Below are 57,337 nucleotides of genomic sequence, written 5' to 3' on the forward strand. Positions count from 1 at the left end.
ATCATTCAAGCCCTTTCTTTGGGCTTGAATTTTAAAAATTTATGCTATGATTTTATATATTTTATCAAGGAAAATATATGAATTTATGGGATAAAAAGGCCAAAACTTACGCAAGATATCAAAACACTTTAAACACCATACAAAAGCAAACTTTTGAATATTTACAAAATTTAAAGATTTCTTTTCAAAATAAAAGCATTATAGATATAGGATGTGGAACTGGAGTTTGGACTTTACACTTAGCTAAAGAGGCTAAAGAAATTTTTGCCTTAGATAGTGCAAATGCTATGCTTGAAATTTTACAAGAAGATGCCAAAAAACTAAATCTTAACAATATAAAATACGAAAATTTGAGCTTTGAAACTTGGATGCAAAACAATCCTAATGCTAAATTTGACCTTGCATTTTTAAGTATGTCCCCTGCTTTACAAAATGAAAAAGATTATACAAATTTCTTAAATCTAGCTAAAACAAAAATTTATCTTGGTTGGGCTGATTATAGAAAAAGTGATTTTTTAGATCCGATTTTTAAATATTTTAATACCGAATTTAAAGGTTTTTATAAAAAAGATTTAGAAAGTTATTTGCTAGAAAAAAATATATTTTTTCATAAGATTGTTTTTGATGAAACACGCAAAGTTCAAAGAACGAAAGAAGAGGCTATAGAAAATGCTCTATGGCATTTAAACATGAACAAAATCACAGCTTCTAAAGAAACTGTAAGTTCTTTTGTTGAAAATGATATTATTGAAACCATAGAATCTAAAATAAAACTTTTAATTATAAATAACTTATAAAAACATTAAGCTTATATTTATTACAATTTCACCGATTATTTCAAAGGAGTTTTTAATGGTTAAAAATTTAATCATCAAATTTGGACGCTTGATTCTTGATGCAATTGCAGCAATAAGTTTTGTTGTAGCTTTGCTTTATTCTCTTTTTATGATGTTTAGTATTGGATTTCTAGCTGGTTTATTGTCGCTGATAGTCAGTTTTATTGCTTTATTTTTAAGCTTCTTTGTGATCTATCTTGTTATAGATATCAGAGATACTCTTGTAAATAAAGCTTAAATTTTCCACCTTAAAGGTGGAAATCAATGTTTTAATTGAAATTTTAAAATTTCTCCGGCCATATAAGGCACGACTTGATTGTATTTATCTTCATAAACATTTGGCACTTGCCATTCTTGTTTTTCTAAAGTGATAATTTTGTCATTTTCAAATTTAAGATTATGGATTTTACAAGCATTATCTGAAATAAATTTTTGTAAATTTGTTTCATTTGAATGTTTTTCAAATAATTCAACTAATACAGGTAAAATCACTGGGGCGCTAAAAACTCCAGCCGCACAACCGCAACACTCTTTAGTATCTTTTGGATGAGGTGCACTATCGCTTCCAAACATAACTTTTTCATAACCACTAAAAGCAAGCTCGCAAAGGGCTTCTTTATCTTCATAGCGTTTTGCAATAGGCTTGCAAAATAAATGTGGATCCATCTTACCACCTACTACATCATCAAGCGTTATCATCAAATGATGCAAAGTAATAGTTGCGTGTAAATTTTCATAATCTTTTAGCAAATCACACAAAACCTTAGTGGTAATATGCTCCATTACAATTTTTAATTTTGGAAAGTTTTTTGCTAATTTTTCATAGATTTTAGCAAAATTTGCTTCTCTATCCATTACAAAATCATTTGTTTCACCATGCACTAGCAAAGGAATATTTAAATCACTCATAGCCTCTAAAGTAGGTTTTAAATACTCTATATCAAAACTTGAAACTCCGCCATTTGAATTTGTTGTAATTCCTGCTGGATAAAGCTTAATGCCAAAAATTTCATCTTTGGCGCTTTGAAGAAATTTCTCATCATAATTTTTAAAAAAAAGTGTCATTAAAGGAGTGAAATTTTTATCTTTACAAGCCTTAATGATACGCATTTTATAAGCTTTTAGATCTTCTAAATTGCAAAGTGGAGGGATTAAATTTGGCATAATCACAGCTGCACAAAAATCTCTTGCACTCAAAGGTGCGATAAGTTCTAACATTTGATTATCTCTTAAATGCAAATGCATATCTAAAGGATTTTTAAGTATCATTTTTACCTCCTATATTTAGCTGATAAAATCCATTCTTAAGGCGCTTAAAAAGCTTTTTTTCTTCTAAAAACTTAAAAGTAGCGATGATAGTGGGTTTGCTTTGATGTAATTTTTCTTCAAGCTCACTGATTTTAATCATAATAAAACCATTTTCATCGGCATTTTCACATAAAAATTTTAACAATTCAAAACGTTTTTTTCCTAAAATTTCTCGTATTAAATTTTCAAATTTCATAAGTAAATGCTATATAAAATAAAGCCCCAAACAAAAAGAGCTAAAAGCACACTAAAAAACACTGCCGCACTCGCACAATCTTTAGCGATTTTTGCCTTTTCATGCCATTCATTAGTAACTAAATCAACGCAAGCTTCAATAGCCGAATTTAAAGCTTCTATAATTAAGATAAGCATTAAGACACTTACCAATAACAAATGCTCCAAAAAACTAACTTTTAAGAAAAAACTAAAAACTATCGCAGGGATAATAATGCAAAGTTCAATTCTAAACGCCATTTCATTTTTAAATAAAGCAAAAATCCCTTCTAAAGCATATCTTGCGTTATTTAAAAAATGATATTTAGGCTTCATGGATTTGCCTTAAGTTTAGGATTTAATAAATCATATTCTGGTTCATAAACACTTGTTTTTACATCAAAATATCCTAAAAGAGTACTAAAAAGATTATCTTGAGAAAGTTTTAAACCTTTATGCTCTTTAGCTAAATTCATTAATTTTTCATCATTGCTCCAAAAAATAGCAGGAATATGAGTTTGATAACTTGGCGCTATAGCATAAGGCATACCATGAAGATAAATACCGTTTTCACCCAAACTTTCACCATGATCTGAAAGATAAAATAAAGAACTTTCATAATCTTTTTGCTCTTTTAATAGTTTTATAATCTCACTTAAAAGATAGTCTGTGTAAAGTAAAGTATTGTCATAAGTGTTGATTAAAGCCTTATTATCACATTTTGAAAGTTCATTAGTATCACAAGTTGGAGTAAATTTTTTAAACTCATTTGGATAGCGTTTATAATAAGTTGGTCCATGAGAACCTTGCAAATGAAGAACTATTATATTTTGATCACTTAAATGATTTAATTTTTCTTTAAAAGGAGTGAGTAAATTTTCATCCAAATCACTAGAAAGTTTTTGCTTATAAGCTAATCTATCACAAACCCCTTTACAACCACCAGAATTATTATCAAACCATGCAACATCTACACCTGTTTTATAAAGTATATCCATGGCATTTTCTTGAAATTCTGAACTCGAATAATCTCTACGCTTAGATATAGAAAACATACAAGGTAAACTTACCGCTGTTGCTGTTCCACATGATGAAAAATTATCAAAAAAGACTACATTATCTTTTTTGGTATAAAAATTGGTATCATTTTTAGTATATCCACCCAAAGAATAATTTGCCGCTCTAGCAGTTTCCCCCACTACCAAAACTAAAAGTTTTTTAGTGTGATTGTTTTCTCTATAAGCATCATTAGCTATAGTTTTAAATTCTGGTTTAGCTTTTACAAAACGAACATAATAGCGATATACGGCATAAAATTGATAAAAAGGAGTATTATACATTCTTATTTCATTATAGTTTCTAAAAAAAGGCAAGAAAGTTTTACTTAAAGGGATTAAAACTACACTAACCACAATCAAACCTGATATTATATTGATAATTTTAATTTTCATATGGGATTTAAAACTACCATAATCAATTTTTACTTTAACAACATAAAAAGCCAACAACAAAGCCAAAACAATAAATAAGATCAATTTTAAATTTAACAAATCCTTTACTTCTTTGATATCTGTTTGAACAACATTTTGTATCATATCAGAATCTATAAGCACTCCATAAAAACTAATGAAATAAACACTTAAAAAAGATGCTATTATAAATAATATAGAAAAAAATTTAGTAAAAAACTTTATAAAAAGTAAAGAGCAAACCACGTGAACAAGGGCAAAATAGGCCACAATAAAAACAAAAGTTATAAACCAATTTTGATTGTTTTTTTCATACACAAACTCAAATAAATTAAAATTTAATATTGCAATCATTAAAGAATTAAAAAAAGTAAACCAAAACCAAGTTAATCTAAGCATATAAATCCCACCTTCAAATTTAAGGTTTTAATTTTATTGAATTTTTTTAAATGGATTGTAGTTTTAAATCTTTTTATGTTATGATTTACACTTTTAATGACAATTTTAAGGAAAATAATGAAACTACTTTCATGGAATGTCAATGGCTTAAGAGCCATTTGTGATAAAAATGCACTTGATTGGATAGCACGAGAAAAAATTGATTTTATAGGTTTTCAAGAAATCAAAGCACATGAAGATAAATTTCCTAAAAAAATTTATGAATATCCTTTTAAGCACATGTATTTTAATTCTGCCAAAAGAGCAGGATATTCTGGGGTAATGAGTCTTTGTAATTTTGATAGCGAAGTAAAAAAATGTGAATTTTTTGATGATGAAGAAGGCAGGGTTTTAGAACACCGCTTTAAAAATATCGCACTTTTTAATATCTATTTTCCAAATGGTCAAAAAGATGAAGAGCGTTTAAATTTTAAGATGAAATTTTATGCAGATTTTTTAGTGTATTTAGATAAGCTTTTAAAAGATGGGTTTGAAATTATCATTTGTGGTGATGTTAATACCGCTCATAAAGAAATCGATCTTACCCATCCAAAAGCCAATGCCAATACTTCAGGTTTTTTACCTATAGAAAGAGCTTGGATTGATGATTTGCTAAAACTTGGTTTTATAGATACTTTTAGAGAAATTAATGGCGAAATCAAAGAAAAATACTCGTGGTGGAGCTATAGAATGAAAGCAAGAGAAAGAAATGTAGGCTGGAGGATTGATTATTTTTTCATTTCAAAGGGTTTAAAAGATAAACTTAAAAACGCTTTCATAAGAGATGATATTTTTGGCTCTGATCACGCACCTGTAGGTATAGAAATAGATATTTAATATCCCAAAAATGGGATATTATTTTTTAACAAATTTTTTTGCTTTTTCCCAAAGTCTTACACCGAGCTTTTTAGCTTTTTTAGAATTTAAATCTTTGTATTTTTCACTAGCAATTTTTTCTAATTCAAAAATTTCTTGTTTAAAACGATTTAATTTTCTTTGAGTAAGTTTATTAAAATCATTAATCTTTGGATTTTTCTTAATATCATTTAAAACTAATATTAATTGCTCTCTGCTTTCACCTGCAAGACGTCTAAATTTAGCAAAAAGATTATCAAGCTCATGTTCTAGCAAATTCTCAACTATACTCTTACAAGGATCATTTTGTAGTTGAATCTCTTTTTTTAAAAGAGCAATAAAATCATCTTCTATACCTATTAGTTCTTTGCTTTTTAAACTAACATCTTCTTCAAAATTTGCATAAGTTAATGAAGCTTTAAATTTTTCCATTGCTAAAACAATACCATCTCTTGTGCCTTTAATCACGCCTAAACAAAGATCTTTTGCATAAGCCATAGATTCATTAGCTATTTCAAAAGCAGTATTTAAAATAATACTTGAAATTTTTAAAATTCTTTCTTTTTCAAAATGAGCTTCACAAATGGCATTATATACGAGATTTTTAGCTATTTCGCTACTTGTAAGTTCTATATCTTCAGCCTTTTCTAATGTGGTTAAAAAAGCACTTTCAGCAGTTTCTTTTAAAATTCCAAGCATTTCTATATCAAATAAAATAGCATCATTTAAACCACCGCTAAATTCATTACAAAAAGAACATTCTTGTAAAATACTCTCGAATTCAAAAAAATTATCGCTGATTTGATTTTTAATCAAATTCTTTTGATTTTCAATCTGTTTGTTTAATAATTCAGCTTCACTAATATACTCATAAAGCGAATTTTGAGCATCTGCGACACTTGCTTTTACCAGAGCCTTAATAACCTTTGAAACATTTTCATCGTCACAAAAATCAAGTTTTTTTAAAATAGTTAAAAATTCAACCAAAAGAGAATTTAAAATTTTTTTTGTTTCATGAGGATTATGTGAAATTTGCTTATATGCAAGATTAAAACTTAAGTCTTCAAGCAAATCTCTTGCTTCATCTTTACCAAGATTTGATAAAGAATTTTCAAAAATAATTAAAGTATTTTTCATTTTTCCTTCTTTCTTAAAGTACAAATTTTGCTTTAGCTTTTAATTTATCAAATATATCCAAACGATCTTTTTTGCTATCAACATAAACATTTAATAAATAACTTTGATATTTTCCGCTCGCACTTGAATTCGAGTGTTCAAATTTATATTCTCTTTGACCTAAAATTTCTTGAAAAATTTCACTTGCCCTAACATGCACCTCAAAAATCACCTTATAGTCCCAAAAAGTAGGATAATTGATCTGAGGTTCTTTTTTAAGATCGCACAAATTTACCACTTTTGCCTCCTTCTTTGCTTTCAAGCACTATATCCGTAATCCTCATTGATTTATCTACAGCCTTGATCATATCATATATAGTTAAAAGTCCTATACTAACCCCACTTAAAGCTTCCATTTCAACCCCTGTTTTACCTTCACACTTAACTGTTACAATAAGCTTAAATGCACATTCTTTAACAAATTCCACAATATCAGTTTCAACTTTAGAAAGCATTAAAGGATGGCACATAGGAATAATTTCACTTGTTTTTTTAGCCCCCATTATAGCCGCAACAATAGCTGTTTGAAGAACAGGACCTTTTTTTGCGGTATTGTTTTTAATTACATCAAAAGCTTCTTGACTCATATATATCATACCGCTAGCTGTGGCTATTCTTGAAGTAATATTTTTATCGCTTACATCTACCATTTTAGGATGATTGTTTTTATCTAAATGACTTAATTTCATAAATTCACCTTTTAAAAAATTATAAAAATTATAGCAAAACCAAACAAATTTAAGATAAAATAAGCTTTGTATTTTTATTTAAGGAGAAAACAATGGCTTATGAAGATGAAGAAGATTTAAATTACGATGATTATGAAAACGAAGATGAAGAATATCCACAAAATCACCATAAAAATTATAATTACGATGATGATGATTATGAATACGATGATGATAACAATGATGATGATTTTTATGAGATGGATTAAAATACAAAATTTTCATCTTTAAATTACAAGCAATGTCTTCACAGGGCTTGTAATTTATATCTTAATAATACCCAACGCACATACTCTCAGTGATTTTAATACGCTTTTCAAAAGGAGCTGGGCTAAAAAAATGGCATTTTTCTATATAAATATGCTGATGATAATTTAGCCCTAAAAAATCATAAAATTTTTTTAGATTAACAAATTTAATCCCACAAATCTCCTTAAGCTCTAAAAGTTTGTAAATAGAAGAATTATTTTTTTCCACTAAATGAGAGGGGGCTAATCCAGTAAAAGAACAAAAAGCACTTGCCAATACAAAACCATTTAAACCACTACATTGCCTTAAAGCTTGCTGATGTTTTTCTAAAATGCAATTTCTATGCAAAAATATAATTCTTGTTCCTTGATATCTACCTATTTCTACATTTTTCCAAAATTTATAAGCATTTTTTGAAATTCCAGCAAAACGATGAAATTCAGCGTTTAAAATATAGTGATCTAAAAATTCATTAGGTGGCAAGATTAAACTTTTCATCACTACAATTTAGAGCCTTAAAAAGGCTCTTTAATCTTCTTTGTTTAAATTTTCCTTAGCTTTGCTAGGAAGCTTAGATAAAAGATTGTTTAAATCAAAATTAATTCCTTGAGTTTTTGCCTCTTCAAGTAAAGCAACTGCAGCTTTTGCGTTAAATGGAGAAGAGCCATCATGTGGAGCAAAAAGATGATCTGTTATTGCTAGAGCATAAGCGGATTTTTTCACTTCTTCGCGAGCAGCATGAGGAGTGCGAACAAAACATATGCTTTCAATCAAAACATCATCAAAATTCCAACGATTCAACAAAAATCCCAAGAAAGAAATATGATCTACACCTAAAAATTCATTCTCTGCTAAAGCAATATTTTCAATTTTAGTTTCATTTAAAAAAGTTAAAAATTCTTTCTCTCTGTGATTTTGTATAAGAAAATTTGAAAAAATAACAATACCAAGTCTTAAAAGCATTGCACAAGGAACTAAAAGATGAGAAAGTTTTTTATCTTCATCATTAAGCCAATTTGTGATAAAAGTTGCTTCTTCGTTGCAAGTTTTTAAAAAATTTTGTGTATCCAAACCATAAGGTGAAACATCTATTTTAAAACTATCTCTAATGGAATCAGCCGTAACTATATTGATAATATTACCAATGCCTAATAAAGTAATCACTTGATTTATGGTTGTAATTTCCCTTGTAAAACCATAATAAGGAGAATTTGCTAATTGCAAAAGCTTAGCCGTCATCAATGGATCAGTTGAAATGATTTCAGCAACTTTCATGGTTTCTATATTTGAATTAGCCTCGCTCACATATTTTCTTAACTTACTTACAGTATCGGGTAAAGGTGGCAATACTTCAACGCTTTTTAATAAAAGCTCATTCATATCTCCAATCATATTTGATTTATCCTTGAAGTTAGTATTATTATAATTTATGATTATATCTAAATTTTAATTTACTTATTACATTTTTTGTTACTTTAAGATATAATAAAAATTATAAATACTAAAATTTTATATTATTTTTAATTAACTAACAAATTAAAATAATTTTAACGGAGTTTAATCAATGTTTTTTAATTTTAAAAATAAAAGCTCAGCGCAAAAAGAAGAGAGTAAAAAAGCTTTAGAAGCTCTATTTCTTCAAGAAAATGAACTTGAAGAAAAATTAAAAAAATAAATATCAAGCCAAAGTTAATCATAGGTTTTGTGTCGTATCAACTTAACCTAGCAATCATAGGAAATAAGATTCAAAATTCTATAAATGAGCAATGTGATATCATCTTAAGCAGTGCTACTGATTTATTATGCAACCTTGATTCTAACTCAAATATTGAAAACAGTCCCTATAAACAAAATATCCAAGGAATAAGTTTGATGCTTTTTAGCGAGGATATGATAGAAAATCTTTGCACAAATAAAATCAAGCTTTTTAGCAATATAAAAGATTATACAGAAAGAAAAAAACTGATAGAAAAAGAAGTTTTATCTATAAATATACCTTTTGAAGCACACTGCACAAATACTTTGCATTATTTAATTTATGATGGTTTAAGTCAAAGCGAAAGTTCTCTTTTGGAACTTTTATACAAACACAACCCCTATCCTTGTGCTTTAGTAGGAGGTGGATCTAGTGGAAATATGGACTTTAGCGGAACATTTATATTTTATAATGGAGAAATATTAAAAAATCAAGCTTTAAGCATACATGTCCAATTTAAACCTAAATACCGTTTTGATTTAATGAAGTCTCAAAATTTTAATCCTCAAAGCAATATCACCTTTACCATACTTGATGCAAGCTTATATGATAGGACGGTACGTGAATTTATTGATAAAAAAACCTTTCAATCCATCAACGCGGTTGAAGCTTTATGCAATTATTTTAACTGTACTTTTGAAGAACTTAAAAATAAAATGCAAGAATATACTTTTGCTTTAAAAATTGGAGAAGACTATCTTATTTCCCCTATGGAAATCAACCCAGATAAAACATTATTTAGTTATTGTGATATAGAAAGCGCTCAAGAATTAAGCTTGCTTAAAAAAACAAATTTTATTGAATCCATAAAAAAAAGATTACGAAAAATTTTCTCTTAATAAACCAAAACCACTAGGAGCAATTTTTAATGATTGTATCTTAAGAAGACTTCACAACAAAGAACATTTAAATCAAATCCATTTTAATGATTTTCCTATAGTTGGTTTTTCTAGTTTTGGGGAAATTTATGGAGTGGGAATTGCAAAAAGTTTAGTGGCAATATTTTTTTATGAAGTTGAAAATTTTAATGATTTCAAACCTAGATATTTAAAAACTTTCATACAAAAATACAGCGATTTTAAATACTATTATCTTAATATAAGAGCTCAAAAACTAGAAATGACAAATGAGATTAATAAAATAATTTTAAATCAACTCAAACAAAATACATCAGAAATTGATAAAAATACAAGTATATTTAAAGAAATTTTTGAAGAACTTGAAAATATAAGAAGAAGTCTTACAACCATTAGTGAAAGTTTTACCAATTTCACTAACTACTTAGAATACAACCTTTACCAAAGCGAAGAAAAAATGAATTTAGAAAAAGAAGTGCAATCTTCTTTGAAAAATATAGATCAATTAAATAGTATTTTAGATCTTATTTCAGGGATTGCTGAACAAACTAGCCTTTTATCTTTAAATGCAGGTATAGAAGCTGCTAGAGCTGGAAAACTTGGTCGTGGATTTGCAGTTGTAGCTGATGAAGTTAGAAAACTTTCAGAAAATACCCAAATGGGTCTAGGTGAAATGGAAGGAGCCATTAAATTAGTTATTCAGACCATACAATCCATTGCAAAAAGTTCCAATTCTAGTACTCAAGAAATGAATTTTATAAGGGATAAATCCAATGAATTTTCCAAAATCATTTCAAATCTTATAAATTCAGGTAAAGAAATTTCAGATAAATTAAAACAAAGAAGCAATGTCGGCAAAGATTTTGAAAAAAATGTAAATCAACTCAAATGTTATGAAGATGTTCTAGCTAAATTAAATCAATATTAAAAAAAATAAGAATTTCAAGAATCAAAAATCTTGAAATTCTTATACTAAAAAATTAAAGTGCTTTTTTTGCAGCCTCTGCAATTTTTGCAAAAGCAGCAGCATCATTCATAGCTAAATCTGCTAGAATTTTTCTATCAAGTTCAATACCTGCTTTTTTAAGACCATTGATAAATCTTGAATAACTTAAATCATTAAGCCTACAAGCAGCATTGATACGCACAATCCAAAGACGGCGAAAGTCTCTTTTTTTGCGGCGTCTATCACGATAAGCATAGACTAGACTTCTTTCTAATTGTTCTTTCGCTTTTCTAAAATGTTTGCGGCGTCCACTATAAAAACCACGTGCTAATTTTAAAACTTTTTTGTGTCTGCGACGTCTAACGACACCTGTTTTTACTCTTGCCATTTTTATTTCCTTTCATAAAGTGGCGTCCAAATTTGGAGCTTACCCTTGAAATTTTATCTCAGAGGGGAGTTTGAATGACTTTTAGTCAAAAACTTAAATTCCTAGCATTTTTTCAACAGCTTTTACATTTGTGCTATGCACATATTTAGCTGTGCGAAGATCACGCATTCTTTTTGCAGGTTTTTTAGTCAAAATATGACTTCTAAAAGCTGAGCCTCTTTTGATTTTATTTTTACCTACTTTGAAGCGTTTAACTGCGCTTTTAACGCTTTTCATCTTTGGCATACGCTTTCCTTATTTAGATAAATTTTTATTTTTCAAATTAAAAGAAAAGCTAAATACTATCAAATGTTTTCTAATTTTTGACTGAATTTAATTTTTAAAAAACTTGGCACACCTTTTGCTTATAAAAAATCAGCAATATTTTGGAAAGATTTAAAATGACTATAAATTTGGCAAATCCGTATCAAAATTTAACTTTATCTAATCCTTTACAAAATAGCTCTGCTCTAAATTTGATTAAAGATAGCAAAGCTTTAGAACAAGAAGGAAATGAAAATAGCTTAGAACAATTAAGTTATATTTTTAATAATACCACTTATGCTAGTGAATTTGGATTTAGAATCAATGAAGAAGGTTTTTTCGATAAAGATTTAAATAAAATTGCCAATATACCAGAATCTTATGATATCAATATTAAAAGCGTTAGAAGTATAGCAAAAGAACTTGCAAAACAAGATGAAATTTTAAATTATAATAAAATTGATCTACCTTATCTTTTAAATAGCTATTATAGTTCATTAAAATCTATAAATTCAGAATTTTTACAAGATGATAATGCTTATTTAAATCGCGATTTTATTTCAAAACTATCATCAGGTTTTTCAACAGATAATGGAGAATTTTTGGGCCAAATTTCAAGAATTTACAACAATCAAGAAGAAATTGATTTAGCATTAAGCAATATCACAAATTTAAATACCTTAATGTTAGATAATAAAATAACTAATTTTCATTTTAATAAAGCCATAGAAAATACTTCTTCTAATGAAATTTTAAAACCTTATTTAACTAAAAATGCAGAAGTATCAAAATCTGGTCTTTTAATGAATTTTATCTACCATGATATAAAAACCCAAAATGAAAAAGAATTTAACTTTTTTATGAAACCTATCACTCTAGAACTGAGCTCTCATCAAAATTTACAAAAAATTCTTAAAGGCGAAATGGATATAGAAGATTACATTAAAAAAGAAAATGAAAAAAAGATGAGTTTTGATCTTTATCTTTATGTTAATGGTATAGATAAAAAAACAAGTACTCAAGACAAACTATCTGTATTTTTTCAACAATATATTAACTACCAAAAAGATATGGATTTAAGAGAATTTGCAAATTCAAGCTCAATATTTCAAATTTATATCGATCAAACTCGCAATGATTTTGATACTCTTAAAAAACAATATCAAAACCAAAGTCAAGACACGCAAAGATTAGAAGAAGTAAATCAACTACGCTCTAATTCTATAGAAAATTTTCTAGAACGTCGCCAAAAACAAGCAAATATAAATAAAATTCTAAACTCTTATATGTCTGTGATGGTTTAAAATAATTTTTATAAAAAATATATAAATTATAAATATTTCAATAATAATAATTTTTATATGAGTAATTAATAAAATTTTAAGTATTATAACATTATAATCCGCTCCCGAAAAAATATAAATATAAAAACAGTCAAAACCATGATTTATAGTGAAAAAATTATTTCAATGAATAATGATCTTTTAGATCATCAACATAAAGAACTTTTTGAAATTTCTAAAAAACTCTCTTTAATGAGCCAACGTCATGTTGAAACAAAAGAATTAAAAATTGTTTTAAGAGAGTTGTTGATAATGATCAATAGACATTTTTCAGATGAAGAAGCCTTTATGAGAGAAATAGAATATCCTTATATCAACCATCATACAAGAATTCACAGAAAAATTATCTTAGAAATTGAAGAAATTATCATCAGTGAAGCTAAATTTGTAAATATAATGACTGAAAAGCTAGATCTCGTTGTTCAAGATTTTATCTTTAAACATACAGTCAAAGAAGATTCAAAAATAGTAAAGTATTACGAAGAAAAATTTAAGAAATAACATTTCTCGTTTTTACTATGATAAAATTCACAAAATATTTCACTTTAAAATTTTACTTTAACATTTTATTTTTGTTATAATTTTTAACCTAATTTTTATAAATTTTTGTTATTATCCGTTTTCGAATAAAGATAAAAAATATCCTAATTAAAGTTAAGGATAAATTAAGGATTTTAAAGTGAAAGTATATTTAGATAACAATGCAACGACGATGCTTGATCCTAATGCTTATGAGTTGATGCTACCTTTTTTAAAGGATATGTATGGAAATCCAAATAGCCTTCATCAATATGGAAGCACAACACATCCTGCTTTAAGAGAAGCTTTGGACAAACTTTATGCAGGGCTTGGAGCAAATGACTTAGATGATATAGTTGTAACATCCTGTGCAACAGAAAGCATTAACTGGGTGCTTAAGGGTGTGTATTTTGATCATATTTTAGATAAGGAACGCAATGAAGTGATTATTTCTAGCGTAGAACACCCTGCTGTTACTGCTGCTGCTTATTTTTTAAAAAGTCTTGGAGTAAAAGTCATAGAACTCCCTGTAAATGAAGAAGGGGTTTCTACTGTAGAAGATTTACGTAAAGTGATTAGCGATAAAACAGCACTTGTAAGTGTTATGTGGGCAAATAATGAAACAGGTATGATTTTTGATATTAAAGCGATGGCGGAACTTGCACATGAATTTGGCGCTCTTTTTCATACAGATGCTACTCAAGCAGTAGGTAAAATAAAGGTTAATTTAACTCAAGTAGGAGTTGATTTTGCTTCATTTTCGGCTCATAAATTTCATGGACCAAAGGGTGTGGGTGGACTTTTTATAAAAAAAGGACTTAAACTTACTCCACTTTTACACGGTGGAGAACACATGGGTGGTCGTAGAAGCGGAACTTTAAATGTGCCTTATATAGTGGCTATGGGCGAGGCTTTGCGTATTGCAAATACTATGCTTGATTTTGAAGATTCTCATATACGCCGTTTAAGAGATAAACTAGAAGATCAAATTTTAGCCTTGCCTGATACAACAGTGGTTGGAAAAAGGGAACACCGTGTGCCTAATACAATCTTAGCAAGTATTAAAGGTGTTGAAGGCGAAGCAATGCTTTGGGATTTAAATAAAAATGGTATAGCTGCAAGTACGGGCTCAGCCTGTGCAAGTGAAGCTTTAGAAAGCAATCCTATTATGGAAGCTATCGGTGCGGAGCATGATTTAGCGCATACAGCTTTAAGACTTTCTTTGTCACGTTTTAACACTGAAGAAGAAATTGATTATGCAGCAAAACAAATTAAAAATGCGACACAGAGATTAAGAGCAATTTCTTGTACTTATGCTTATAATCCAAATAATTACAAATAAGGATGAAAAATGGGAAAAAATAGTTTAATTGGTGGATCCATTTGGGATGAGTATTCACAAAAAGTTCAAGATAGAATGAATAATCCTCAACATATGGGAGAATTTAGCGAAGAAGATGCTAAAGCACGCAATGCAAAATTGATCGTAGCTGATTTTGGCGCAGAAAGTTGCGGCGATGCAGTAAGACTTTTTTGGCTTGTAGATGAAAAAACTGATAAAATTATCGATGCAAAATTTAAAAGTTTTGGTTGTGGTACAGCTATAGCAAGTAGTGATACTATGGTAGATCTTTGCATAGGAAAAACTGTAGATGAAGCAGTAAAAATCACAAATTTAGATGTGGAATTTGCTATGCGTGATAATCCAGAAACTCCAGCTGTTCCACCTCAAAAAATGCACTGTTCGGTTATGGCTTATGATGTAATCAAACAAGCAGCAGCTCATTATAAAGGTATAAGTCCTGAAGATTTTGAAGATCAAATTATAGTTTGTGAGTGCGCTAGAGTAAGTCTTGGAACCATTAAAGAAGTGATTAAACTTAATGATTTGCATAGTGTAGAAGAAATCACACAATATACTAAAGCAGGTGCTTTTTGCAAGTCCTGTATCAAACCAGGCGGACATGAAAAAAGAGATTATTACCTTGTAGATATTTTAGCTGAAACCAGAGCCGAGATGGATAGAGAAAAACTCAAAAATACAATGAAAAGTGATGTGGCTTTTGATGAAATGACCGTAGTAGGACAATTAAAAGCAGTTGAAAGTGTTTTAGATGCTGAAATTCGCCCTATGCTTCATAATGATGGTGGAGATTTGGAAGTGATTGATATACAAAAGGCTGAAGGTGCAGCAATTGATGTTTATATTCGTTATCTTGGTGCTTGTAGTGGTTGTTCTAGTGGAAGTGGTGCGACACTTTATGCTATTGAAACGATTTTACAAGAAGAATTAAGTCCAAATATACGCGTTATGCCGGTTTAAAAAATAGCAAGATAAAATCTTGCTATTTTATAGCTTTTGCTTGCAAATCAAGAGGTGGTAAATTTTCTATATAAATACTGCGACTTGGGAAAGCAAAAGTTAAACCATTTTTTTCGATTATACGCATAAACTCAAGCATTAAGCTTTGTCTAGCTTCCCTAAAATCTTTTGCGCCTATTTTTTTGGTATAAAAATAAAGCTCTATATTAATACTACTATCTGCAAATTCGCTTAAAGCCACATAACAAGCATTTTTATAGCCTTCTAAATCGTTAATAGATACAAGATTTTGACGATATTTTGTCGTATGATCACCATATTTTAATGCACTATCCTCATCGTGAGCTACCAAATCACTTGTATCCAAAAATTCTTTCAAATCTTTTACACATTGATCTAATTTTTCAGGAGTAGCATCATAACCAACACCCAAATACATTCTAACATGGCGACCCATGCGTCTTTTACTCCAATTTTTGATATTAGCCCCCATAATAGTTGAATTTGGTAAAAATACGAGACAATTATCAAAAGTTCTAATAGTAGTTTTTCTAAGTCCTATTTCAACTACTGTTCCTTCTATACCTGAAACCTCTACCCAATCTCCTTGATTAAAACTATTATCAAAAAGTAAAAGTATAGAAGCAAAGAAATTTGCAATTATATCTTTCGCTGCTAAAGCAACAGCTAAACCGCCAATTCCCAAAGATGCAATAATAGCTGAAATATTAAAACCAAGCTGAGCAAGGATATATAATAAAGCTATGATAATAATAACAAAATATAAAATTTTAATAATTAAATTTACAACTTCTTTTTTTCCGCTTTTTTGAGCAAGCTTAGAAACTAGTACCATTCCATAACCATCAAGCATTTTTAAAATAAGCCATGCAATCAAAACCGCATAAATTATGTGGAAAAAATTACTCAAATTAATACTTAAAGGTGCAGGATAAGTTGCTATAGTAAGACAAATCGAAATAGCATAAACAATCAGAAAAAAACTCACTGGTTTTTTAATATTCTCAATAAAAATAACTTTAATATCATCTACATCATTTTTATTTCTATAAAAAAGCCGAACAAGGAAAAAATATACTATATTTGCAAAAAAACGTCTTAAAGATATAAAAAAAACTAAAACCAAAGCAGAAATTACTATTTTTCCGATATTAACAAAACTTACCCCAATTGCCTCGTTTATACGATCTATCCAAACTTGAAGCTCAAGTAGTGAAAAAATATAATTACTTTCAAGCAAATCTGCATTTGATCGTAAATACTTAAGAATTTCAGAATAAGAATCTAGAGCATTAGCAATATATCTTTCTTTTAGGGTAATTTTTTCCAATTCTTCTGGATTTGTAATTTTGCTTTTAAAACTATCTAAATTTACACTAGAAGAATTTTGTAAATTTTCCATTGCCTTATCAACAGTAGCAATTAAATCTTCACTACTTGCTGTATTTTTAAAAAGTTTTTCCACTTCAAACAAAGAAGAATAAAAACTTTCCACAATGTTAAAATAAACTAGATTAAGAGTGGCATCTGTATAAATGTAAGGCTTATTAATATTCTTTTTTTGAACATCTAGTAATTTTTCTTTTGCTTTTAAAAATCTAGCCACTGCCTCTTCATTAATCTTTTGTCCTACTATCATATCGGGTATTTTTGCTAAAATAGTCTTTTTGTCTTTTTCAAATTCACTTAAAATACCATTAAAAGTGCTTGAATTTTCATCATTGTTTTTCTTAAATTCTTTAATTTGATTGTTAAGATCAACATATTTTTCAACTAAAGCATAAATTCCTTCATCTTCTTTACTAATATTCGCATCAATAAATTTAAATTCTTGTGCTCCAAGGTATAAAATAAAAAAACATAAACTAAAAATAATTTTCTTCATTGAACTTTCCTATCTTGTATTAAAGTAAAAATTTTTGCTTTAAAATCATACTCATAAATTTCACCTGTCTCTATAATATAATACCAAGCATGTACTTCTATTTTTCCTTCATCTAAAGCTTCTTGCACGCCTGGATAAGTAAGTATATTTTGCAAAGAATTTACTAAATTTAATTTTTCTGTAAGCCATGAACGCATAGCCAAATCGTCTCTTGCAAAAATCATCACATCTTTTTTTATCGGATCTAACATAGTAAGCCATTTTTTCACGTTAGGAATTTTATTTAACTCTTCATCAGAATAATAAAGAGCATTGCAACCTCCACAATTACTATGGCCACAAACGACGATATTTTTAATATGCAATGAATTTAAAGCATACTCTATTGCTGAAGTTGTCGCCAAGTAATCTTCTCCAACGCGATAAGGTGGAACTATATTTGCAATATTTCGTATTACAAAAAGCTCACCTGGACCCGTATTAGTGATCAAATTTGGAATTACTCTAGAATCAGAACAACCTATAAAAAGAGTATGGGGATTTTGCTTATTTTTTAGACTTTCAAAAAGTTCTTCATGCTCCTTAAAGTCTTCTTGCATAAACTTAATCGCACCGCTAATAAGATTTTCCATAAAACCAACCTAAAACTAAAATCTTGAAATTATAACAAAATTTCAGCAAAGATTTCATTTAAGCATTAAGATATTATATAAATTAACTTTTTATTTAGTCTAATATGTTAGATTTCGCTCAAGATTTTAAAAAATCTAACAATTTTGCAAGGAGAATTTTATGAGTCTTTATGATAGAGACTACTCAAGATCAAAAGAATTTGAAAATACACGCTCAAGCGAATTAAGTATTTTTATTAAACAAACTTATCAACTTTTTGCTGCTTCATTATTAGCTGCAACAGTAGGTGCATATGTAGGAATTTTTGCTTTAGCATCATTTTTTATACAATCACAAGTAACTTTTTGGATCCTTTTTGCTGTTGAAATCGGACTTTTATTTGCTTTGCAATGGAAAAAAAGAGAGGCTCCATTAAATCTTGTTTTACTTTTTGGTTTTACTTTCTGCTCAGGTTTAACGCTTACACCTTTACTTATTTCAGTTTTAGCTCTACCAGCTGGAGGAATTATCATCGCTCAAGCTTTTGCTTTAACAACGGTTGCTTTTGCAGGACTTAGTGTATTTGCTATGAATACAAAAAAAGATTTTACTGTTATGGGTAAAGCTTTATTTATAGTATTAATCGTTATTGTAGCAGCATCTTTACTAAACCTTTTCTTCCAAAGCAGTATAGTTAATCTAGCTATTTCAGCAGTAGCTGCAATATTATTTTCATTTTACATTCTTTATGATACGCAAAATATTATCCGCGGAAATTATGAAACTCCAATCGAAGGTGCAGTAGCACTTTATCTTGATTTTGTTAATCTTTTCGTATCTTTACTTAATATCTTAAGAAGCTTCAATAGCAGATAAGTTTTTGTGGGATTTTTCTCACAAAAACTTATCAAGTTTCAAAACTTTTCAAGTTTTATTTAGCTAAAATAATCATTTAAAAATTAACTTTTAGGAATTTTCAATGATCACTCTTTTAATCATTTTACAATTTATCATCGTTGTAGTTATTTGTATAGCAGTTTTACTTCAAAAAAGTTCAAGTATAGGACTTGGAGCTTATAGTGGAAGCAATGAAAGTTTATTTGGCGCCAAAGGACCGGCTGGATTTTTAGCAAAATTTACCTTTATTATGGGAATTTTACTTATTGCAAATACTATTGGTCTTGGTTATTTATACAATAAAGCTAGCAAGGACTCTCTAGCAGAGAAAATTAAAGTAGAAAACAACACTACTATTCCAAGTGCTCCTATTGCACCTGCTACCCCAAACACAAATTCTATCGCTCCAAGTGCACCACAACTTCCAAGCGATGTTAATTCAAGTAAATAATTAAAGGAAATGATAATGCTAAGTGAAATTTTTAACAAACAAAAAACCCAAAGTGAAAAATCTTTAGAAGCCTTAAAAAAAGACTTCACCACTTTAAGAACTGGAAAAGTTAATACCCATATTTTAGATCATATTACAGTGGATTATTATGGAACTCAAACTCCTTTAAATCAAGTAGCAACTGTTTTAGCAAGCGATGCTTCAACTATTAGCATCACTCCTTGGGAAAAACCTTTACTAAAAACCATAGAAAGCGCTATTGCAGCTGCAAATATCGGTGTCAATCCAAACAATGATGGCGAAAGTGTAAAATTATTTTTCCCTCCGATGACTAGAGAGCAAAGAGAAGAAAATGTAAAACAAGCTAAAGCTATGGGTGAAAAGGCAAAAGTTTCTATAAGAAATATACGCAAAGATGCCAACGATGCAGTTAAAAAACTAGAAAAAGATAAGGCAATAAGCGAAGATGAAGCAAAAAAAGCTTATGATGAAGTGCAAAAACTTACCAACGCCTACACAATAAAAATTGATGAGAGTGTAAAAAGCAAAGAAAGTGAACTTTTAAAGGTTTAACGATGAATTTAGAGCAAATTTATAAAGATTGTGGTGCTTATTTAGAAGGGCATTTTTTACTAAGTTCAGGTAAACATTCGCAGTTTTATCTTCAAAGTGCAAAAGTTTTAGAGGATCCAAAATTAGCAGCAAAACTTTGTGATGAACTTGCAAAGATTATTGCAAGCTATAAGATAGAATTTGATAGCATTTGCTCTCCTGCTTTAGGTGGAATTTTAGCAGGTTATGAGCTTGCAAGAGCTTGTAGTAAACGTTTTATCTTCACTGAAAGAGTAAATAAAGAAATGACTCTAAGACGTGGTTTTGAAGTAAAAAAGGGTGAAAAATTTATAATTTGTGAAGATATCATTACTACAGGTGGTAGTGCTTTAGAGAGTGCAAAAATCATTGAAAGTTTAGGTGGCATTGTTGTAGGTTTTGCAGCATTGGCAAATCGCGGTTTTTGTGCGGTAGAAAATCTAAAATCTCCAAGAAAAGATAATGCGAAATTACCTGAAAATTTACCACTCTTTACTCTAGGAAATTTTGAATTTGAAATTTATGATGAAACAAATTGTCCGCTTTGTAAAAAAGGGAGCAAAGCCATAAAACCAGGAAGTCGTGGAAATTAAATGAAAACTAAAGCAAAAATTAGCTCTAGATGGTTAAGATTTAGAGCTTTGCTTATAGATATTTTTCTTATTTATGTTCCTATTTTATATTTATTTTATTTTATATTAGGCTCTAAAGAAGCTTTTTTAAACAACCATTTTATCACAACTTTATGTACTTTTTTATTTGGTTTGATTCAAGCTATTTTTTTAACAAAAAAGGCACAAAGCCCAGGTCTTAAAGCATATGATTTATATCTTATTGATATAAAAACGGGAAAGAAACTAAGTTTTCTTAGAATTTTACTAAGATATGTGATATTTATTATAAGTTTTGGCTTACTCTTTGGTTTATTTGTCAGTTTTGTAAGAAAAGATCGTTTAAATTTACATGATATTTTAACTCAAAGTTGTATAGCCACCAAAGCATAAAGAAAGGTTAAAAAATGCAAAGAAAAAGAATTTACAATCCAAGCTCAAACGAAACCCTAGGAGATCGTAAAGTTTTTGATGGTAACCCACATGGAATTTTAAATTTCACTAAGGCAAAATATACTTGGGCTTTAAAACTTTGGGATTTAATGGAGGCAAATACTTGGTTTCCAAAAGAAGTGGATACAACTAAAGATGCACTTGATTATCGCTGTAATTTAACCGCAGGTGAAAAAAGAATGTATGATTTAGTTTGGAGTCAGCTTATTTCTATGGATAGTTTTCAAACCAATAATTTAGCAGATAATATTAACCCTTACATCACAGCTCCTGAAATCAATGCGGTTTTAGCACGCCAAGCTTATGAAGAGGCAAACCATTCAAAATCTTACGCTGTTATGGTAGAAGCGATTTGCGATAATACAGATTTGATTTATGAAATGGAAAAGCATGATGAAACTTTGCGTGAAAAAAATGACTTTATTTCAAGCATTTATGAAGAATTAGCAGGCGATGTAGATGATAATAAACTCCTTTTGGCTATGGTGGCAAATCAAATTTTAGAAGGAGTATATTTTTATAGTGGTTTTACTGCCATTTACGCACTTGCACGTGCAGGAAAAATGCTAGGTTCAGCACAAATGATCCGCTTTATCCAAAGAGATGAAATCACACATCTTTTATTATTTCAAAATATGATCAATTCAGTACGCAAAGAAAGACCTGATTTATTCCATGATGAAAATATCAATAAAATTTATGATATGTTTAAAAAAGCTGGAGATCTTGAGATCAAATGGGGTAAATACATCACTCAAAATCAAATCATGGGCTTTACTGATGATATCATAGAAGAATATATCCATTATCTTGTAGATCAAAGATTAAGCGCGATCAATTTAGATAAGTTATACAATGCAAAACATCCTATTAAATGGGTAGATGATTTTTCAAAATTTAACGATCAAAAGAGCAATTTCTTTGAAAGTAAAGTAACGAATTATTCTAAGGGTAGTATAAGCTTTGATGACTTCTAAAACTTCTTTAGCCTTGCTTTGTGATTTTTATGAATTTACAATGTCTCAAGGCTATTTCAAAAACAATAAAAAAGATCAAATTTGTTATTTTGATATATTTTTTAGAAAAATTCCAGATTCAGGTTCTTTTGCTATTTTTGCAGGTCTTGAAGATATTTTAGACTTTGTTGAAAATTTGAGTTTTGATGCAGAAGATATAGAATTTTTAAGAAAACAAGGTATTTTTGATACAGAATTTTTAGATTTTTTAGCTAACTTTAAATTTAAAGGTGAAATTTATGCTATGCGTGAAGGAGAAGTGATTTTTCCAAACGAACCTTTACTTTGCGTTAAAGCTACAACTATAGAAGCACAGCTTTTAGAAACTTTTTTACTTTTAAGTTTAAACCACCAAAGCCTTATTGCTACCAAAACCAATCGTATCGTGCGTGCAGCTAAAAACAGTAAAATTTTAGAATTTGGCTCACGCAGAGCACAAGGAAGTGAAGCGGCCTTAAAAGGGGCAAGAGCAGCTTTTATAGGAGGTTGCATAGGAAGTGCTTGTACTTTAGCAGGAAAAATTTATAATATCCCTATCAATGGAACTATGGCACATTCTTGGGTGCAAATGTTTGAAAATGAACTTGAAGCTTTTAAAGCTTATGTGAAAATTTATCCAAAAAATCCTGTTTTTTTGATTGATACCTATGATTGTCTAAATAGCGGACTTAAAAATGCAATTAAAGTTTTTAAAGAATTTGGTATCCAAGAAGGCGGTGTGAGAATAGATTCTGGAAATTTACTTGAGTTGAGTTTGAAAATCAGACAAGAACTTGATCAAGCAGGACTTCAAAAATGTAAAATCATAGTTTCTAACGCCCTTGATGAATGGAGCATTAAAAAACTCAAAGAACAAAACGCACCTATTGATATCTTTGGTGTAGGCGAAAGATTGATCACTGCTTCAAGCGATCCTATTTTTAGTTGTGTTTATAAACTCGCAGCCTTAGAAGATCAAGGTATAAAACCTAAAATAAAAATCAGTGAAAATAACGAAAAATCAACCCTACCTCATTTTAAAAAACTTTTTAGAGTTTATGATAAAAACACGCAAAAAATCCTTTTTGATGAGCTTTATGTTTTTGACGAAAACCCAAATCAAGATGAAAATTTAGAACGCAAAGAACTTTTAGAATTAGTCTACAAAGAAAAAAGACTTCTTAAAAAGTCATCTTTAAATACTATTCAAGATTATACAAAAGAGCAAATCTCAAAACTCGATGAGAGTTTTTTAGATCTTGATCGTTTTGTGAAATTTGAAGTAAAACTCTCGCCTAAACTTCAAAATATCACTGAAGATCTTTTAAAAACTCGTTTTTAAAATCCACATAATTTAAAGCGGATTGTTTTAGAAAGCTTATTTCTTCATCGTTTAATTCACGCACAAATTTTGCAGGATTTCCAAGTATCAAAGAGCGTGGCGGAAATTTTTTACCCTTTGTTACAACGCTTCCAGCACCCACTATGCTATCTTCTTCTATCAAAGCATTATCCATGACAACAGCATTCATTCCGATTAAAACACGATTTTTTATCACACAAGCATGGATAACGCAATTATGTCCTATGGTTACATCATCTCCTATTATTGTAGGAAAACCAGCATCTTTTAACTTTCCTTTTTCATCAAATTCCCTATGCCAAACATGCACCGTGCTAAGATCTTGAATATTGGTTCTTTTGCCAATTTTTATAAAATTAACATCAGCTCTTAAAACACAATTAAACCAAATGCTACTTTCATCTCCTATTTCTATTTCTCCTATGATTTTAGCTCCCTCTGCAACAAAAACATTTTGACCTAGTTTGGGACTATGATTTTTAAATTTTATAAGCATTTTTTTCCTTTTTATTTAAGTATAGCTAAGTTTAACTCTATTTCAACTTTTTTAGTTACAATTTTTATTTAAATTTATAGGAGAAGTAATGAACGCATTTGAACAAAAAAGATGTCAAAATATGGCTGAAGAAATTGCACAAAAAGTTTTTATCAATGAAGAGCTTTTTAATGCTTTTTGTCAAATTCCGCGTGAAATTTTTTCTCCTTTAAAAGCCCATGCTTATCGCCTTGATGCTTTGCCTTTGGCAAATTCTCAATGGATTAGTTCACCTTTAACTGTAGCTAAAATGACTATGGCTTTAGATTTTAAAAATGCTGATAGTATTTTAGAGATAGGTTGTGGAAGCGGCTATCAAGCTGCGATTTTAAGCAAAGTCATAAGGCGTGTTTTTACCATAGAACGCATAGAAAATTTAGCCAAAAAAGCCGCTCAAACTTTCAGAGAATTAGAACTTTTTAATATCAATGTAAAATTTGATGATGGACAAAATGGCTGGAAAAATTATGCTCCTTATGATAGAATTTTATTTTCTGCTTATGCGACACAAATTCCTGAAATTTTACTCGATCAATTAAGCGATGGCGGGATTTTAGTCGCTCCTATTTTACACAATGGCAAACAATTCATCACACGCCTTAGAAAAAATGGCACAAATTTACAAAAAGAAATTTTAGAAGAATGTTTATTTGTGCCTATAGTAGATGGAAAAGAATAAACTTTTTTTACAAAATTTATTAAAAACTCTTTAGAGCCTTTCTTAACTTTTCACTCATTTCATCAATATGTTCTTTTTGCAAAATCAAAGGAGGTAAAAATCTCAAGTCATTCTCCCCACAACTTATCAGCAAAAGTGCGTTTTCTTGGCATTTTTGAATGATCTTGGACACTTTTATACTTTTATCAAGACTAAGCCCTTGCATAAACCCTAAGCCTTTGCGTTTTTTACAAAAATCAAATTCTTTGATCAACTCATCTAAACTTTGCTCTAAATAAGGCGTGAGTTTATTGACATTTTCTAAAATTTTTTCTTCTTTAAAAATTTCAAAAATCGCATTCATTCCTGCACAAACCAAAGGATTTCCCCCATAAGTGCTTCCATGATCACCCGCTTCTAAAGAATTGCTTGCTACTTTTTGATTTATTACAAAAGCACCCACACTAAGCCCACAGCCTAAGGCCTTAGCTGAAGTCATGATATCAGGCAAAATTTGTGCGTGCTCATAGGCAAAAAATTTTCCACTTCTACCCATACCACATTGAATTTCATCAGCGATTAATAATATATCTTTTTCATCGCAAAGCTTTCTTAAGGCTTTGTAAAAATCTTTATTTGCAGGATTTATCCCACCTTCTCCTTGTACGCTTTCTAAGATAATGGCACAAGTTTTTTCATTTACCAGTTTTTCAACGCTTGAAATATCATTATATTTTGCAAATTTAACCCCTGAAATTAAAGGTTTAAAAGGCTTTTGATATTTTTCATTAGCAGTAAGCGATAAAGCCCCTAAAGTACGCCCATGAAAAGAATGCTTAAAAGCGATAAATTGTCCACCCTTAATACCTTTGTTAAAGGCGTATTTTCTAGCTGTTTTCATCGCTCCTTCTATACTTTCTGTACCAGAATTTGTAAAAAAAACACGCTCTAAAGCACTAGCTTTGGCTAAATTTTTAGCTGCAGCGGCTATGTTTTCATTATAATATAAATTGCTAGTATGTAAAAGTTTATCCACTTGAGCTTTGATTTTAGCATTAAATTTAGCATGATTATATCCTAAAGCACAAACACCTATGCCACTTGAAAAATCAAGATATTTTTTAGCCTTATCATCAAAAAGATAAACCCCTTGCCCTTTTTCTAAAACTATATCAAAACGCTTATAAGTAGGGATAATATGACTTTGTTCTTTATAATCCATTTTCATCCTTTAACCCACCAAAGTGCCTATACCTTCATCGGTAAAAAACTCAAGCAACAAAGAATGCTTCACGCGTCCATCTAAAATATGCACCTTTTTAACTCCATTTTCACAAGCATCAATGCAAGATTTTAATTTTACATGCATACCACCTTCTATTTTAGGAGCTAAAATTTTAGCCTGTTCAAGACTGATTTTAGAAATTAAAGAATTTTTATCATTAAAATCCTCATAAAGCCCTGCAGTATCCGTTAAAAAAGCAAGTTTTTCAGCCCTTAAAGCTTTAGCAATCGCACAAGCTGCGTCATCAGCGTTGATATTATAAGTATTAAAATCCTCATCCATACCAATAGGAGCAATGATAGGTAAAAAATCTTTTTCCAAAAGCTCTTCTAAAATTTTCGAATTTACCTTTTGTATCGTGCCAACAAAAGCTAAATTTACATCTTTTTTCACACATTCTAAAAGTGCACCATCTTTACCACAAAGCCCTATGGCTTTAACTCCTAAATTTTGTAAACTATGGACTAAATTTTTATTGATATGATTTAAAACCATACTGGCTACTTCAGTAGTGGCTTTATCACTAACCCTAAGACCGTTTTTAAACTCACTCTTTACGCCTAATTTTTCACACATAGCAGAAATATCTTTTCCTCCACCATGTACGATGATAGGCTTTAAACCCACGAGTTTTAAAAGAGCTATATCTTGCATCACGCAATGCTTTAGCTCTTCATTTTCCATAGCTGATCCACCGTATTTTATAAGTATAATCTTGGAATTAAACTTGCGTATATAAGGCAAAGCTTCGATTAAGACATTAGCTTTTTCTAAATATTTTTGCATGATCATTCCTTAAGCATTAAAGCTAGTTTGATTATACTCATTTAAAGAAAGATCGTAATAATTCGCATCTTCTCTTAAAGTAAAACCATAATGTTTCCAAAACTCATTGCCCAAATCATTGTTTTTAAAAGCGATTAAGGCGATTTTATTGATCTTTTGAGCTTTTAAAGCCTCAAGACAAAATTTCGTCATCTCGTGTGCTATACCCTTTTTTCTATGATCTTTATGTACACATACATGATAAAATCCCCCTGTACGTCCATCATGCCCGCAAAGTATACTTCCTACAATTTCTTCATCAATCACTGCTACAACGCTAAGATTTGGGTTTCTATCTAAAAAATTTTCTATATTTTCTTTGCTATCATCAATACTTCTTATCCCAAAGCCTTTTATCTCGCACCAAAGCTTATAAACGACTTCATAATCGCTTTTTTGCATAGCTCGTATTAACATTTTTATCCTTTACAAATTTGCAAAGAATTTAAGTCCTTCATCTTCATCAAAATCAAACATTAAATTCATATTTTGAACAGCTTGTCCTGCTGCACCTTTGATTAAATTATCAATAGCACCAAGCACAATAACACGCCTTGTGCGTTGATCTATACTAACATTAATATCCGCAAAATTGCTTGATTTAACCCACCGAGTCTGCGGAAACGACTGCGGCGGTAAAAGCCTTATGAATTTATTGTTTTGATAGTATTTTGTATAAATATCGCGTATATCTTGTTCTTGCAAATTCTCTTTTAAATTTGCATAAGCACTGATTAAAATTCCTCTTTGCATAGGTACAAGATGAGGGGTAAATTGTAAAGTGATTTTCTCTTTGGCTGCATAGCTTAAATGTTCTTCAATTTCAGGAGTATGACGGTGTGAAGCCAAACCATAAGCTTTGATATTTTCATTAACTTCACAAAAAAGATTTTCCACCTTTGCACTTCTTCCTGCTCCACTTACTCCACTTTTTGCATCAATGATAACTGAGCTAAAATCAATGATCTTTTCTTTAAAAAGCGGATAAAGACTTAAGATAGAACAAGTGGTATAACAACCTGGATTTGCCACTAAACTTGCTTTTTTTATCTCTTCTTTATAAAGCTCGCAAAGTCCATAAACTGCATTTTGCAAAAGCTCTTGATTAGGATGAGTGAATTTATACCAAAGCTCATAATCTTTAGGATTTTTAAGACGAAAATCTGCACTTAAATCAATGATTTTCATCTTTTTTAACAAATTCTCATTTAAAAGCTTAGCGCTAAATTCATGCGGAGTAGCCAAAAACAAAAGATCAAGTTCAAGTTCATCTAAATTTTTATTTTCAAAACATAAATTTAAAGGGGTATTAGGATAAAGATCTTGATAATTTTGTCCCACGCTAGAACTCGAACCTAAATAAGAAATTTCAACTTTGGGATGATTAAGCAAAATGCGTACAAGCTCATTACCTGCATAACCACTCGCTCCTAAAATCCCAACTTTTATTTTCATCTTTATCCTTTAAATGTAAAAGGAAGTATTATAAACAAAAAAAGTTAAAAATTTTAACTATTATTCTCTTCAACCTTATCTTTATTGCTCGAAAATCAAAACATCTGAAAAAATAAAATTAATTTAATCATGCAAAATAAAAAATAATTTTAGCAACAAGAATTTAATTTTTAACTAAAATATAAAGTTGTTCATGAAGATGGATATTACGATTTTTAAGATTGCGAGAAGCTCTAAAAGTATTATATTTTTGTTCTAAAATCCGACATTTTCCAAGAGTACTTAAACGCTTTAAAAAAATTTCTTTTTTTACAAAACCTTCACAATTATAAGAAAGTAAAATCACTCTTGCTTTTAAATCATTAATGAGTTCAAATAAAGCGTCTTGGGCAAATTTTGACTTATTAAAAGTACTACGATTCCAATCTTTTGGAATGCCACTGATTTTAGAAATTTCTTCAGGTTTTTTATAATTTGCGATTAAATTTAACATAAAATAATTAGAACTATAAGGATGTTGATTATAAGGAGGATCAAGATAAACCACATCAAAAAAATCAAGTTCTTTTGCAAGCATGCTTGCATCCTTTTGCATCACTTCAAATTCACAAGAAAAATTTGAAAAAATAGGCATTTTAAGCTCTATTTCTCCTTTAATGCGTTTAAGTGCATTTTGTCCTTCGCCACCAAATTTTCCGATACCATCCTTACCCTTATAAAAACCTTTAAAAACTCCACTAGTATTTGAATGCACACTAGCTTCATAAATTAAAGGGGCTATAAAGAAATGTCTCAATTCTTTTGGAATTTCATTTTCAATTCTTTGTCTCATAGTATCAAGATATAAAGCATTTTTAAAAGTATAAAAAACCCTTTCATTTTTTTTAATATCATCATCATCTTTTGGAGCATAAAGCTCACTGATAAAACCTTTTTGAAAACCTAAATTTTGGATTAATTTTTTATAATACTTTTTTATATTTTGAAGCAAATCTTTGTCTTTATTAGCAAGATAACACTCATTGATGAGTTTTGAATAATCTTCTAAATCATTGGCTAAAATATAATTTGAGTGTGCTTTTGCAAAACGACTTACAACACCTGAGCCACTAAATATATCACAAAAACTAAATTTATCTTTACCAAGTTCTTTTTTAGCTACCTTAAAGCCCTTATTTAAAAAACTTAAAAGCGCTCTTTTATTTCCAAGATAAGTTATAATTTGCTCTTTTAAAAAAGAAGGATTTTCTTTCAAAATTTAAAACCTTTAAAAGCCTTATCCACAAAAGTGGATTAAGCTTTTTTTGGAGTTACAAGCATATTTACATAACGACCTTCAAAATTTGGCTCTTTGTCACGATTAGCTTCATTTTCTATCATAGTCCAAATTTTTTCAAGCAAAGCTACACCTGCTTCAGGAGTTGCCATTTCACGTCCTTTTAAGAACACACGAAATCTCACATGCTTACCTTGTTCTAAAAATTCTAAAGCATGTTTTACCTTGTAGTTAATATCATTTTGAGCAATTTTTACAGAAAGTTTGATTTCTTTTATATCAATCACTTTTTGTTTTTTCTTTGCTTCTTTTTGTTTTTTCTCTTGTTGATAACGGAATTTACCATAGTCCATGATCTTGCAAACAGGTGGCTTAGCATCTGCAGCTATCATTACAAGATCAAGTCCTAAACGATTTGCAATTTCTAAAGCTTCATCACTACTAATAATACCATAAACCTTGCCATCATCGCCAACACATCTGATTTCATCCGCTCTTATTTCTTCATTGAGCAATACTTCTTTTTCTTTACTCAAAAGTGTACCTCACTCATTTTCTCCTTAACTAATTTAATAAATTCATCCAAGCTAAGATTTTTTTGTTCTTTAGCTCTTCTATCTCTTAAAGCAACGCTACGCTTTGCCACCTCATCATCGCCTAAAACTAAAATCATAGGTAATTTTTGTTTTTCAGCGATACGAATTTTCTTACTTAAACTCTCATTTTTTTCATACACCTCGCTATCAATATTAAGCTCTAATAATTCTTTTTGAATTTCTTTTGCGTAAGCAATATGTGCTTCGCCTATTGGCACTATACCCACCGCAGTTGGTGCGATAAAAAATGGAAACTCACCCGCACAATGCTCGGTTAAAATTCCTATAAATCTTTCAAAAGAACCTAAAATCGCACGATGCAACATTACAGGTTGTTTTTTTTCATTATCACTATCAGTGTATTCAAGTTTAAAACGACTTGGCAGGTTAAAATCTACTTGTATGGTTCCGCATTGCCACTTTCTTTTTAAAGCATCGGTGATTTTAATATCAATCTTTGGCCCATAAAAAGCCCCTCCACCTTCGTCAATACCGTATTTTAAACCTTGTTCATCTAAAGCTTCTTTTAAAGCCTTAGTTGCTACTTCCCAAATTTCATCATCACCTATGGCTTTTTCAGGTTTAGTTGAAATTTCCATTTCATAGCTAAAATCAAATAATTTCATCAAATTATCTACAAAAGCTAAAATTTCTAAAACCTGCTCTTTAATCTGACTTGGCATACAAAAAATATGCGCATCATCTTGAGTGAATTCTCTCACCCTAAAAAGTCCGTGCAAAACCCCACTTTTTTCATGACGATGCACCACGCCGTATTCAAAAAATTTCAAAGGCAAATCACGATAACTTCTTATATCACTTTGATAAATTTTAATATGCCCCACACAGTTCATAGGCTTAATGCCATATTCTTGTTCATCAATTTGTGTAAAATACATATTTTCTTTATAGTTTGCATAATGTCCACTGATTTTCCATGCATCTGCTTTTAAAAGCTCAGGCCCACGCACAGGCTCATAACCACGCAAACGATGGATCTTATAAAGCATATGTTCAAGTTTAGATCTAAGTCTTGCACCATTACTCAACCAAATAGGAAGACCTCCTCCGATCTCATCATCAAAAGTAAAAAGCTTAAGCTCTGTTCCAAGCTTTCTATGATCACGTTTTTTAGCTTCTTCAATAATAGTTAAATACTCTTTTAAACTTTCCTTATCTGCAAAAGCAGTCCCATAAATTCGAGTAAGCATTTCTCTTTTTTCATCACCACCCAAATACGCTCCTGCAACACGAGTGAGTTTAAAAAAGCGTAAAAATTTCGTATTTGGCACATGAGGACCACGACACAAATCTTCAAATTCGCCTTGCTTATAAATACTTACAGCTCCATCAGGAATACGCAATAAAACTTCTTGTTTTAAATCATCATTTTGAAATTTAGTCAAAGCTTCGTTTTTTGTGATTTCATATTTTGAAATTTCAATCTTTGCTTCAGCAAGTTCTTTCATCTTTTTTTCAATTTTTACTAAATCTTCTTCGCCGATCTTACTTTCTACACGAAAATCATAATAAAATCCATCTTCTATAACAGGACCAACGAAAAATTTAGCTTCAGGATACAAACTCTTAATCGCCTGTGCCATTAAATGTGCACAAGAATGACGGATTACTTCTAAACTTTCTTTAGAATTATCAAAATAAATTTCTTTTAAATTTGTATCTTTCACACTTTGAGAGTCAATTATTGTCTCATTATCCAAATACGCAATAACTTCTTTTTCCATATTTTTAACCCTTTGTCGCTCACTTACCCTGTGAGTGTTTATAAAGTTCTAATTTTAACTTTCTAAGACTTAATTATTTTTGAAATTCAGCTTATTTTTAAAAAAATCTTAGAATAAATTTAATATTTATTTATAGCTTAAATTCACTTCCAGCATTTAAAATCCCACTATAATACACATAAAAGAAAATAAGCCCCAAAATAATGCGATAAATTCCAAAAGGGATAAAATTAAATTTAGAAATAAATTTTAAGAAAAATTTTATAACTAAAACCGCAACGACAAAAGCAGTGATAAAACCTATGCCTAAAGGAATTAAAGAATTTGCGTTACTCAGCAATTCAGGCTCTTTATAAATGCTGTAAGCCGTAGCAATAATCATCGTTGGAATGGCAAGCAAAAAGCTAAATTCAGCAGCCACTTTTCTATTAAATCTTAACAAAAGCCCACCAATAATACTTGCTCCACTTCTTGAAGTTCCAGGAATCATGGCTAAAGATTGAAAAATACCTATACAAAAAGCTTGTTTAAAACTTATTTCTTCTAAAGAATTGATACGATATTGTTTATTTTTATGTGCAAGCTCTATAAAAATAAACACAACACCACCAAAAATGAGCATTCCAACCACAACCCAACCATTAAATAAAGCATTTAAGTATTTTGCCACAAAAAGCCCTATAACTCCAGTAGGAAAAAATCCCACTGCAAGTTTTAACCAAATATCAAGCCCTTGAAACAATTTACGCCAAAATACAAAAATTACCGCCAAAATAGAACCAAGCTGGATAATAATCAAAAAACTTTTCCAAAACTCATCTATATCAATACCTAAAATAGTCGTACCTAAAATCATATGTCCTGTTGAAGAAACAGGTAAAAACTCAGTCAGACCTTCTATAATTCCAAGTATTAAAGCATATAAATTTTCCATTTTAATCCTTGAATGATAATTGCAAAAGAAAAATTATATCAGAATGGATTAAATGGGGTTTTAACCCCAAAAATTAAGCATCTTTTTTAACAATACGCTTAATGAAATATAATACAACTCCCACAAAAAAGATAAGTGCTAAAAGCTCGCTATCATGAAAATTTGTTAAATTTAAAGCTAAAGGATTTTCACTACCACCCATACTTACTGAAAATACAGTAATTCCTGCGATAATTACCCCAAAAATACTTTCACCCACTATAAGCCCTGAAGCAAAAAGCGTGCCTCTTTGCTCACAACTTGCAAGTTTTTCTTCTTTATGAGAATTTTTTGCATATTTTTTAGTTAAGTATTGCATTACAATATATTTTAAAATTCCGCCTATAACTAAAGGTATATTTACAGCAGGTGGAAGGTAAATACCTATTCCAACGGCTAAAGGTGGCAAAGACATTTTCTGTGTTCTTCTTAAAATTTTATCTATAATAATCATTAAAATTCCTACAAATACACCAAAAGCCATATAACCCCACTCTATATTGTGATGAAAAATTCCTTGAGCGATAGTACTCATTAAATTCGCTTGTGGTGCTGCTAAAGCCGATGAAGCATCCATACCTTCTCTTGGCATTGCCCCAACAAAACCATAGGCTTGATAAAGCAAATTTAAAACAGGAACTATAGCCAAAGCACCAAAAATACAGCCTACAAGTAAAGCAACTTGTTGCTTCCAAGGAGTAGCTCCGACTAAATGCCCTGTCTTTAAATCTTGTAAATTATCATTCGAAATAGCAGCTGTAGCCAAAATAACACTAGTAGTAAAAATAGCTAATGCTACTGCAAATTTAGAAAGCATAGGATCTTGAAAAAGTTCCACACCTAAAACCAAAAAAACAATAGAAGAAATAATAACACCAATAAGTCCGATTCCAGAAATAGGACTAGAAGAAGATCCTACAAGTCCTGCCATATATCCGCAAGCTGCTGCAACAAAAAAACCTATTAAAACAGAAACTAAAGTTCCAACAAATGAAAATAGCATTTGATAATAAATACTTAAGTTAGCATCTTCAACAAAACTATAAAAAGTAATAAATAAACCCACAACCATTAAAACAAAAAGTATAAAAATACTTTTTAAAGAAAGGTCTATATTTGTTCTTTCATTTTTTTCTTGATTAGTAATTTTAACATTTCTAACAATTTCTTTAATACCTTCAATAACGGGTTTTAAAAGTTCTATTAAAGTCCAAAGCGCTGCTATAGCAATAGCTCCTGTTCCTATAAGCCTTACTTTAGAACTCCATACACTAGAAGCTAAATCTACGGCATTTTTTGCACTATCGAATTCAAAATTTGAAAGATAAGGAGTAAAAATACCCCAAGCTAAAAACATACCTACAAAAAGAGCTATAGCACCTGCTAAACCAACTAAATAACCCGCTCCTAAAAGTGCCAAAGAATATCCCATAGAAAAACCAAAAACCATTTTATTCCAAATAAAAGCAAAATTACTCTCACTTGCAGCGAGTTTAAAACCATTGCTTAATAAACTAAAAATAGCAGCTATAAAAGAGCCTAATGCTATTTCTTTAATACCTTGTTTTCCTTTTTTATTGCTCTGATCTTTATTGGCTACTTTTAAAATTTCAGCTGCGGCTCTACCTTCAGGATAAGCAAGTTTGCTTTCAACCACCATAGCCTTTCTTAATGGTATAGTAAAAAGCACTCCAAGTCCGCCACCACAAAGACATATCATAAAAGTTTGCCAAAGTGGAAATTCACTCCAATATCCACACATAAAAAGCCCTGGGATAACAAAAATAACTGATGATAAAGTTCCTGCTGCTGAAGCTTGAGTTTGAACCATATTATTTTCTAAAATATTTGAAGTCTTAAAAAGACTCAAAACCGCCATGGAGATGACCACAGCTGGAATTGATGATGAAAAAGTAAGTCCCACTTTTAACCCCAAATATACATTTGAAGCTGTAAAAATAATAGTTAAAATGCTTCCCAAAATCAAACCCCTTAAGGTAAGTTCTGGTAAATTTTGTTTTTTGTACATCATTTCTCCGTTTTAAAATTTACTTTCAACTTAAAAAATATTCTTATAAGTTTAAATTTATAATTTTTCTCTAAAGCAAAATAAAATAATACAAAAAAACGCTTATATTTTTATAAATTTTTGACTCAAAAATATCATAAAACAATGAACCAATCATTGAAAAATCAAAAGTTCTTTTATTTTAATTATATTATCCCAGCTACCTCAGCAAAAATCAAGCAAATAATACTTATACCCCATATATAAAAAAAGCTTCTTTTGATATGATCTTTAATATTAACCTCTGCTAAACCACAACCTAGCAAAGTTGCAGGCACAACAGGAGAAATAAATGTCGCACAATTTCTTGCTATCACCATGATAATAGCTATAGTCAAAGGTTCAGCGCCAAAAGCCTTAGTTACACTCAAAACTATAGGCATCACTCCATAAAAATAAGAATCTGTACAAAAAATAATTGCCATTGGAACAGCCAATACCCCTACCATCAAAGGAATATAAGCACCTAAATAATCTGGAACAAAATTTAAAATCAAAACACCCATTTTCTCCATAATACCACTTTTATCAAATACGCCTATTAATATCCCAGCACCAATTAAAGTAATATACATAAGCATTGCACCAGCACTTGCACGATCTAAAACTTTTTTAGCTATTTTTAAATTAGGATAATTAAGCGGTAAAATTATTGCAAGTCCTATCATAAAGCAAATATAACTAGGAAAAATACCACTAATTAAAAGCCCAATAACCCCAATAGCTACAAGTAAATTTAACCAAAACCATTTTTCATTATGGTGTTCGCTTTTTTCTATATTTAAATTTATTCCAGACAAGTTACCTGCGCCTGCACCTCTTTTTATTTCTATCTTAGCAATCCAAATTGCCAAAAGAAGGGATAATACCAAACCTACAATCTGAATAGGTATAATATGGTGCCAAAGCAAATTTGCATCCATTCCTATATTAGTAGCCGCTCTTAAAGTAGGACCACCCCAAGGAATAACATTCATAACCCCCATAGCCGAAGTAATAATCAATAACATTGAAGTCTTTCTTATACCTAAACGCTCATAAATAGGTAATAATGCAGGTATTACAATAAGAAAAGTAGAAGCACCTGAACCATCTAAATGCACAGCAGCGGCAATAAAAACAGTAAGAATGCAAACTTGATATACATTAGCTTTCATTTTTGATAAAAATGCATTTAAAATTTTAGTAAAAAAACCACTTGCATTTAAAACACTAAAAAAGAGTATAGAAAAAACAAACAAAGCTGCCGTATCCGTTACGCTTTTGACTCCATCTTTAATAAAAGCAACCAATGTTTTAATATCAAAAACACCTCCTTTAACCCCTAAAGCTGCACCCACGCCAAAACCAAGTTGTTCAAGAATAAGTAAAATACAAGCTACACTAATACTTACACTTATAAAAGCTAATGCTGGAGTATAATCTTTTAGCAAAAGCCAAACTATCAATCCTAATGAGAAAAAACCCAATAAAGCTAAAAAAATTTCCATATCCTATCCTTTTGTATCATTTTTATTCGATAATAAAATAGGATATTTTAAGTCCAACTTATATGTGTTTAAATTTATAGCTTTTTGGAAAAAATATATTTTTTAATGTAACCATTTTAAACAAGAATAAAAAAATAATTTTTAATTATTTTTGATAAAGTATTCACTCTTTTAAATTTACAACTAGAAGTAACGATAGTCAAAATATAATAAGTTGCATAATATTATCAAAACTAAAAAGTCAAAATTTTAACTTCACATTCACTTCACTTAAAAAGTTTATAATGTTATCACTTTACATTGAAGGAGAAATAATTATGAAAAAAAGTATTTTATTTGCATCAGCACTTTTAGCTAGCTCAATGCTTTTTGCAGATAGTCTAAAACTTGAAGGTACTATTGCACAAATTTATGATAACAATAAAACCTTGCTTATTGACTCGATTTATGGCGGACAAATGGCTATAAAAGTTCTACCAAATACCGAAATAGAAATGGATGATTGTGGTATTTTTGGAACAGATAAAGATGGAACTTTTAAAGATTTAAAGGTTGGAAATTTTTTAGAAAGTAAAATTTCTTATGGAACACCTGCTACGCCAAATACTCAGGCTATTCCAGTAGCTAGAAAAATTGAAATTCAATGTTATAAAAAAGCTTATTAATATAAATCCCTTAACAAGGGATTTATAAAAATCATTCTTTACTAAACTACTTCATCACCCTTAAATAAAAATTTAAACTCTTTTTTAACAAGCAATTTATAAAATAACACTTATATTTTCATCTAAGGCAAATAATGAAAAAATGGATTTTTATTGTTTTTTGTTTTATATTAGGTTTTATTATTCATATATTTTATATAGGATACACTAACGAACTTTTATTTAATAAATTTATTAAAAACAGCAATCCTGATTATACAATTACAGATATTTACTTCAAAAAAGGTTTTTTAACCTCTAAAGGAAGCTTTACTTTAAATCACTCTCATACACAGCTTTCAACCAAAATCAACCTTAAATTTAATAATTATTTTTTCTTAGATAAAATTATAAAAGGAAATTTTACAAATCCTTTTGATTTTTTAGATGAAGTGTTAAAAAACAATCAATTAGGAACTTTTACTCTCAAATTACACGATAACAACTCTAAAATATTTCTAAATATTAAAGATATAAATTTAAGCAATGAAGGCGGAGATACCATAATAAACGGCGGATATATTGAAGCTTTAATGAATAAAAATTTAGAAATTAAAAACATTAAAATACATTTTGATATGATTGATTTTTCTCAATTTTATACTAAATTTATATTGCAAAATTTAAATTACGAACAATTTTTTAACAATCCTGTACAATTTTATGAGTTAAATTTATTTAGCGATAGCCAACAAGAGATCAACTTTGATTATCTTGTGCTAGACAACAATAAAATCAATTCTTTTTATAGTAAAAACCAAGTAAATTTTAATGAAGAAAATTCAGCAATAAACTTAAACATACAAGGAAAATCCAATGAAATTGATATTGATCTTAAATCTTTATTGGGTCAGAATTTGAATTTTGACAAAACAAAATTTAATATAACCATAAATAAATTTCTTAACTCAAATTTCAATATCTCTCATTTTATTCAAAAAAATCTTGATCTAGAAATACAAAATTTAATTCTTGAAAAAAATAAACAAAATATCAGTCTACAAGGTAATTTAAATATTAACAACTCTTATCAAGCAAAATTACAAGTTATCAGTTCAGATGAGCCTGATGAAATTTTTCCTTGGACAAAGGATTATGGAGGTTTAAATCAATATTTTTTAAAAGAAAATAATAACTTTTTTCTAAATTTATCTTATGATAGCTTAGCCAATCCTCAGCTAAAAATTAATGGTAGTGAATTTTCAAATATGGATTTAAATTAATGAGCCTAGCTTTGACCTTTCGCCCTGAAAATTTTGATGATATTTTAGGACAATATGAGCTTATAGAAATTTTCAAAAAATTTACTGCTTTACAAAAACTTCCTCATAGTATTTTTTTTGGAACTGCAGGTTCTGGAAAAACAACTTTTGCTAGAGTTGTAGCCAAAGAATTTGGCTTAGATTTTTATGAATTTGATGGAGGAAATTTTAAACTCGAAGAGCTAAGAAAAATTTTAGATAATTATAAAAATAGTCTTTATAAACCTTTAATTTTTATTGATGAAATTCACCGCCTTAGCAAAACCCAACAAGAAATGCTTTTAATTCCTATGGAAAATTACCGTTTAATTTTAATCGGTGCAAGCACTGAAAATCCCTATTTTGTTTTAAGTTCTGGTATAAGAAGTCGTTCCATGCTTTTCGAATTTAAATCTTTAGGGGTAAAGGAACTTGAAACTTTACTCTTGCGTGTACAAGAAAAAATGAAATTTAATATTGATAAAGAAGCTAAAGATTTTCTACTTAAAAGTGCTGATGCAAGAGCTATGCTAAATTTGCTTGAATTTGTCTTGGTTTTAGATGAAAAACATATCAGTCTTGAAAATCTTAAAAAACTTCGCAACACCATAAATAGTGAGGGTGTTAGCTCAAAAGATACACATTATATCTTAGCAAGTGCAATGATAAAAAGTTTACGTGGAAGTGACGTTGATGCAGCTATTTATTATCTTGCAAGACTTATTGATGCAGGAGAAAGTGCGGATTTTATCGCTAGGCGTTTGGTGATTTTTTCAAGTGAAGATGTCGGAAATGCCGATCCAAATGCTTTAAATTTAGCAGTTTCGACTCTGGAAGCTGTTAAAAATATAGGTTATCCTGAAGCAAGAATTATCCTAGCCCAATGCGTAGTTTATTTAGCAAGCACAATCAAATCCAATGCAAGCTACAAAGCTATCAATGAAGCTTTAAACTATGTAAAAAATAATGAAGCTTTAGAAATACCTAATTATCTTAACAACAATCATCAAGAAAAACAAGACTATCTTTATCCACATGATTTTGGTGGCTGGGTAGAGCAAAAATATCTTAGTAAAAATTTAAAATTTTATCATAGCAAGGGCTTAGGAGAAGAAGCAAAATTGTTAGATAATTTATATAAATTAAAAAATTATAAAGCTTAATTTTATTATTTAAAATTTACAAAATAAATGCTAAAATCAATATTTTATTTTCAAGGAAAAAGATGATTAAAATAGGAATTTATGGCGCTAAAGGACGCATGGGAAAACAAATTGAAGAATGTTTAAAAAGCGAAACGCAAGCACAAATTTCGATACTTTATGATAAGGGTGGAAATTTAGAAGAGCTTTTTGAAAAAAGCGATGTGATTATTGATTTTTCTTCCCCAAGTGGAACTCATGAGCTTTTAAATTATGCAAGAACTATGCCTAAACCTTTGGTAATAGGTACAACAGGACTTGATGAGAAAATTTTACATTTGATGCAAAGTGCTAGTGAAGTGATGCCGATTTTTTATGCGACCAATATGTCTTTAGGTGTTGCGGTTTTAAACTATCTTGCTAGTAAAGCCAGTCAAATGCTAAGAAATTTTGATATAGAAATTTTAGAAATGCATCATCGCCATAAAAAAGATGCACCAAGCGGTACGGCTATGACTTTAGCCCAAAGTGTAGCAAAAGCTAGAAATTTAGAACTTGAAAAAGTAAGAGTAAGTGGAAGAGATGGCATTATAGGTGAAAGAAGCAAAGATGAGATTGCCGTGATGAGTTTAAGGGGTGGCGATATAGTAGGACGCCATACAGTAGGTTTTTATGAAGATGGGGAATTTTTAGAACTTAATCATACCGCTACTTCAAGGGCGACTTTTGCTAAAGGTGCGATTAAAATCGCTATTTGGCTTAGTAAGCAAGAAGCAAAAATGTATTCAATCAATGATTTTTTAGGAATTTAAAATGTGTGCAGTTGTAGGAGTTATCAATTCAAAAAATGCTAGCACTTATGCGTATTATGCGCTTTTTGCTATGCAACACCGTGGGCAAGAGGCAAGTGGTATTAGTGTGAGTAATGGTAAAAATATTAAGACTATTAAAGCCAAAGGTGAAGTGAGTCAAATTTTTAATCCTGATAATCTAAAAACTTTAGAAGGTGAAATCGCTATAGGGCATAATCGCTATTCTACAGCAGGAAATTCAAGTTTAAATGATGCTCAGCCCATAGCAGCTACTTCGGTTTTAGGTGATATTGCTTTAGCGCATAATGGAAATTTAGTTAATAAAGAAGAGGTAAGATCAAGACTTATTCAAGATGGGGCTATTTTTCAAACCAATATGGATACAGAAAATCTTGTCCATCTTATCGCAAGAAGTAAGCAAGAAAGCTTAAAAGATAGATTTATTGAGAGTTTGAAAGAATGTATAGGGGCTTATTGTTTTGTTTTAGCAAGCAAAGATAAACTTTATGTTGTAAGAGATCCTCATGGAGTACGTCCTTTATCTTTAGGACGTTTAAAAGATGGAGGCTATATAGTTGCTAGTGAAACTTGTGCTTTTGATCTTATAGAAGCTGAGTTTATTCGTGATGTTAAACCAGGAGAAATGCTTATTTTTACTCAGGGAAATGATAAATTTGAAAGCATAGAACTTTTTTCTCAAACTCCTAGAATTTGTGCTTTTGAATACATTTATTTTGCTAGACCTGATAGCATAGTAGAAGGCAAAAGCGTGTATGAAGTGCGTAAAAAAATGGGCGAAGCTTTAGCTAAAAAATTTGTTTATAAAGCAGACTTTGTCGTGCCTGTGCCAGATAGTGGAGTAAGTGCAGCTATAGGTTTTGCGCAATATTTACAAATCCCTCTTGAAATGGCAATAGTAAGAAATCATTATGTAGGAAGAACTTTTATAGAGCCAACTCAAGAGCTTAGAAATTTAAAAGTAAAACTAAAGCTTAACCCTATGCGTAAAGTTTTAGAAGGCAAAGAAATCGTAGTCATTGATGATAGTTTGGTGCGTGGCACTACTTCTAAAAAAATCATTTCTTTACTGCGTGCTGCAGGAGCGAGCAAAATCCATCTTGCCATAGCTTGTCCTGAGATCAAATTTCCTGATACTTATGGTATAGATACTCCAACTTTTGAAGAACTTATCAGTGCAAATAAAAATGCTGAAGAAGTGCGTGAATATGTAGAAGCTGATACGCTAAGTTTTTTAAGCATAGAAGAATTAACTCAAAGTATAGGCGATGAAAGGAAATATTCTTTAATCAGTTTTGATGGAGATTATTTTATTAAATAATTTTATTTTAAATTAGGATTAGGCAAAGTTGCACTTGCACTTCCTACATTTATATTTTGAGTTGGTGGCAAAGGAGTATTTGGTGTATCAATTTGACTTAAAAGCTCTAAAGTTTGATTAAATTCGAAGCTTTCTTCAGGATTTTGTCCTAAGAATTTTTGCATAAATTCTTTTTTAGAAATAGCTTCATCAAGTTCTTTATCACTTCCTTTCTGATAAGCACCGATGCGAAGCAATACTTCATTTTCTTTTAAAAGCGAGTTTAAACGCTTAAATTTTCTTGCCCAAAGTTTATGTTCAGGACTTATAATGTCACTCATCACCCTTGAAGCAGAGTTTTGTATATTAATAGGAGGATAAATTCCAAAGTCTGTTAATTCACGGCTTAAAACAATGTGTCCATCTAAGATAGAACGACTTTGATCGGCGATTGGATCGCTCATATCATCTCCATCTACCAAAACGGTAAAAAAGGCTGTTATAGTGCCTTTACCTTCTTCTTTACCCGTTCTTTCCATGAGTTGAGGCAAAAGACTTAAAACACTTGGCGGATAACCTTTGGTTGTAGGAGGCTCTCCAAGAGCTAGTCCAATTTCTCTTTGTGCCATAGCAAAACGCGTTACACTATCCATGATAAAAAGTACATCTTTGCCCTGTTCTTTAAAGTATTCTGCCACACTCATTGCGCAAAAAGCACCGTATTTACGCATCAAAGCACTATCATCACTTGTAGCAACAATAATCACTGTATCATCGAGCTTTCCGCCTAAATTTTTTTGTATAAATTCAGGAATTTCACGCCCCCTTTCTCCTATGAGCGCCACTACCTTTATAGGAGCTTTGGAATTTTTAACTATCATTCCCATAAGAGTGGATTTTCCTACCCCGCTTCCTGCAAAAATACCAAGTTTTTGCCCTACACCACAAGTTAAAAGTGCGTCTATGGTTTTAACACCCACGGGAAAAACTTCTTCTATAAGCCCTCTTTTCATCGCATCAATAGGTGCACGCATTATAGGCATATATTTACTTACTTCTATAGCTCCTTTACCATCTTTTGGACGCATAAAAGGATCTACTACTCTGCCTAAAAGTTCATCGCTAACGCCTATTTGCATACCTGCATCACTTATGAAAGCACGATCGCCTATTTTAAAACCTTCTATAAAAGAAAAAGGGCTTAAATAGCTAAATTGTTCTTTGATTTCTACGACCATAGCTAGAGTGTTTAAATTTTCATTTTCATTAGAAACTAGCTTTACTATATCTCCAACCCCTGTTTTAAGCCCACGAATTTCTATACTCGTAGCAGAAATTTTTGTAATCTCTCCAAAGATAGCACTTAAATTTTCTTTACCAAGTTTGGAGCGTAGTTTTTCAAGATTCATTAAAATCTTACCTGTTTAGCAGAGTTTATGAGAGAAAAAAATTCCTCTCTGGTTTTTTCATTTTTCAAGAAAATTCCACGCAAAGCTGAAGTTGTAGTGGTGGAATTAGCTTTTTGCACTCCACGCATTTCAACACACATATGTCTTGCTTCTATGACTACACCCACACCTTTTGCATCGACATTTTCCATTAAAGCTTGTGCGATTTGTTCGGTAAGTTGTTCTTGAATTTGAAGTCTTCTTGCAAACACCTCTACAAGGCGTGGAATTTTGCTTAAACCTACTACTTTTTTATTAGGGATATAGGCTACATGAGCACGCCCAAAAAAAGGTAAAAGATGATGTTCGCAAAGACTATAAAATTCTATATCACGCACTAAAACCATTTCATTATTAGAGCTTTCAAATAAAGCGTCATTTAAAATTTCTTTGACATTTTGCGTATAACCACTAGTAAGAAATTCATAAGCTTTAAAAACACGATTTGGTGTTTTAATCAGTCCTTCACGATTTGGATTTTCTCCTATAATTTCAAGCATAGTTTTAACACAATCTTCAAATTTTTTTTGCAAATTTTTCTCCAAAAATATTTTTATATTTTAATAATAATGTAATATTGCAATTTTATCATAAATTACTTTAAAATTTTATGCAAGCAATAAGGAAAAATTTGCTATCATTGAAAGCAAATTTTATTTTATAAGGAAAAAAACTATGGAAGTAAAGGCAAAGCAACTAGATTCTGTTAATGCGACTGCTAGTGTAAAAATTCCTTCAGGAATGATCAAAAGTGAAGTAGAAAATTTAGCAAAAAAAGCTTCTAAAAGTGTAAAAATGGATGGGTTTAGACCAGGAAAAGTTCCTGTAAGTGCTGTACTTAAAAGATATGAAAGAGAACTCACTCAAGACGCGGAACAAAATCTTTTTAAATCTGCTATAAATAGTGCTTTACAAGAACTTAAAAAAGAAAGTAAAGAGCTTGTAGGTGAGCCATATTTTGAAAAATTTGATCGTAAAGATGGAGAAATTATTGCTGAGTTAATACTTTCTTTTAAACCTGAAATCAAACTTGAGGGTTATGAAAAACTCATTCCTGAATACCAAACTCCAAAAGTAGGTAAAAAAGAAATTGATGAGAAAAAAGATGAACTTTTAAAGCGTTTTGCTACTCCTGAAGCTATAAAAACAAAAAGAGCTTTAAAAGAAGGTGATTTTGCAAAATTTGATTTTGAAGGTTTTGTAGATGATAAAGCTTTTGAAGGTGGTAAAGCTGAAAATTATGTTTTAGAAATTGGTTCTAAGCAATTTATTCCAGGTTTTGAAGATGGTATGGTAGGAATGAAAATAGGTGAAGAAAAAGATATCAAAGTAACTTTCCCTAAAGAATACGGTGCAGCGCATTTAGCGGGTAAAGATGCCGTATTTAAAGTAAAACTACATGAAATTCAAGAGCTTAAAATTCCAGAACTTGATGAAGAAATGCTTAAAAAACTTTTACCAGGAGAAGAAAAAGCTAGTGTTGAAGTTTTAGATGAAAAATTAAAAGAGCAAATCAAAAATGAAAAGCTTTTTAAACTTGTAAATGACGAATTAAAAGGTAAATTTGCAGATGCTTTGATTGAAAAATATAATTTTGATTTACCTAAAGGCATAGTAGAACAAGAAACTGATATGCAAATGCGTGCAGCTTTTAATACTTTTAGTGAAAAAGAAATCGAAGAGCTTAAAGCAAGTAAAGAAAAATACCAAGAAAAACGTGATTCTTTTAAAGAAGAAGCGCAAAAAAGTGTAAAACTTACTTTTATTATTGATGAGCTTGCAAAATTACGTAAGATTGAGGTAAATGATCAAGAATTGATTCAAGCGATTTATTTTGAAGCATATCGCTATGGTATGAATCCAAAAGAGCATTTAGAAAACTATAAAAAACAAGGAGCTTTACCTGCTGTGAAAATGGCTTTGATTGAAGAAAAACTTTTTAATGATATTTTTATGCCAAAAACAGAAAAATCGGAAAAAGCGAGCAAAAAAGAGAAAGAAGATAAATAATGTTTATTCCTTATGTTATTGAAAAATCTAGTCGTGGTGAAAGAAGTTATGACATTTATTCACGCCTTTTAAAAGATAGAATTATTATGTTAAGTGGTGAAATTCATGATGAACTTGCTGCTTCTATCGTAGCACAACTTCTTTTTTTAGAAGCTGAAGATCCTACAAAAGATATTTATCTTTATATTAATTCTCCAGGCGGTGTCATTACAAGTGGTTTTAGTATTTATGATACTATGAACTATATCAAACCTGATGTTTGTACGATTTGCATAGGACAAGCTGCTTCTATGGGAGCATTTTTGCTTAGTTGTGGCGCAGAAGGAAAGCGTTTTGCTTTGCCTAATTCACGCATTATGATTCATCAACCTTTAGGTGGAGCTAGAGGTCAAGCCACAGATATTGAAATTCAAGCTAAAGAAATTTTAAGACTTAAAACTATACTTAATGATATTTTGGCAAAAAATACTAAGCAAAAAGTTACAAAAATAGCAAAAGATACAGAAAGAGATTTTTTCATGTCAGCACAAGAAGCTAAAGAATATGGACTGATTGATAAGGTTTTGGAAAAAAGTTTTAAATGATTTCTTTGGAGATCATTTAAAACAAAGGTTTTTTAATGGTTAGAAAAATTATCACTTATCCTAATCCTAGACTTTTTTTAAACTCTGAAATTGTAAATAAATTTGATGCAGAACTTCACACCTTGCTTGATGATATGTATGAAACTATGATAGCAAGTAATGGAGTAGGTTTAGCAGCTATTCAAGTGGATATTCCTTTGCGTGCTTTACTTGTGAATATTTTTGATGAAAATGATGAACAAAAAAAAGAAGATTTGCTAGAGATTATTAATCCTGAAATTATTCCTTTAGATGAAGAAATGATCACTTGCACAGAAGGGTGTTTGAGTGTGCCAGATTTTTTCGAAGAAGTAAAACGCTATAATCATATCTTACTTAAATATCAAGATCGCTTTGGAGAATTTAAAGAACTTGAAGCAAAAGGTTTTTTAGCTGTGGCCATTCAACACGAAAATGATCATTTAAATGGACATTTATTTATAGAAAAAATTTCTTTTGCTAAGCGTCAAAAATTCGATAAAGAATTTAAGAAAAAGAAGAAAAATCATAAAAAAGAGAAATGAAAAAACTAAAGTGCATAAGCTTTCATGAAGGCTTAGACATTATAGAGGTAGAATCCACTTTTACAAGAGGTTTGCCAAATTTAAGCATAGTAGGACTTGCAAGTGTAGCGATTAAGGAAAGTATCGAACGCATCAAAGCCACGCTTTTAAGTTGTGATTTTGCTTTTCCTGCTAAAAAAATTACTATCAATCTTAGTCCTTCAGGCATCCCAAAAAAGGGATCTCATTTTGATTTGGCCATTGCTTTATTAATCCTTTTGCAAAATGAAGAATTAGATGACTTTTTTGTAGTAGGAGAATTAGGACTTGATGGAAGTATTAAAAGCACCAACGAGCTTTTTTCTTTGCTTTTGTTTCTCTCTGCTAAAATTAAAAAAGCTAAAATCGTTGTTCCAAAAAGCATAGCTCAAAAAGCTTCCATGATACCAAATTTGGAGGTTTATGGACTTGAAAATTTAAATGAAGCAATAGAGTTTTTTAAAGAAAAAAATTATGAAAATTTTCACTTCTCGCACAATCATCCTTTATTTACAAACCCTTTGCAAATAGAAAATGAAATTTTTTTACAAAATATGGATTTTAAACTTGATTTTAAAGACATCAAAGGGCAGGAAAAAGCTAAAAGAGCTTGTATAATAGCTGCTTTAGGTATGCATAATATCTTATTTGAAGGAAGTCCAGGAAGTGGTAAAAGTATGTGTGCTAAACGCCTTGTTTATATCATGCCTCCTCAAAGTTTAAGTGAAATTTTAATGCAAAATGCTTATATGTCTTTAGATTCAAAAGATTGTGAATTTACTAAAATTCGTGCTTTTCGTCATCCTCATCATACTTCTACAAGAGCAAGTATTTTTGGCGGAGGAACAAAAAATGCTAGAATTGGAGAAGTCGCACTTGCAAATGGTGGAGTATTGTTTTTTGATGAATTTCCACATTTTAACAAGCAAATCATAGAGAGTTTAAGAGAGCCTTTAGAGGATCATAAAATTCATATTTCAAGAGTAAATTCTAAAATCACTTATGAAACAAAATTTAGCTTTATAGCCGCTCAAAATCCTTGTCCTTGCGGAAATTTATTTTCTAAAAATCTTTCTTGTGTTTGTAGTGAAAATGAGATTAAAAAATACAAAAATCACATTTCAGCTCCTATTATGGATAGGATTGATCTTTATGTAGCTATGGATGAGATCAGCAAGGATGATAAAACAAGTATAAGTTCTAAAGAAATGAGTGAAAAAATTTTACAAGCTTTTATTTTTGGTAAAAAACGGGGGCAAAAAGAATTTAATGGGAAATTAAAAGATGAAGATTTAAGTCGTTTTTGTGTATTGGAAAAAGATGCCAAAGATACACTAGATTTAGCAATTTCACGTTATAATCTTTCTTTGCGATCACTCAATAAAATTTTAAAAGTTTCAAGAAGTATAGCGGATTTAGAACAAAGTCTTAATATTAACAAAACCCATATTTTAGAAGCTTTAAGCTTTAGAGCAAGGAATTAAAATGGAAAATAAAAGTATAGCTATCTTTATAGATGCAGAAAATATCCCTGCAAAATACGCTAAAAGTATTTTTGATATCGCTTCAGATTATGGAGAGGTTATCATTAAACGCATTTATGGAGATTGGACTCAAAAAAATATACAAGGTTGGAGAGAGCAAATTGCTGAATATTCTTTAATTGCTATGCAACAATTTAATTTTGCAGCCAACAAAAACTCAAGCGATATGTATTTAATCACTGAAATCATGTCCATATTTTATGAAAAAAACATAGATATTTTTGTTATTGTTTCAAGCGATAGTGATTATACTTCACTCATTCAAAAATTAAGAGAAAATAAAAAACAAGTTATAGGAATGGGGCTTGAAAAGTCTATAAAATCCTATGTAAATGCCTTTAGTGAATTTTTTTATTTAGATAAAGATGAGAGTAAAAAAGAAGATATTTTAAGTAAGGATTATTTAAGAGCTTTAATCAATATCACCGAACAGCTTATCGATGAAAAAGGGCGTGCCGAATACGCACTAATACGCACTAATATGAACCGCAAATACTCGGATTTTCATCCGCAAAATTATGGTTTTAAGAATTTTCGTGCTTTGATCCAGAAATTTTTACCTAAAATGAAAAAATTTGAAGAAGAAAGAGAAAAAAATATATATTTTTTGGTGAAAAAAGATTATGAAAGCTATTATTGATAATATAAACATTTTAGAACAAAATGCTATAAATAAAGGCTTAGATGAGCTTATTTTAATGGAAAATGCGGGATTAAATTTAGCCAAACTAATTAAAAAAGAAGCTAAAAAAATCTGCATTCAAGGCAAGATTAAAAAAGTAAAAATACTTTTTTTATTAGGCGGGGGTAACAACGCTTCAGATGGCTTGGTGGCTTTAAGAAATTTAAAACACGCTAAAGCTTATAAAGTAGGCTTTAAAGAAAATACGCTTTTTAAAAAACAAGAGCAAATTTTACAAAATTATGCTTTTAAATTTTGTAAAAAAGAACCTGATTTTAAAAAATTTCATATTATCATTGATTGTATTTTAGGCACAGGCTTAAATCGTTGCTTAGATGAAAAAACAAGTTTAATAATTCAAAAAGCTAATCAAAGCAAGGCTTTAAAAATAGCTTGTGATATGCCTACAAATTTGGGATTTTATCCTTGTTTTAAAGCTAATATTACACTTTGCATGGGAGCCTTAAAGGAAATTTTACTTGAAGATTTTGCTAAGGAATTTGTAGGAAGGATTAAAATAGCCAATTTAGGCATTAGCTCTAAGAAATTTTACCCTAATTCTCAAGCTTTTTTGCTTGAAAAAAAAGATTTAAAAACTATAGATAGAAAAATCAACGCTAATAAAGGAAATTTTGGCCATATTTATATAGTTGCCAATGCAAGCGCTGGAACTTTAGCAGGACTTGGAGCCTTAAATTTTGGAGCAGGTCTTGTTTCTTTAGTAGCACAAAAAAGCTTCTCGCCTCTTTTGATGTTAAAAGAAAAAATTGAAAATAATGCAAGTGCTATTGCTTTAGGTATGGGGCTTGAAAATTTGGATTTTCTAAAAGATGAAATTTTGCAAAACACTCCTTTGATCTTGGATGCAAACTGCTTTTTAAGTGAAGCTTTGCTTTGGTATTTAAACAGAAAAGATGTCGTTATAACCCCTCATCCAAAAGAATTTATAAGACTTTATAAAATATGCTTTGATGAGGATTTAAATATAGAAACATTGCAAAAAAATCGCTTTTTCTACGCTAGAAAATTTTCACAAAATTATGATTGTGTTCTTGTTTTAAAAGGAGCAAATCCTATTATTGTACAAAAAGAAAAATTATTTGTTGTAAATTTAGGAAATCAAGCCTTAGCTAAAGGTGGGAGTGGAGATGTTTTAAGTGGAATGATTGCTGCGCATTTAGGTTTTGGTTTTAGTGCTTTAGAAGCAGCAAAAAATGCTACTTTAGCCCATGGACTTGTTGCAAAGAAATATAAATTTAATAAAAATAGCTTTGATGCTTTAAAACTTATCAAAGGATTAAAATGCTTGTAAAATTAGCTGTACTTTTTAGTGGAAATGGAAGTAATTTAGAAAATATTTTAGAAAAACTTCATAAAAAAACTATAGGAGAAAATACCTATGAAGTAGTACTTTGCCTTTGCAATAAAAAAGATGCTTTTGGTATACAAAGGGCAAAAAAATTTGGTCTTGATACTGTGATTGTTGATCATAAGGCTTATAATACTCGTGAAGAATTTGATACGATTTTAGTACAAAAAATCAAAGAAAGTGGAGCAAATCTTACTGTATTAGCAGGTTTTATGAGAATTTTAAGTCCTGTTTTTACAAAAAATATTAAAGCGATCAATCTTCATCCTTCTTTATTGCCACTTTTTAAAGGAGCACATGCGATTAAAGAAAGCTATGAAAGTGATATGAAAGTGGCTGGCGTGAGTGTGCATTGGGTCAATGAAGAACTTGATGGTGGGATGATTATAGCTCAAAAAGCTTTTGAAAAAAGAAATTTGAGTTTTGAAGAATTTGAAGAAAAAATTCATAGCCTAGAACATGAAATTTTACCCTTAAGTGTGATTGAAATTTTTTCTTAAAGAATTAAAGGTATTTGCTTTAAAACTATAAAATATCGCTTTAAAAAAATTTTAAAATTTTCAAGGAAATTTATGTTTGAATGGATATTTAGTATTGATGCTTGGATTACTTTAGCTACTTTAAGTGCTCTTGAAATTGTACTAGGGATAGATAATATCATTTTTTTAGCTATTTTAGTAAGTAAACTACCCCCTGAACATCGTGATAAAGGACGTATCTTAGGTTTAGCTTTTGCAATGATTACAAGAATTTTACTTCTTTTATCTCTTTTTTGGGTGATGAAACTTGTAACACCTTTGTTTAGTGTATTGGGCAATGAAATTTCAGGTAGAGATCTAGTTCTTTTACTAGGTGGGCTTTTCTTGATTGTAAAGTCTATTAAAGAAATTAAAGAGCAAATTTCTCATCAAGAAGAAAGCCAAAGTCATTTTAAAGCAAGCAATAAACTTTGGATAGTTGTAGCTGAAATTGCTGTGATTGATATAGTATTTTCACTTGATAGTGTTATTACCGCAGTAGGAATTGCTCAAGATGTAACCATCATGATTATCGCTGTTATTATCGCAGTAGCTGTGATGCTTTTTGCTTCTAAACCTATAGCAGATTTTGTTGAAAAATATCCAAGCATTAAAATTTTAGCCTTAGCTTTTTTGGTGCTAATAGGCGTAGTTTTAGTTGCTGAAAGTTTTGATATTCATATTGATAAGGCATATATTTATACTGCTATGGCTTTTGCTTTAGTGGTGCAAATTTTAAATATTTTAAATCAAAGAAAGGAAAAAAATGGCTAAAGACGCTAATGGAACAGAACTTAACGCAGGTGATAGCGTGAGTGTAATAAAAGATCTTAAGGTTAAAGGTGCAAGTACAACTTTAAAACGTGGAACTACTATAAAAAATATTAAGTTCACTTCTAAAGAAAATGAAATTGAGGCTAGAGTAGATAAATTTGGCGTTATTGTTTTAAAAACTGAATTTTTAAAGAAAATCTAGGCAAAGAATGTGCGAATCTTACTTGTTTTAAGAGGGAATTATTACGCAGGACAAGAAGAATTTATCAAAAATAATAAACTTCAAAATTATACACTTGATTTAAATGCTTTGCGTCTTTTATCAGGAAGCGTTAAAAATATAGTCAGTGAATATAAAATTTTAAATGTTAAAAATGATGAAGATTTGAGTAAAATTTTACTCAAACTTCTAGAAATGCGTATGCAAAAAGGTGAGTTTTGCATCATAAACGCTTACAATGAAACATTAAAAATTTACAAAGACTTAGCTAAACAATATCGCTATAAAATGTATGTTATTGTTTTTGATAGCTCTTTAAAACAATGTCAAGAAAAAAATCTTTTAGAAGCTAAAAAAAATGGATATATCATCCCTTATGCTCTTTTGGAAAAAACTCAAGATTTGCTCAAAAAAAATCCAAAAAAATACCCAATTTTAGACTCGAGCGATTGGAAAAAATGTCTTTACCAAATGCCAAATTTAAGTAAATATAAAAAAATTCATCATATAGGAGATTTACAAGGTTGTTATAGTGTTTTAAAAGAATACATTAAAACAATCAAAGAAGATGAATTTTATATATTTTTGGGAGATTATATCAACAGAGGTATAGAAAATGGCAAAGTAATAAAATTTCTTTTAAAAATTTGCGAAAAAGAAAATGTATGCTTATTAGAAGGAAATCACGAAAGACATCTTATAAAATGGGCTAATGGAGAATTGTCAAATTCCAAAGAATTTAATGAAAATACTTTAAAGGATTTTAGAAAAGAAAAACTTACTCCAAGAGATGCTAGAAAACTCTATCCTCATCTAAAAGAATGTTTATACTACAAATTCCAAAATAAATTCATATTTTGTTCACATGGAGGAGTAAATTTTATACCCTCCAAACCTGAAAAAATAAGTTTTATACCAAGCCATGATTTTATTTATGGTGTAGGTGGATATGAAGACAGTCAAAAAGTGGCAAATCAATTTTGTAATTTCACCTCGGACAATCTTTATCAAATCTTTGGACACAGAAATAAAGAAAAACTTCCTATGAAAATAGCCAAAAGAGTATTTTTATGCGAGGGTAAAATAGATGATGGTGGATATTTACGCGTAGTTACACTAGATAAAAAAGGTTTTGAGTGTATTGAAATTAAAAACCAAATTTACAAAAAGAAATAAGCCTAAAGAGGCTTATTCTTCATCTTTATTTGTTTTTTTAACTACCTTAACACGCTCTATAGAATTCCCATCCATTTTTTTAACTTCATAGTAACAAAGTTCATCTTCAATGCGATCTCCTACTATAGGCAAGCGTCCTAAAAGATTAAATACATATCCACCTATAGTAACTTGTTCTAAATCCTCATCATAGTTTATTACAAGCATTTCTTCAACAGTTTCTATATCGCATCGTCCTTGAAATTCATAGATATTTTCGGCAAGTTTTTTATAGCTGTCTTCTTCATGCTCGCTTTTAATTTCGCCAATAATTTCTTCCATGATATCTTCCATGGTTAAAATTCCAGCAGTTCCACCATACTCATCAACTACTAATGCAGTATGAGAGCGTTCTTTATTCATCATTACAAGTACTTTTGAAATGCTGATATTTTCAGGAACCAAAATCAAAGGTTTAACAAAAGTATCTAAATTTTGACTTTTATGGCTTAATTCATTTTGTATTATATCTCGTATGTGTATCATCCCTAAAATAGTATCTTTAGAACCGTCAATATAAGGAAAGCGAGTATGTTTATGTTCACAAATGATTTGCATATTTTCTTCGTAACTTTTTTGTTTATTTAGACAAATCATATCTTTTCTAGGAGTCATAATCTCTTTAGCAACAGTATCTGAAAAATCAACAGCATTGCGTATGATCTCTGTTTCAAATTCATCTAAAACTCCACCTTTTTGACTCTCACTTGCTATGATTTTAATTTCTTCTTCGCTATGAGTTAGCTCGCTTTCTTTAGCAGGTTTTATTCCAAAAAGTTTCAAACTTATAGCTGCTAAAAAATCGAAAATTTTAATACAAGGCAAAAAGAGTATCCAAAACCAATGAAGCGGTCTAGCTATAAATAAAACTGCTTTATCCGCAACTGCAATAGCTATACTTTTTGGCACAAGTTCTCCTAAAACCACATGTAAAAGAGTAATAATGCTAAAAGCAATAATAAAAGCTATAGTATGGATAATAACAGTGCTAAAACCAAGATTAATAAGCGGAATTTCTAGCATTTTTGCAATAGCAGGTTCACCTATCCAACCAAGAGCTAGAGAACTTAAAGTGATTCCTAATTGACAAGCACTAAGATAAGTATCGAGTCTTGAAGTAACCTCCAAAGCTTTCTTGGCACCAGCTTTTTTTTCTTTTACCATCTCTTCAAGCTTGGAACGACGTACTTTAACAATACTAAATTCAGACAAAACAAAAAAACCATTTAAAAACACTAGAGCAAGTGCAACAACAACCATAAGTATAGAATATCCTGCATCAAAAGATGCTGTAGAAGTTTGGTTTAAATCCAAAACCTGACTGGGGTCCAATGAAGCTCCTTAAGAAATAAAATATTATTAAACCTTATTATACACAATTAAAAGTAAATTTAATATTTGAATTTTTTCTTGTATCTTATTAAGATAAAAGCTAAGACTTATAAGAAATATTTTTCTCAAATTCTTTTAAACGCTTATATATGCTTCTAAGTTGAGTGATAGTTGTCCAGTTTGTGATAAAAACACTAAAAGAGCTTCGTACTTGATCAAAAGCATTGTTAATCTGCATTACAATACCAAGTCCTATAGCTCCAGCAAAAAGCCCTGGTGCCATGATTAAAAATGGCACTATAACTATCATTTGCTCAAATAAAATGAGCCAAATATTAAAATATCCATAATGTAAAAAAAGTCTTTTATAGTTAAATTTAAGCCCTGTAAAAAGCTCTATCATAGTCTCATTTTTAGCATATTCTTTGCGATTATCCTCAGCATAAACAAGCTCTTTTCTAAAAGCTGCTTCAGCTTTTTGATTGTTATATTCAAGTCCAGGAAGCTTAATACCTACAAACCATGACACAACCAAGCCTCCTAAAGAAATCAAAAGTGCAATATAAACAAGCAAACCATCAATGTTTTTTAAAAAATAAAAAGAAGAATTTTCGCTTAAATTTGCAAATAAAGCTTTACTCACAACATCACTTAAACTCCATAAAATCGGAATAAATGCTACAAGGGTCATCAAAGCTTTTATAAAACTAAGTCCTAAACTCTCTACGATTTTGGAAAAATTATAAGTATCTTCTTGGATTCTTTGCGAACTTCCTTCTATATTGTCATCTTTATTTTTCCAAAATTTTAAATAAGAAAAAGTCATAGCCTCACGCCACTTAAAAGCATAGACGCTAGCAAAATAGATATTAATCGTAGCGATTAAAACATAAGGAATAGCAATAGCTAAAAAAACTAAAATCAAAGCATAAAAATCATTTGCTGAATAATTCGGCTTTTCAATCATAGCCCTAGAGTTGAAAAAATATTCTAATAAATTTTGATAATAATACAATGCACCTTTATTGATAAAATTAGCTTTTTGGAAATTTTGTTCAGCTCTTTGATTAGCCTCTTGGATTAAAGTGGCATTATTTTCGAAATTAGTTTCTATTTTTTGTGTTGAATTTGAATCTAAAATTTCTATTTTAGGTTTTTGCAAGACATTATAAAAATCACTATACCATGAATTTATAGCAACATTAAGACTTGTTTGAATAAAAAGAAAAAACAAGAGTAAAAAAAGTCCTAAATAAGCCCATAAAGCCCATTTTTTACTTGCAAAAAATGAAGAAAACATGCTACCACCTTTTAAAATAAAAATTTTAATCAACTTTATTTAATCAAGAGTTTATTTTTTACCTAAATAGTCTTTAATATTGTAATCAATAGGCATAACAAAACTGATTTTATCACCATTTTTTAACATTTCTTTAGGCGGTTTTGGCAATGGAGAAGCTCTTTTAAATAAACTTAAAACTTCATCATTGAGCGCTGCATAAGGGCAAGATTTTTTAAGCTCTTTGCTTAAGACATTTCCGCTTTCATCAATGCTTACGCGAATTCTTACAACGCCTTCTTGTTTTTGCATTATCGCTTCTTGAGGATATTTTTTAAATTTAGCCAAATGAGCCATAAGCAAAGCTTGATAGCTTTTAACTTGTTCTTTGGCATTGCCACTTACTATAGTTTGTGTTTTATCTTCATTACTTTGTAGCGGAGCACTGAGCGATTCATTTTTAAATTTTGAATTTTCACTTGCATTAGCTATTTCTTTTTGAGCTTGGTTTTCATCTTGCTTTTCAATCTTTTTTTGAACTTTTAATACAGCATTTTTATCTTGAGAATTAAGACTTATTCTTTCGTCTTGTTTCTTGTTTTTATCTTGAGAATTACTCTTTTTTTGATCGATCGAAACTTCTTTTAATTCCCCGATAGGAAGCTCTGATACCATCATAATGGAAGTAAATTCCGCTCCTTGTTTAAAATCAACACCACTTGATTTTTCTTGAGTATAAAAAGAAAAAAGGAAAAACATTAATACCAAAGTATGCAATATCAAACTTAACACAAACCCAAAAATCACACTAGACTTCATACTAATCCACCTTTTTACTTGAAAGAGCTATTTTTCCATAGCCATTCTCTTTTAATTTTTGCATTACTTGCATAATATCTTCATACTTTACACTTTTATCGATATGAAAATAAATAATTTCTTCTTTATTGCCTTTGGTTTTTATATCTAAAGCACTTGAAAGATTTTCTAGGCTTAATTTATCATCATTAATAGCCAAAGTATTATCAGTATTTAAATAAAGTATGATGGGATTTTTAAGCTTATCCTCTGCTTGCTGCGAACTCTTAGGTAGTTCTATCTTAATAGAACTTGTGATAAGAGGAGTAACAGTCATAAAAACAATTAATAATACAAGCATAATATCTATAAAAGGAGTTATATTGATCTCACTTAACTCCTCTTCTTTATGAGCCATTTCAGTTTTTATCATTAAAATAACTCCTATGAAAAAGTATATAGACAAAATTTGCAAGCTCATCTAAATGGTGCATAAGTCTTAAATTTTTTCTTGTAAGATAATTATAAAAAAGCACTGCAGGGATAGCAGCTATCAAGCCAAAAGCTGTAGCAAATAAGGCTTCAGCTATACCAGGTGCAACGACTGCCAAAGAAGCATTGCCAAGATTTGCTATACCTATAAATGCATTCATAATTCCCCAAACTGTTCCAAAAAGCCCTATAAAAGGTGCGCTAGCACCTATACTCGCAAGTAAACTCAAACCATTTTTGCTTGCTGTGATTTGTTTTGAGACGGTATTTTGTAAACGCAATTCTATACGCTCTTTTATGTGATCATTTTTATATTCACTTTTTTCAAGCTCATCTTGAATTTCTAAAGATAAAACACCTGCAAAATCCTTTGTCTGATCTAATTCATTGAGATTTTTTAATTCTTTTATCTTGTGGATAGACAAGTCTAGATTTTTCTTCATAAAATAAAATTGCATAAGCTTGGAAATAAAAACTGCCCATGCTAAAATGGAAAATAAAACCAACATATAAATAACGCCTTTTACCACTTTATCGGCATTCTGATAAAGACTAGAAAGAGAAAGCTCTATTTTAGGTGCTTCGATTTCTATCTTGGGAGAATCAAACGATAAATTTATATCTGTTACATTTACTTCTGCATTTAAATTTAACAATAAAAAACAAAATAAAAACATTTTTTTTAACATTTGTATATTCCTTAATATTTATATTCAAAACTTACTATAAAAGTACGGCCGCGAGCAGAGTTATTATAAATATAAATAGGATCAAATAACCCT

General features: G+C 29.9%; 62 protein-coding genes and 3 pseudogenes (1 of these 65 cut by a window edge). 33 read left to right on the plus strand and 32 right to left on the minus strand.

Annotated features, from left to right (window positions below; translation table 11 throughout):
* Window positions 1-77: 77 nt before the first annotated feature.
* Both ELQ12_RS06065 and ELQ12_RS06070 read left to right on the plus strand, forming a co-directional pair.
* Window positions 78-797, plus strand: a complete 720-nt coding sequence (locus ELQ12_RS06065; protein WP_070298479.1) for a class I SAM-dependent methyltransferase — start codon at window positions 78-80, stop codon at window positions 795-797.
* Window positions 798-852: 55 nt separating this feature from the next.
* Window positions 853-1,067 (plus strand): annotated as a pseudogene (locus tag ELQ12_RS06070) (hypothetical protein).
* 30 nt (window positions 1,068-1,097) lie between these two features.
* Here the strand turns inward: ELQ12_RS06070 and pyrC are convergent.
* From pyrC to eptC, 4 genes are read right to left on the minus strand one after another with little or no spacing between them, the layout of a single operon-like run.
* A complete protein-coding gene (pyrC, locus tag ELQ12_RS06075) occupies window positions 1,098-2,105 on the minus strand; it encodes a dihydroorotase (RefSeq protein WP_070308295.1) in 1,008 nt (335 codons plus the stop codon).
* Window positions 2,095-2,340, minus strand: coding sequence for a replication/maintenance protein RepL (locus ELQ12_RS06080; RefSeq protein ID WP_002870642.1), 246 nt, complete (start codon window positions 2,338-2,340; stop codon window positions 2,095-2,097). Before ELQ12_RS06080 ends, pyrC begins: the two co-directional genes overlap by 11 nt.
* Window positions 2,337-2,693 carry a diacylglycerol kinase gene (locus tag ELQ12_RS06085; RefSeq protein ID WP_002870643.1) on the minus strand — a complete coding sequence of 119 codons (357 nt, stop codon included), beginning with the start codon at window positions 2,691-2,693 and terminating at the stop codon, window positions 2,337-2,339. Before ELQ12_RS06085 ends, ELQ12_RS06080 begins: the two co-directional genes overlap by 4 nt.
* Window positions 2,690-4,225, minus strand: coding sequence for a lipid A/FlgG phosphoethanolamine transferase EptC (eptC, locus tag ELQ12_RS06090; protein WP_070261543.1), 1,536 nt, complete (start codon window positions 4,223-4,225; stop codon window positions 2,690-2,692). Before eptC ends, ELQ12_RS06085 begins: the two co-directional genes overlap by 4 nt.
* A 117-nt stretch (window positions 4,226-4,342) precedes the next feature.
* On the opposite strand from eptC, the gene ELQ12_RS06095 reads away from it, so the two are divergent.
* On the plus strand, window positions 4,343-5,101 hold the full coding sequence (locus ELQ12_RS06095) for an exodeoxyribonuclease III (protein ID WP_070261542.1): 759 nt from the start codon (window positions 4,343-4,345) through the stop codon (window positions 5,099-5,101).
* An 18-nt stretch (window positions 5,102-5,119) separates the two neighbouring features.
* On the opposite strand, the gene ELQ12_RS06100 is transcribed toward ELQ12_RS06095, so the two are convergent.
* Genes ELQ12_RS06100 through moaC form a run of 3 tightly spaced genes read right to left on the minus strand, consistent with a single transcriptional unit; the run spans window position 5,120 to window position 6,984 of the window.
* Complete coding sequence (locus tag ELQ12_RS06100) at window positions 5,120-6,280, minus strand: hypothetical protein (RefSeq protein WP_134264629.1); 1,161 nt, start codon at window positions 6,278-6,280, stop codon at window positions 5,120-5,122.
* Window positions 6,270-6,533 carry a DUF493 family protein gene (locus ELQ12_RS06105; RefSeq protein WP_002869152.1) on the minus strand — a complete coding sequence of 88 codons (264 nt, stop codon included), beginning with the start codon at window positions 6,531-6,533 and terminating at the stop codon, window positions 6,270-6,272. The genes ELQ12_RS06100 and ELQ12_RS06105 overlap by 11 nt, the downstream gene beginning before the upstream one ends.
* Entirely contained in the window at window positions 6,511-6,984 is a 474-nt protein-coding gene (gene moaC, locus ELQ12_RS06110) for a cyclic pyranopterin monophosphate synthase MoaC (protein WP_070261540.1), read from the minus strand. The genes ELQ12_RS06105 and moaC overlap by 23 nt, the downstream gene beginning before the upstream one ends.
* A gap of 92 nt (window positions 6,985-7,076) precedes the next feature.
* Between moaC and ELQ12_RS06115 the strand changes: the two genes are divergently transcribed.
* The gene (locus ELQ12_RS06115; RefSeq protein ID WP_002851965.1) at window positions 7,077-7,232 is read left to right on the plus strand and encodes a highly acidic protein; all 156 of its coding nucleotides are present in this window, start codon (window positions 7,077-7,079) and stop codon (window positions 7,230-7,232) included.
* A 61-nt stretch (window positions 7,233-7,293) separates the two neighbouring features.
* On the opposite strand, the gene cheQ is transcribed toward ELQ12_RS06115, so the two are convergent.
* Window positions 7,294-7,773: a cheVAW transcriptional regulator CheQ gene (cheQ, locus tag ELQ12_RS06120; RefSeq protein WP_002854628.1), complete on the minus strand. Its 480-nt coding sequence runs from the start codon at window positions 7,771-7,773 to the stop codon at window positions 7,294-7,296.
* A gap of 27 nt (window positions 7,774-7,800) precedes the next feature.
* Window positions 7,801-8,664 carry a cheVAW transcriptional regulator CheP gene (gene cheP / locus ELQ12_RS06125; RefSeq protein WP_070295483.1) on the minus strand — a complete coding sequence of 288 codons (864 nt, stop codon included), beginning with the start codon at window positions 8,662-8,664 and terminating at the stop codon, window positions 7,801-7,803.
* Between the two features lie 312 nt (window positions 8,665-8,976).
* On the opposite strand from cheP, the pseudogene ELQ12_RS06130 reads away from it, so the two are divergent.
* Window positions 8,977-9,709, plus strand: a pseudogene (locus tag ELQ12_RS06130) (FIST N-terminal domain-containing protein).
* Between the two features lie 312 nt (window positions 9,710-10,021).
* A complete protein-coding gene (locus ELQ12_RS06135; RefSeq protein WP_126235849.1) occupies window positions 10,022-10,813 on the plus strand; it encodes a methyl-accepting chemotaxis protein in 792 nt (263 codons plus the stop codon).
* Window positions 10,814-10,865: 52 nt separating this feature from the next.
* Here the strand turns inward: ELQ12_RS06135 and rplT are convergent, their stop codons facing one another.
* Both rplT and rpmI read right to left on the minus strand, forming a co-directional pair.
* Window positions 10,866-11,219, minus strand: coding sequence for a 50S ribosomal protein L20 (gene rplT / locus ELQ12_RS06140; RefSeq protein ID WP_002851731.1), 354 nt, complete (start codon window positions 11,217-11,219; stop codon window positions 10,866-10,868).
* Window positions 11,220-11,312: 93 nt separating this feature from the next.
* Window positions 11,313-11,504 carry a 50S ribosomal protein L35 gene (rpmI, locus tag ELQ12_RS06145; protein ID WP_002777995.1) on the minus strand — a complete coding sequence of 64 codons (192 nt, stop codon included), beginning with the start codon at window positions 11,502-11,504 and terminating at the stop codon, window positions 11,313-11,315.
* Between the two features lie 155 nt (window positions 11,505-11,659).
* On the opposite strand from rpmI, the gene ELQ12_RS06150 reads away from it, so the two are divergent.
* From ELQ12_RS06150 to ELQ12_RS06165, 4 genes are all read left to right on the plus strand, one after another.
* A complete protein-coding gene (locus tag ELQ12_RS06150; RefSeq protein WP_134264630.1) occupies window positions 11,660-12,826 on the plus strand; it encodes a hypothetical protein in 1,167 nt (388 codons plus the stop codon).
* A gap of 138 nt (window positions 12,827-12,964) precedes the next feature.
* Window positions 12,965-13,366: a hemerythrin domain-containing protein gene (locus ELQ12_RS06155; protein ID WP_070233471.1), complete on the plus strand. Its 402-nt coding sequence runs from the start codon at window positions 12,965-12,967 to the stop codon at window positions 13,364-13,366.
* 178 nt (window positions 13,367-13,544) lie between these two features.
* A complete protein-coding gene (locus ELQ12_RS06160; protein ID WP_002870653.1) occupies window positions 13,545-14,726 on the plus strand; it encodes a NifS family cysteine desulfurase in 1,182 nt (393 codons plus the stop codon).
* Window positions 14,727-14,735: 9 nt separating this feature from the next.
* Window positions 14,736-15,707: an iron-sulfur cluster assembly scaffold protein NifU gene (locus ELQ12_RS06165; RefSeq protein WP_002861028.1), complete on the plus strand. Its 972-nt coding sequence runs from the start codon at window positions 14,736-14,738 to the stop codon at window positions 15,705-15,707.
* Window positions 15,708-15,729: 22 nt separating this feature from the next.
* Here ELQ12_RS06165 and ELQ12_RS06170 read toward each other — a convergent pair whose 3' ends face one another.
* Window positions 15,730-17,613 carry a mechanosensitive ion channel family protein gene (locus ELQ12_RS06170; protein ID WP_070239794.1) on the minus strand — a complete coding sequence of 628 codons (1,884 nt, stop codon included), beginning with the start codon at window positions 17,611-17,613 and terminating at the stop codon, window positions 15,730-15,732.
* Window positions 17,610-18,245, minus strand: a complete 636-nt coding sequence (locus tag ELQ12_RS06175) for a carbonic anhydrase (RefSeq protein ID WP_002851887.1) — start codon at window positions 18,243-18,245, stop codon at window positions 17,610-17,612. The genes ELQ12_RS06170 and ELQ12_RS06175 overlap by 4 nt, the downstream gene beginning before the upstream one ends.
* A gap of 160 nt (window positions 18,246-18,405) precedes the next feature.
* On the opposite strand from ELQ12_RS06175, the gene ELQ12_RS06180 reads away from it, so the two are divergent.
* The 7 genes from ELQ12_RS06180 (at window position 18,406) to ELQ12_RS06210 (ending at window position 23,565) form a co-directional block, all read left to right on the plus strand.
* The gene (locus tag ELQ12_RS06180) at window positions 18,406-19,101 is read left to right on the plus strand and encodes a Bax inhibitor-1/YccA family protein (RefSeq protein WP_002851668.1); all 696 of its coding nucleotides are present in this window, start codon (window positions 18,406-18,408) and stop codon (window positions 19,099-19,101) included.
* 103 nt (window positions 19,102-19,204) lie between these two features.
* A complete protein-coding gene (gene secG / locus ELQ12_RS06185) occupies window positions 19,205-19,573 on the plus strand; it encodes a preprotein translocase subunit SecG (RefSeq protein WP_002870657.1) in 369 nt (122 codons plus the stop codon).
* A 9-nt stretch (window positions 19,574-19,582) separates the two neighbouring features.
* A complete protein-coding gene (gene frr / locus ELQ12_RS06190; protein ID WP_079264242.1) occupies window positions 19,583-20,146 on the plus strand; it encodes a ribosome recycling factor in 564 nt (187 codons plus the stop codon).
* Window positions 20,147-20,148: 2 nt separating this feature from the next.
* On the plus strand, window positions 20,149-20,757 hold the full coding sequence (pyrE, locus tag ELQ12_RS06195; RefSeq protein WP_002854423.1) for an orotate phosphoribosyltransferase: 609 nt from the start codon (window positions 20,149-20,151) through the stop codon (window positions 20,755-20,757).
* Window positions 20,758-21,168 (plus strand): RDD family protein, encoded by a 411-nt coding sequence (locus ELQ12_RS06200; protein ID WP_002870659.1) that lies wholly within the window; start codon window positions 20,758-20,760, stop codon window positions 21,166-21,168.
* 14 nt (window positions 21,169-21,182) lie between these two features.
* Window positions 21,183-22,205: a ribonucleotide-diphosphate reductase subunit beta gene (locus ELQ12_RS06205; protein ID WP_002851758.1), complete on the plus strand. Its 1,023-nt coding sequence runs from the start codon at window positions 21,183-21,185 to the stop codon at window positions 22,203-22,205.
* Window positions 22,192-23,565 carry a nicotinate phosphoribosyltransferase gene (locus tag ELQ12_RS06210; RefSeq protein WP_126252694.1) on the plus strand — a complete coding sequence of 458 codons (1,374 nt, stop codon included), beginning with the start codon at window positions 22,192-22,194 and terminating at the stop codon, window positions 23,563-23,565. The genes ELQ12_RS06205 and ELQ12_RS06210 overlap by 14 nt, the downstream gene beginning before the upstream one ends.
* On the opposite strand, the gene ELQ12_RS06215 is transcribed toward ELQ12_RS06210, so the two are convergent.
* Window positions 23,534-24,082 (minus strand): gamma carbonic anhydrase family protein, encoded by a 549-nt coding sequence (locus ELQ12_RS06215; RefSeq protein WP_002861022.1) that lies wholly within the window; start codon window positions 24,080-24,082, stop codon window positions 23,534-23,536. The genes ELQ12_RS06210 and ELQ12_RS06215 overlap by 32 nt on opposite strands.
* Window positions 24,083-24,170: 88 nt before the next feature.
* Here ELQ12_RS06215 and ELQ12_RS06220 point away from each other — a divergent pair, with 88 nt between their 5' ends.
* Window positions 24,171-24,800, plus strand: a complete 630-nt coding sequence (locus ELQ12_RS06220; RefSeq protein ID WP_002861021.1) for a protein-L-isoaspartate(D-aspartate) O-methyltransferase — start codon at window positions 24,171-24,173, stop codon at window positions 24,798-24,800.
* Window positions 24,801-24,819: 19 nt separating this feature from the next.
* On the opposite strand, the gene ELQ12_RS06225 is transcribed toward ELQ12_RS06220, so the two are convergent.
* From ELQ12_RS06225 to ELQ12_RS06270, 10 genes are all read right to left on the minus strand, one after another.
* Window positions 24,820-26,007, minus strand: coding sequence for an aspartate aminotransferase family protein (locus tag ELQ12_RS06225; RefSeq protein ID WP_074486872.1), 1,188 nt, complete (start codon window positions 26,005-26,007; stop codon window positions 24,820-24,822).
* Window positions 26,008-26,010: 3 nt separating this feature from the next.
* Window positions 26,011-26,856: an acetylglutamate kinase gene (argB, locus tag ELQ12_RS06230; RefSeq protein WP_072223576.1), complete on the minus strand. Its 846-nt coding sequence runs from the start codon at window positions 26,854-26,856 to the stop codon at window positions 26,011-26,013.
* A gap of 3 nt (window positions 26,857-26,859) precedes the next feature.
* A complete protein-coding gene (locus ELQ12_RS06235; RefSeq protein ID WP_044778734.1) occupies window positions 26,860-27,306 on the minus strand; it encodes an N-acetyltransferase in 447 nt (148 codons plus the stop codon).
* Window positions 27,307-27,315: 9 nt separating this feature from the next.
* Window positions 27,316-28,344, minus strand: a complete 1,029-nt coding sequence (gene argC, locus ELQ12_RS06240; protein ID WP_052949953.1) for an N-acetyl-gamma-glutamyl-phosphate reductase — start codon at window positions 28,342-28,344, stop codon at window positions 27,316-27,318.
* A gap of 163 nt (window positions 28,345-28,507) precedes the next feature.
* A complete protein-coding gene (locus tag ELQ12_RS06245; RefSeq protein WP_044778732.1) occupies window positions 28,508-29,599 on the minus strand; it encodes a DNA adenine methylase in 1,092 nt (363 codons plus the stop codon).
* Window positions 29,600-29,637: 38 nt separating this feature from the next.
* Window positions 29,638-30,156 (minus strand): translation initiation factor IF-3, encoded by a 519-nt coding sequence (infC, locus tag ELQ12_RS06250; RefSeq protein ID WP_002851726.1) that lies wholly within the window; start codon window positions 30,154-30,156, stop codon window positions 29,638-29,640.
* Window positions 30,153-31,961, minus strand: coding sequence for a threonine--tRNA ligase (thrS, locus tag ELQ12_RS06255; protein ID WP_070261532.1), 1,809 nt, complete (start codon window positions 31,959-31,961; stop codon window positions 30,153-30,155). Before thrS ends, infC begins: the two co-directional genes overlap by 4 nt.
* 130 nt (window positions 31,962-32,091) lie before the next feature.
* On the minus strand, window positions 32,092-32,895 hold the full coding sequence (locus ELQ12_RS06260; protein ID WP_070261531.1) for an undecaprenyl-diphosphate phosphatase: 804 nt from the start codon (window positions 32,893-32,895) through the stop codon (window positions 32,092-32,094).
* 73 nt (window positions 32,896-32,968) lie between these two features.
* Window positions 32,969-34,966, minus strand: a complete 1,998-nt coding sequence (locus ELQ12_RS06265) for an oligopeptide transporter, OPT family (protein ID WP_126231848.1) — start codon at window positions 34,964-34,966, stop codon at window positions 32,969-32,971.
* Window positions 34,967-35,148: 182 nt separating this feature from the next.
* The gene (locus ELQ12_RS06270; protein WP_134264631.1) at window positions 35,149-36,492 is read right to left on the minus strand and encodes an SLC13 family permease; all 1,344 of its coding nucleotides are present in this window, start codon (window positions 36,490-36,492) and stop codon (window positions 35,149-35,151) included.
* 317 nt (window positions 36,493-36,809) lie between these two features.
* On the opposite strand from ELQ12_RS06270, the gene ELQ12_RS06275 reads away from it, so the two are divergent.
* The 5 genes from ELQ12_RS06275 to purF all read left to right on the plus strand — a co-directional run bounded on the left by ELQ12_RS06275 (window position 36,810) and on the right by purF (window position 41,730).
* Window positions 36,810-37,157 (plus strand): hypothetical protein, encoded by a 348-nt coding sequence (locus tag ELQ12_RS06275; RefSeq protein WP_002915799.1) that lies wholly within the window; start codon window positions 36,810-36,812, stop codon window positions 37,155-37,157.
* Window positions 37,158-37,291: 134 nt separating this feature from the next.
* Window positions 37,292-38,419 carry a hypothetical protein gene (locus ELQ12_RS06280; protein WP_070261529.1) on the plus strand — a complete coding sequence of 376 codons (1,128 nt, stop codon included), beginning with the start codon at window positions 37,292-37,294 and terminating at the stop codon, window positions 38,417-38,419.
* Window positions 38,419-39,600, plus strand: coding sequence for an AAA family ATPase (locus tag ELQ12_RS06285; RefSeq protein WP_044778724.1), 1,182 nt, complete (start codon window positions 38,419-38,421; stop codon window positions 39,598-39,600). Before ELQ12_RS06280 ends, ELQ12_RS06285 begins: the two co-directional genes overlap by 1 nt.
* 62 nt (window positions 39,601-39,662) lie before the next feature.
* Window positions 39,663-40,391, plus strand: coding sequence for a 4-hydroxy-tetrahydrodipicolinate reductase (dapB, locus tag ELQ12_RS06290; protein ID WP_052802346.1), 729 nt, complete (start codon window positions 39,663-39,665; stop codon window positions 40,389-40,391).
* Window position 40,392: 1 nt separating this feature from the next.
* The gene (gene purF / locus ELQ12_RS06295) at window positions 40,393-41,730 is read left to right on the plus strand and encodes an amidophosphoribosyltransferase (RefSeq protein ID WP_052859064.1); all 1,338 of its coding nucleotides are present in this window, start codon (window positions 40,393-40,395) and stop codon (window positions 41,728-41,730) included.
* A gap of 2 nt (window positions 41,731-41,732) precedes the next feature.
* Here purF and fliI read toward each other — a convergent pair whose 3' ends face one another.
* Window positions 41,733-43,118 (minus strand): flagellar protein export ATPase FliI, encoded by a 1,386-nt coding sequence (gene fliI, locus ELQ12_RS06300; RefSeq protein ID WP_002854283.1) that lies wholly within the window; start codon window positions 43,116-43,118, stop codon window positions 41,733-41,735.
* On the minus strand, window positions 43,118-43,690 hold the full coding sequence (gene folE / locus ELQ12_RS06305; RefSeq protein ID WP_002851990.1) for a GTP cyclohydrolase I FolE: 573 nt from the start codon (window positions 43,688-43,690) through the stop codon (window positions 43,118-43,120). Before folE ends, fliI begins: the two co-directional genes overlap by 1 nt.
* Window positions 43,691-43,832: 142 nt before the next feature.
* Between folE and tig the strand changes: the two genes are divergently transcribed.
* From tig to ELQ12_RS06355, 10 genes are all read left to right on the plus strand, one after another.
* The gene (gene tig, locus ELQ12_RS06310) at window positions 43,833-45,167 is read left to right on the plus strand and encodes a trigger factor (protein ID WP_070261527.1); all 1,335 of its coding nucleotides are present in this window, start codon (window positions 43,833-43,835) and stop codon (window positions 45,165-45,167) included.
* Entirely contained in the window at window positions 45,167-45,751 is a 585-nt protein-coding gene (clpP, locus tag ELQ12_RS06315) for an ATP-dependent Clp endopeptidase proteolytic subunit ClpP (RefSeq protein WP_002861003.1), read from the plus strand. Before tig ends, clpP begins: the two co-directional genes overlap by 1 nt.
* A 35-nt stretch (window positions 45,752-45,786) precedes the next feature.
* Complete coding sequence (gene def / locus ELQ12_RS06320) at window positions 45,787-46,314, plus strand: peptide deformylase (protein ID WP_002870676.1); 528 nt, start codon at window positions 45,787-45,789, stop codon at window positions 46,312-46,314.
* Window positions 46,311-47,816 carry a YifB family Mg chelatase-like AAA ATPase gene (locus tag ELQ12_RS06325; RefSeq protein WP_070293606.1) on the plus strand — a complete coding sequence of 502 codons (1,506 nt, stop codon included), beginning with the start codon at window positions 46,311-46,313 and terminating at the stop codon, window positions 47,814-47,816. The genes def and ELQ12_RS06325 overlap by 4 nt, the downstream gene beginning before the upstream one ends.
* A 1-nt stretch (window position 47,817) precedes the next feature.
* Window positions 47,818-48,516 carry an NYN domain-containing protein gene (locus ELQ12_RS06330; RefSeq protein WP_052949937.1) on the plus strand — a complete coding sequence of 233 codons (699 nt, stop codon included), beginning with the start codon at window positions 47,818-47,820 and terminating at the stop codon, window positions 48,514-48,516.
* Complete coding sequence (locus tag ELQ12_RS06335) at window positions 48,500-49,870, plus strand: NAD(P)H-hydrate dehydratase (protein ID WP_134264632.1); 1,371 nt, start codon at window positions 48,500-48,502, stop codon at window positions 49,868-49,870. The genes ELQ12_RS06330 and ELQ12_RS06335 overlap by 17 nt, the downstream gene beginning before the upstream one ends.
* The gene (purN, locus tag ELQ12_RS06340) at window positions 49,861-50,427 is read left to right on the plus strand and encodes a phosphoribosylglycinamide formyltransferase (protein WP_002870679.1); all 567 of its coding nucleotides are present in this window, start codon (window positions 49,861-49,863) and stop codon (window positions 50,425-50,427) included. The genes ELQ12_RS06335 and purN overlap by 10 nt, the downstream gene beginning before the upstream one ends.
* A 72-nt stretch (window positions 50,428-50,499) precedes the next feature.
* Window positions 50,500-51,219, plus strand: a complete 720-nt coding sequence (locus ELQ12_RS06345; protein ID WP_044778720.1) for a TerC family protein — start codon at window positions 50,500-50,502, stop codon at window positions 51,217-51,219.
* Complete coding sequence (locus ELQ12_RS06350) at window positions 51,212-51,421, plus strand: alkylphosphonate utilization protein (protein ID WP_070248052.1); 210 nt, start codon at window positions 51,212-51,214, stop codon at window positions 51,419-51,421. Before ELQ12_RS06345 ends, ELQ12_RS06350 begins: the two co-directional genes overlap by 8 nt.
* Window positions 51,422-51,430: 9 nt before the next feature.
* The gene (locus ELQ12_RS06355; protein WP_002892648.1) at window positions 51,431-52,615 is read left to right on the plus strand and encodes a metallophosphoesterase; all 1,185 of its coding nucleotides are present in this window, start codon (window positions 51,431-51,433) and stop codon (window positions 52,613-52,615) included.
* Window positions 52,616-52,627: 12 nt separating this feature from the next.
* Here ELQ12_RS06355 and ELQ12_RS06360 read toward each other — a convergent pair whose 3' ends face one another.
* The 6 genes and pseudogenes from ELQ12_RS06360 to ELQ12_RS06385 form a co-directional block, all read right to left on the minus strand.
* Window positions 52,628-53,986 (minus strand): hemolysin family protein, encoded by a 1,359-nt coding sequence (locus tag ELQ12_RS06360; RefSeq protein ID WP_002860995.1) that lies wholly within the window; start codon window positions 53,984-53,986, stop codon window positions 52,628-52,630.
* Between the two features lie 100 nt (window positions 53,987-54,086).
* The gene (locus tag ELQ12_RS06365) at window positions 54,087-55,286 is read right to left on the minus strand and encodes a putative transporter (RefSeq protein ID WP_059110874.1); all 1,200 of its coding nucleotides are present in this window, start codon (window positions 55,284-55,286) and stop codon (window positions 54,087-54,089) included.
* Window positions 55,287-55,337: 51 nt separating this feature from the next.
* Window positions 55,338-56,084: an energy transducer TonB gene (locus tag ELQ12_RS06370; RefSeq protein WP_070243054.1), complete on the minus strand. Its 747-nt coding sequence runs from the start codon at window positions 56,082-56,084 to the stop codon at window positions 55,338-55,340.
* A gap of 1 nt (window position 56,085) precedes the next feature.
* Window positions 56,086-56,496 carry a biopolymer transporter ExbD gene (locus ELQ12_RS06375; RefSeq protein ID WP_002870685.1) on the minus strand — a complete coding sequence of 137 codons (411 nt, stop codon included), beginning with the start codon at window positions 56,494-56,496 and terminating at the stop codon, window positions 56,086-56,088.
* Entirely contained in the window at window positions 56,483-57,244 is a 762-nt protein-coding gene (locus tag ELQ12_RS06380; protein WP_070243048.1) for a MotA/TolQ/ExbB proton channel family protein, read from the minus strand. The genes ELQ12_RS06375 and ELQ12_RS06380 overlap by 14 nt, the downstream gene beginning before the upstream one ends.
* A gap of 11 nt (window positions 57,245-57,255) precedes the next feature.
* A pseudogene (locus tag ELQ12_RS06385) lies at window positions 57,256-57,337 on the minus strand (TonB-dependent receptor) (it continues 2,199 nt past the right edge of the window).

The organism is Campylobacter sp. US25a (assembly GCF_004379075.1).
GTDB lineage: Bacteria > Campylobacterota > Campylobacteria > Campylobacterales > Campylobacteraceae > Campylobacter_D > Campylobacter_D jejuni.

Coding starts and splice junctions, on each gene's coding strand:
- ELQ12_RS06065 (WP_070298479.1), top strand. CDS start 78: ATGAATTTATGGGATAAAAAGGCCAAAACTTACGCAAGATATCAAAAC.
- pyrC (WP_070308295.1), bottom strand. CDS start 2,105: ATGATACTTAAAAATCCTTTAGATATGCATTTGCATTTAAGAGATAAT.
- ELQ12_RS06080 (WP_002870642.1), bottom strand. CDS start 2,340: ATGAAATTTGAAAATTTAATACGAGAAATTTTAGGAAAAAAACGTTTT.
- ELQ12_RS06085 (WP_002870643.1), bottom strand. CDS start 2,693: ATGAAGCCTAAATATCATTTTTTAAATAACGCAAGATATGCTTTAGAA.
- eptC (WP_070261543.1), bottom strand. CDS start 4,225: ATGCTTAGATTAACTTGGTTTTGGTTTACTTTTTTTAATTCTTTAATG.
- ELQ12_RS06095 (WP_070261542.1), top strand. CDS start 4,343: ATGAAACTACTTTCATGGAATGTCAATGGCTTAAGAGCCATTTGTGAT.
- moaC (WP_070261540.1), bottom strand. CDS start 6,984: ATGAAATTAAGTCATTTAGATAAAAACAATCATCCTAAAATGGTAGAT.
- ELQ12_RS06115 (WP_002851965.1), top strand. CDS start 7,077: ATGGCTTATGAAGATGAAGAAGATTTAAATTACGATGATTATGAAAAC.
- cheP (WP_070295483.1), bottom strand. CDS start 8,664: ATGATTGGAGATATGAATGAGCTTTTATTAAAAAGCGTTGAAGTATTG.
- rplT (WP_002851731.1), bottom strand. CDS start 11,219: ATGGCAAGAGTAAAAACAGGTGTCGTTAGACGTCGCAGACACAAAAAA.
- rpmI (WP_002777995.1), bottom strand. CDS start 11,504: ATGCCAAAGATGAAAAGCGTTAAAAGCGCAGTTAAACGCTTCAAAGTA.
- ELQ12_RS06150 (WP_134264630.1), top strand. CDS start 11,660: ATGACTATAAATTTGGCAAATCCGTATCAAAATTTAACTTTATCTAAT.
- ELQ12_RS06155 (WP_070233471.1), top strand. CDS start 12,965: ATGATTTATAGTGAAAAAATTATTTCAATGAATAATGATCTTTTAGAT.
- ELQ12_RS06165 (WP_002861028.1), top strand. CDS start 14,736: ATGGGAAAAAATAGTTTAATTGGTGGATCCATTTGGGATGAGTATTCA.
- ELQ12_RS06170 (WP_070239794.1), bottom strand. CDS start 17,613: ATGAAGAAAATTATTTTTAGTTTATGTTTTTTTATTTTATACCTTGGA.
- ELQ12_RS06175 (WP_002851887.1), bottom strand. CDS start 18,245: ATGGAAAATCTTATTAGCGGTGCGATTAAGTTTATGCAAGAAGACTTT.
- ELQ12_RS06180 (WP_002851668.1), top strand. CDS start 18,406: ATGAGTCTTTATGATAGAGACTACTCAAGATCAAAAGAATTTGAAAAT.
- secG (WP_002870657.1), top strand. CDS start 19,205: ATGATCACTCTTTTAATCATTTTACAATTTATCATCGTTGTAGTTATT.
- frr (WP_079264242.1), top strand. CDS start 19,583: ATGATAATGCTAAGTGAAATTTTTAACAAACAAAAAACCCAAAGTGAA.
- pyrE (WP_002854423.1), top strand. CDS start 20,149: ATGAATTTAGAGCAAATTTATAAAGATTGTGGTGCTTATTTAGAAGGG.
- ELQ12_RS06200 (WP_002870659.1), top strand. CDS start 20,758: ATGAAAACTAAAGCAAAAATTAGCTCTAGATGGTTAAGATTTAGAGCT.
- ELQ12_RS06205 (WP_002851758.1), top strand. CDS start 21,183: ATGCAAAGAAAAAGAATTTACAATCCAAGCTCAAACGAAACCCTAGGA.
- ELQ12_RS06215 (WP_002861022.1), bottom strand. CDS start 24,082: ATGCTTATAAAATTTAAAAATCATAGTCCCAAACTAGGTCAAAATGTT.
- ELQ12_RS06220 (WP_002861021.1), top strand. CDS start 24,171: ATGAACGCATTTGAACAAAAAAGATGTCAAAATATGGCTGAAGAAATT.
- ELQ12_RS06225 (WP_074486872.1), bottom strand. CDS start 26,007: ATGAAAATGGATTATAAAGAACAAAGTCATATTATCCCTACTTATAAG.
- argB (WP_072223576.1), bottom strand. CDS start 26,856: ATGATCATGCAAAAATATTTAGAAAAAGCTAATGTCTTAATCGAAGCT.
- ELQ12_RS06235 (WP_044778734.1), bottom strand. CDS start 27,306: ATGTTAATACGAGCTATGCAAAAAAGCGATTATGAAGTCGTTTATAAG.
- argC (WP_052949953.1), bottom strand. CDS start 28,344: ATGAAAATAAAAGTTGGGATTTTAGGAGCGAGTGGTTATGCAGGTAAT.
- thrS (WP_070261532.1), bottom strand. CDS start 31,961: ATGGAAAAAGAAGTTATTGCGTATTTGGATAATGAGACAATAATTGAC.
- ELQ12_RS06260 (WP_070261531.1), bottom strand. CDS start 32,895: ATGGAAAATTTATATGCTTTAATACTTGGAATTATAGAAGGTCTGACT.
- ELQ12_RS06265 (WP_126231848.1), bottom strand. CDS start 34,966: ATGATGTACAAAAAACAAAATTTACCAGAACTTACCTTAAGGGGTTTG.
- ELQ12_RS06270 (WP_134264631.1), bottom strand. CDS start 36,492: ATGGAAATTTTTTTAGCTTTATTGGGTTTTTTCTCATTAGGATTGATA.
- ELQ12_RS06275 (WP_002915799.1), top strand. CDS start 36,810: ATGAAAAAAAGTATTTTATTTGCATCAGCACTTTTAGCTAGCTCAATG.
- ELQ12_RS06280 (WP_070261529.1), top strand. CDS start 37,292: ATGAAAAAATGGATTTTTATTGTTTTTTGTTTTATATTAGGTTTTATT.
- ELQ12_RS06285 (WP_044778724.1), top strand. CDS start 38,419: ATGAGCCTAGCTTTGACCTTTCGCCCTGAAAATTTTGATGATATTTTA.
- dapB (WP_052802346.1), top strand. CDS start 39,663: ATGATTAAAATAGGAATTTATGGCGCTAAAGGACGCATGGGAAAACAA.
- purF (WP_052859064.1), top strand. CDS start 40,393: ATGTGTGCAGTTGTAGGAGTTATCAATTCAAAAAATGCTAGCACTTAT.
- fliI (WP_002854283.1), bottom strand. CDS start 43,118: ATGAATCTTGAAAAACTACGCTCCAAACTTGGTAAAGAAAATTTAAGT.
- tig (WP_070261527.1), top strand. CDS start 43,833: ATGGAAGTAAAGGCAAAGCAACTAGATTCTGTTAATGCGACTGCTAGT.
- clpP (WP_002861003.1), top strand. CDS start 45,167: ATGTTTATTCCTTATGTTATTGAAAAATCTAGTCGTGGTGAAAGAAGT.
- def (WP_002870676.1), top strand. CDS start 45,787: ATGGTTAGAAAAATTATCACTTATCCTAATCCTAGACTTTTTTTAAAC.
- ELQ12_RS06325 (WP_070293606.1), top strand. CDS start 46,311: ATGAAAAAACTAAAGTGCATAAGCTTTCATGAAGGCTTAGACATTATA.
- ELQ12_RS06330 (WP_052949937.1), top strand. CDS start 47,818: ATGGAAAATAAAAGTATAGCTATCTTTATAGATGCAGAAAATATCCCT.
- ELQ12_RS06335 (WP_134264632.1), top strand. CDS start 48,500: ATGAAAGCTATTATTGATAATATAAACATTTTAGAACAAAATGCTATA.
- purN (WP_002870679.1), top strand. CDS start 49,861: ATGCTTGTAAAATTAGCTGTACTTTTTAGTGGAAATGGAAGTAATTTA.
- ELQ12_RS06345 (WP_044778720.1), top strand. CDS start 50,500: ATGTTTGAATGGATATTTAGTATTGATGCTTGGATTACTTTAGCTACT.
- ELQ12_RS06350 (WP_070248052.1), top strand. CDS start 51,212: ATGGCTAAAGACGCTAATGGAACAGAACTTAACGCAGGTGATAGCGTG.
- ELQ12_RS06365 (WP_059110874.1), bottom strand. CDS start 55,286: ATGTTTTCTTCATTTTTTGCAAGTAAAAAATGGGCTTTATGGGCTTAT.
- ELQ12_RS06370 (WP_070243054.1), bottom strand. CDS start 56,084: ATGAAGTCTAGTGTGATTTTTGGGTTTGTGTTAAGTTTGATATTGCAT.
- ELQ12_RS06375 (WP_002870685.1), bottom strand. CDS start 56,496: ATGATAAAAACTGAAATGGCTCATAAAGAAGAGGAGTTAAGTGAGATC.
- ELQ12_RS06380 (WP_070243048.1), bottom strand. CDS start 57,244: ATGTTAAAAAAAATGTTTTTATTTTGTTTTTTATTGTTAAATTTAAAT.